At 65.9% G+C, this 57233-nt stretch carries 51 protein-coding genes (1 of these 51 running past the window's edge); 19 read left to right on the plus strand and 32 right to left on the minus strand.

The genetic code is table 11. The features are described from left to right. Positions 1–140: 140 nt before the first annotated feature. From RSO01_RS26755 to RSO01_RS26795, 10 genes are all read right to left on the minus strand, one after another. On the minus strand, positions 141–3467 hold the full coding sequence (locus RSO01_RS26755; protein WP_147153222.1) for an efflux RND transporter permease subunit: 3327 nt from the start codon (positions 3465–3467) through the stop codon (positions 141–143). Further along, the gene (locus RSO01_RS26760) at positions 3464–6571 is read right to left on the minus strand and encodes an efflux RND transporter permease subunit (protein WP_147153224.1); all 3108 of its coding nucleotides are present in this window, start codon (positions 6569–6571) and stop codon (positions 3464–3466) included. Before RSO01_RS26760 ends, RSO01_RS26755 begins: the two co-directional genes overlap by 4 nt. A gap of 19 nt (positions 6572–6590) precedes the next feature. Next, positions 6591–7769 carry an efflux RND transporter periplasmic adaptor subunit gene (locus tag RSO01_RS26765; RefSeq protein ID WP_218037469.1) on the minus strand — a complete coding sequence of 393 codons (1179 nt, stop codon included), beginning with the start codon at positions 7767–7769 and terminating at the stop codon, positions 6591–6593. 224 nt (positions 7770–7993) lie between these two features. Beyond that, positions 7994–9235: a hypothetical protein gene (locus RSO01_RS26770; RefSeq protein WP_147153228.1), complete on the minus strand. Its 1242-nt coding sequence runs from the start codon at positions 9233–9235 to the stop codon at positions 7994–7996. After that, positions 9235–10080, minus strand: coding sequence for a TauD/TfdA dioxygenase family protein (locus tag RSO01_RS26775; RefSeq protein WP_147153230.1), 846 nt, complete (start codon positions 10078–10080; stop codon positions 9235–9237). The genes RSO01_RS26770 and RSO01_RS26775 overlap by 1 nt, the downstream gene beginning before the upstream one ends. Before the next feature lie 61 nt (positions 10081–10141). Further along, positions 10142–11665 (minus strand): SGNH/GDSL hydrolase family protein, encoded by a 1524-nt coding sequence (locus RSO01_RS26780; protein WP_147153232.1) that lies wholly within the window; start codon positions 11663–11665, stop codon positions 10142–10144. Positions 11666–11811: 146 nt separating this feature from the next. Next, a complete protein-coding gene (locus tag RSO01_RS26785) occupies positions 11812–14988 on the minus strand; it encodes an efflux RND transporter permease subunit (RefSeq protein WP_147153233.1) in 3177 nt (1058 codons plus the stop codon). Positions 14989–15004: 16 nt separating this feature from the next. Further along, complete coding sequence (locus RSO01_RS26790) at positions 15005–16168, minus strand: efflux RND transporter periplasmic adaptor subunit (protein ID WP_147153235.1); 1164 nt, start codon at positions 16166–16168, stop codon at positions 15005–15007. A gap of 76 nt (positions 16169–16244) precedes the next feature. Next, complete coding sequence (locus RSO01_RS48470) at positions 16245–16532, minus strand: metallophosphoesterase family protein (RefSeq protein WP_218037470.1); 288 nt, start codon at positions 16530–16532, stop codon at positions 16245–16247. Continuing rightward, a complete protein-coding gene (locus RSO01_RS26795; protein ID WP_218037471.1) occupies positions 16499–17035 on the minus strand; it encodes a metallophosphoesterase in 537 nt (178 codons plus the stop codon). The genes RSO01_RS48470 and RSO01_RS26795 overlap by 34 nt, the downstream gene beginning before the upstream one ends. Before the next feature lie 66 nt (positions 17036–17101). Here RSO01_RS26795 and RSO01_RS26800 point away from each other — a divergent pair, with 66 nt between their 5' ends. Continuing rightward, positions 17102–18274, plus strand: a complete 1173-nt coding sequence (locus tag RSO01_RS26800; protein WP_170303382.1) for a patatin-like phospholipase family protein — start codon at positions 17102–17104, stop codon at positions 18272–18274. Positions 18275–18469: 195 nt separating this feature from the next. Further along, a complete protein-coding gene (locus tag RSO01_RS26805; RefSeq protein ID WP_170303383.1) occupies positions 18470–19438 on the plus strand; it encodes a helix-turn-helix domain-containing protein in 969 nt (322 codons plus the stop codon). Positions 19439–19455: 17 nt separating this feature from the next. Here RSO01_RS26805 and RSO01_RS26810 read toward each other — a convergent pair whose 3' ends face one another. Both RSO01_RS26810 and RSO01_RS26815 read right to left on the minus strand, forming a co-directional pair. Beyond that, on the minus strand, positions 19456–19791 hold the full coding sequence (locus RSO01_RS26810) for a hypothetical protein (protein WP_147153241.1): 336 nt from the start codon (positions 19789–19791) through the stop codon (positions 19456–19458). Positions 19792–19870: 79 nt separating this feature from the next. Continuing rightward, positions 19871–20308 carry a PLDc N-terminal domain-containing protein gene (locus RSO01_RS26815; RefSeq protein ID WP_246158835.1) on the minus strand — a complete coding sequence of 146 codons (438 nt, stop codon included), beginning with the start codon at positions 20306–20308 and terminating at the stop codon, positions 19871–19873. A gap of 184 nt (positions 20309–20492) precedes the next feature. Here RSO01_RS26815 and RSO01_RS26820 point away from each other — a divergent pair, with 184 nt between their 5' ends. After that, the gene (locus RSO01_RS26820; protein ID WP_147153243.1) at positions 20493–20750 is read left to right on the plus strand and encodes a hypothetical protein; all 258 of its coding nucleotides are present in this window, start codon (positions 20493–20495) and stop codon (positions 20748–20750) included. Positions 20751–20836: 86 nt separating this feature from the next. Here the strand turns inward: RSO01_RS26820 and RSO01_RS49550 are convergent, their stop codons facing one another. Genes RSO01_RS49550 through RSO01_RS26890 form a run of 14 tightly spaced genes read right to left on the minus strand, consistent with a single transcriptional unit; the run spans position 20837 to position 32415 of the window. After that, positions 20837–21052, minus strand: a complete 216-nt coding sequence (locus RSO01_RS49550) for a YMGG-like glycine zipper-containing protein (RefSeq protein WP_170303384.1) — start codon at positions 21050–21052, stop codon at positions 20837–20839. Between the two features lie 12 nt (positions 21053–21064). Further along, positions 21065–22678, minus strand: coding sequence for a proton-conducting transporter transmembrane domain-containing protein (locus RSO01_RS26830; RefSeq protein WP_147153245.1), 1614 nt, complete (start codon positions 22676–22678; stop codon positions 21065–21067). Beyond that, positions 22675–24180 carry a complex I subunit 5 family protein gene (locus tag RSO01_RS26835; protein WP_246158838.1) on the minus strand — a complete coding sequence of 502 codons (1506 nt, stop codon included), beginning with the start codon at positions 24178–24180 and terminating at the stop codon, positions 22675–22677. The genes RSO01_RS26830 and RSO01_RS26835 overlap by 4 nt, the downstream gene beginning before the upstream one ends. A gap of 8 nt (positions 24181–24188) precedes the next feature. Then, a complete protein-coding gene (locus RSO01_RS26840; protein WP_147153249.1) occupies positions 24189–24509 on the minus strand; it encodes an NADH-quinone oxidoreductase subunit K in 321 nt (106 codons plus the stop codon). Beyond that, a complete protein-coding gene (locus RSO01_RS26845; RefSeq protein WP_147153251.1) occupies positions 24506–25459 on the minus strand; it encodes a hydrogenase subunit MbhD domain-containing protein in 954 nt (317 codons plus the stop codon). Before RSO01_RS26845 ends, RSO01_RS26840 begins: the two co-directional genes overlap by 4 nt. Further along, positions 25456–25746: a monovalent cation/H(+) antiporter subunit G gene (locus RSO01_RS26850; protein WP_147153253.1), complete on the minus strand. Its 291-nt coding sequence runs from the start codon at positions 25744–25746 to the stop codon at positions 25456–25458. The genes RSO01_RS26845 and RSO01_RS26850 overlap by 4 nt, the downstream gene beginning before the upstream one ends. Then, positions 25743–26012 carry an MrpF/PhaF family protein gene (locus RSO01_RS26855; protein WP_147153255.1) on the minus strand — a complete coding sequence of 90 codons (270 nt, stop codon included), beginning with the start codon at positions 26010–26012 and terminating at the stop codon, positions 25743–25745. Before RSO01_RS26855 ends, RSO01_RS26850 begins: the two co-directional genes overlap by 4 nt. Beyond that, positions 26005–26475: a Na+/H+ antiporter subunit E gene (locus tag RSO01_RS26860; protein ID WP_147153257.1), complete on the minus strand. Its 471-nt coding sequence runs from the start codon at positions 26473–26475 to the stop codon at positions 26005–26007. The genes RSO01_RS26855 and RSO01_RS26860 overlap by 8 nt, the downstream gene beginning before the upstream one ends. Next, complete coding sequence (locus RSO01_RS26865) at positions 26472–26726, minus strand: hypothetical protein (protein ID WP_147153259.1); 255 nt, start codon at positions 26724–26726, stop codon at positions 26472–26474. The genes RSO01_RS26860 and RSO01_RS26865 overlap by 4 nt, the downstream gene beginning before the upstream one ends. Next, positions 26723–29788, minus strand: a complete 3066-nt coding sequence (locus RSO01_RS26870; protein WP_147153261.1) for an efflux RND transporter permease subunit — start codon at positions 29786–29788, stop codon at positions 26723–26725. Before RSO01_RS26870 ends, RSO01_RS26865 begins: the two co-directional genes overlap by 4 nt. After that, positions 29785–30900 (minus strand): efflux RND transporter periplasmic adaptor subunit, encoded by a 1116-nt coding sequence (locus RSO01_RS26875; RefSeq protein ID WP_373867951.1) that lies wholly within the window; start codon positions 30898–30900, stop codon positions 29785–29787. The genes RSO01_RS26870 and RSO01_RS26875 overlap by 4 nt, the downstream gene beginning before the upstream one ends. Positions 30901–30917: 17 nt before the next feature. Further along, complete coding sequence (locus tag RSO01_RS26880; protein ID WP_147153262.1) at positions 30918–31298, minus strand: PLDc N-terminal domain-containing protein; 381 nt, start codon at positions 31296–31298, stop codon at positions 30918–30920. Positions 31299–31352: 54 nt separating this feature from the next. After that, positions 31353–31841 (minus strand): DUF992 domain-containing protein, encoded by a 489-nt coding sequence (locus tag RSO01_RS26885; protein ID WP_147153265.1) that lies wholly within the window; start codon positions 31839–31841, stop codon positions 31353–31355. 37 nt (positions 31842–31878) lie between these two features. Further along, the gene (locus RSO01_RS26890) at positions 31879–32415 is read right to left on the minus strand and encodes a hypothetical protein (RefSeq protein ID WP_170303385.1); all 537 of its coding nucleotides are present in this window, start codon (positions 32413–32415) and stop codon (positions 31879–31881) included. Between the two features lie 269 nt (positions 32416–32684). On the opposite strand from RSO01_RS26890, the gene RSO01_RS26895 reads away from it, so the two are divergent. The 5 genes from RSO01_RS26895 to RSO01_RS26915 all read left to right on the plus strand — a co-directional run bounded on the left by RSO01_RS26895 (position 32685) and on the right by RSO01_RS26915 (position 39585). Next, complete coding sequence (locus RSO01_RS26895) at positions 32685–33701, plus strand: helix-turn-helix domain-containing protein (RefSeq protein ID WP_147153268.1); 1017 nt, start codon at positions 32685–32687, stop codon at positions 33699–33701. A gap of 254 nt (positions 33702–33955) precedes the next feature. Next, positions 33956–34858, plus strand: a complete 903-nt coding sequence (locus RSO01_RS26900) for a hypothetical protein (protein ID WP_147153270.1) — start codon at positions 33956–33958, stop codon at positions 34856–34858. A gap of 29 nt (positions 34859–34887) precedes the next feature. Then, positions 34888–36315 carry a basic amino acid/polyamine antiporter gene (locus RSO01_RS26905; protein ID WP_147153272.1) on the plus strand — a complete coding sequence of 476 codons (1428 nt, stop codon included), beginning with the start codon at positions 34888–34890 and terminating at the stop codon, positions 36313–36315. Positions 36316–36330: 15 nt separating this feature from the next. Then, positions 36331–37584, plus strand: coding sequence for an arginine deiminase (arcA, locus tag RSO01_RS26910; protein WP_170303386.1), 1254 nt, complete (start codon positions 36331–36333; stop codon positions 37582–37584). Positions 37585–37674: 90 nt separating this feature from the next. Beyond that, the gene (locus tag RSO01_RS26915) at positions 37675–39585 is read left to right on the plus strand and encodes an ABC transporter substrate-binding protein (protein WP_147153276.1); all 1911 of its coding nucleotides are present in this window, start codon (positions 37675–37677) and stop codon (positions 39583–39585) included. 255 nt (positions 39586–39840) lie between these two features. On the opposite strand, the gene RSO01_RS26920 is transcribed toward RSO01_RS26915, so the two are convergent. Then, positions 39841–41256 (minus strand): basic amino acid/polyamine antiporter, encoded by a 1416-nt coding sequence (locus RSO01_RS26920; protein ID WP_147153278.1) that lies wholly within the window; start codon positions 41254–41256, stop codon positions 39841–39843. A gap of 88 nt (positions 41257–41344) precedes the next feature. On the opposite strand from RSO01_RS26920, the gene RSO01_RS26925 reads away from it, so the two are divergent. Next, positions 41345–42796: an alpha/beta hydrolase gene (locus RSO01_RS26925; RefSeq protein WP_147153279.1), complete on the plus strand. Its 1452-nt coding sequence runs from the start codon at positions 41345–41347 to the stop codon at positions 42794–42796. On the opposite strand, the gene RSO01_RS26930 is transcribed toward RSO01_RS26925, so the two are convergent. Further along, positions 42793–43785 (minus strand): AI-2E family transporter, encoded by a 993-nt coding sequence (locus RSO01_RS26930; RefSeq protein ID WP_246158841.1) that lies wholly within the window; start codon positions 43783–43785, stop codon positions 42793–42795. The two genes, RSO01_RS26925 and RSO01_RS26930, sit on opposite strands and share 4 nt — an antisense overlap. A 177-nt stretch (positions 43786–43962) precedes the next feature. On the opposite strand from RSO01_RS26930, the gene RSO01_RS26935 reads away from it, so the two are divergent. The 3 genes from RSO01_RS26935 (at position 43963) to RSO01_RS26945 (ending at position 45772) form a co-directional block, all read left to right on the plus strand. Next, entirely contained in the window at positions 43963–44541 is a 579-nt protein-coding gene (locus RSO01_RS26935; RefSeq protein ID WP_147153281.1) for an HdeD family acid-resistance protein, read from the plus strand. A 98-nt stretch (positions 44542–44639) separates the two neighbouring features. After that, on the plus strand, positions 44640–45200 hold the full coding sequence (locus RSO01_RS26940) for an HdeD family acid-resistance protein (RefSeq protein WP_147153282.1): 561 nt from the start codon (positions 44640–44642) through the stop codon (positions 45198–45200). A gap of 11 nt (positions 45201–45211) precedes the next feature. After that, complete coding sequence (locus RSO01_RS26945; protein ID WP_147153283.1) at positions 45212–45772, plus strand: hypothetical protein; 561 nt, start codon at positions 45212–45214, stop codon at positions 45770–45772. A gap of 3 nt (positions 45773–45775) precedes the next feature. On the opposite strand, the gene RSO01_RS26950 is transcribed toward RSO01_RS26945, so the two are convergent. The 3 genes from RSO01_RS26950 to RSO01_RS26960 are packed head-to-tail and all read right to left on the minus strand — an operon-like array spanning position 45776 to position 49973. Then, positions 45776–46369 carry a DUF938 domain-containing protein gene (locus RSO01_RS26950; protein WP_147153284.1) on the minus strand — a complete coding sequence of 198 codons (594 nt, stop codon included), beginning with the start codon at positions 46367–46369 and terminating at the stop codon, positions 45776–45778. Beyond that, positions 46366–48666: a xanthine dehydrogenase family protein molybdopterin-binding subunit gene (locus RSO01_RS26955; RefSeq protein WP_147153285.1), complete on the minus strand. Its 2301-nt coding sequence runs from the start codon at positions 48664–48666 to the stop codon at positions 46366–46368. The genes RSO01_RS26950 and RSO01_RS26955 overlap by 4 nt, the downstream gene beginning before the upstream one ends. Beyond that, the gene (locus RSO01_RS26960) at positions 48663–49973 is read right to left on the minus strand and encodes an NAD(P)/FAD-dependent oxidoreductase (protein WP_170303387.1); all 1311 of its coding nucleotides are present in this window, start codon (positions 49971–49973) and stop codon (positions 48663–48665) included. Before RSO01_RS26960 ends, RSO01_RS26955 begins: the two co-directional genes overlap by 4 nt. Positions 49974–50012: 39 nt before the next feature. Between RSO01_RS26960 and RSO01_RS26965 the strand changes: the two genes are divergently transcribed. Then, the gene (locus RSO01_RS26965; protein WP_147153287.1) at positions 50013–51602 is read left to right on the plus strand and encodes a flavin-containing monooxygenase; all 1590 of its coding nucleotides are present in this window, start codon (positions 50013–50015) and stop codon (positions 51600–51602) included. 213 nt (positions 51603–51815) lie between these two features. Here the strand turns inward: RSO01_RS26965 and ggt are convergent, their stop codons facing one another. Next, a complete protein-coding gene (gene ggt / locus RSO01_RS26970) occupies positions 51816–53423 on the minus strand; it encodes a gamma-glutamyltransferase (RefSeq protein ID WP_147153289.1) in 1608 nt (535 codons plus the stop codon). Positions 53424–53556: 133 nt separating this feature from the next. Here ggt and RSO01_RS26975 point away from each other — a divergent pair, with 133 nt between their 5' ends. The 6 genes in view from RSO01_RS26975 to RSO01_RS27000 are tightly spaced (at most 30 nt apart) and all read left to right on the plus strand, a layout consistent with a single transcriptional unit that may run on beyond the window. Then, entirely contained in the window at positions 53557–54093 is a 537-nt protein-coding gene (locus RSO01_RS26975) for an SRPBCC family protein (RefSeq protein ID WP_147153291.1), read from the plus strand. Between the two features lie 30 nt (positions 54094–54123). Continuing rightward, complete coding sequence (locus RSO01_RS26980) at positions 54124–54765, plus strand: YceI family protein (RefSeq protein WP_147153293.1); 642 nt, start codon at positions 54124–54126, stop codon at positions 54763–54765. Then, entirely contained in the window at positions 54762–55220 is a 459-nt protein-coding gene (locus RSO01_RS26985) for an SRPBCC family protein (RefSeq protein WP_147153296.1), read from the plus strand. Before RSO01_RS26980 ends, RSO01_RS26985 begins: the two co-directional genes overlap by 4 nt. Then, entirely contained in the window at positions 55217–55675 is a 459-nt protein-coding gene (locus RSO01_RS26990; RefSeq protein ID WP_147153298.1) for an SRPBCC family protein, read from the plus strand. Before RSO01_RS26985 ends, RSO01_RS26990 begins: the two co-directional genes overlap by 4 nt. Before the next feature lie 5 nt (positions 55676–55680). Beyond that, positions 55681–56877, plus strand: a complete 1197-nt coding sequence (locus tag RSO01_RS26995; protein WP_147153299.1) for a serine hydrolase domain-containing protein — start codon at positions 55681–55683, stop codon at positions 56875–56877. Positions 56878–56892: 15 nt separating this feature from the next. Continuing rightward, positions 56893–57233: the 5' portion of a VOC family protein gene (locus RSO01_RS27000; protein WP_147153302.1), read on the plus strand. 85 nt of this gene lie beyond the right edge of the window; only the first 341 of its 426 coding nucleotides appear in the window; it begins with the start codon at positions 56893–56895; the stop codon falls past the right edge of the window.

Genomic DNA, 57233 nt, shown 5'->3' on the forward strand with positions numbered 1-57233 from the left:
CCCTGTTTAGGGGACATCGTCAGACCGCCGCCAGGACCGGAAGAGGCAGACGGATCAATGGCTTCGGGAAATTTCCGGCAGAGTCGCACGAATGCGATCCCGTTTGCCGTTCAGCCCATCATAACCACTGTGCAGAGCCACTAGCCGCCGGAACCAGGTTGGCGTGTTCGTCGCCACGGCAATCCGGATGCGACTTCACCCAGCTTGAGGCGCAGGCGATCGAGATAAAGATAGATCACCGGTGTCGTATAGAGCGTGAAGATCTGACTGAGGATGAGGCCGCCCATGACGGTGATGCCGAGGGGCTGACGCAGCGAGGCGCCCTGGCCGATGCCGATGGCAAGCGGCACGGCGCCCAGCACCGCGGCAGCCGTGGTCATCATGATCGGCCGCAGACGCACCACGGCGGCCTCGTGAATGGCCTCCTTGGCCTCGCGCCCCTCGTTGCGTTCCAGATGGATCGCGACATCGACCATCATGATGGCGTTCTTCTTCACGATGCCGATGAGGAGGATGATGCCGATCAGCGCGATCATCGAGAACGGCACGCCGAACAGCAGCAGGGCCAGCGTGGCGCCGATGCCGGCCGAAGGCAGCGTCGACAGGATGGTCAGCGGATGAATGGTGTTCTCGTAGAGGATGCCCAGCACGACATAGACGGCGACAAGGGCCGCGAGGATCAAAAGCGGGATCGTCGCCAGCGATTGACCGAAAACCTGGGCCGAACCCTGGAAGCCGCCATGGATCGAGGCGGGCGCGCCGAGGTCGCGCATTGCCGCCTCGATCGCTGCCTGTGCCGTACTGAGCGACCCACCCGGTGGCAGGTTGAAGGAAATCGTCGCCGCGATGAGGCCGCTCTGGTGATTGACCTGGATCGCCGTGTGATTGTCGACGGAGCTGGCGAAAGCCCGCAGCGGCACCATCGTCTCCGCGGCCGTGCTGTCGGGGCTGCCGCTCGAAGTCCCGCCACGGCTGTTGGATATCGCGTTCGTTGCGACGTTTGCCTGCGCATTGGCATTGAGCGCATTGGCGATCGACGAGATCGTCCGCGGAGCAACCGGCGTGAACGCCTTCACGCCGCTCACCGTACCGCCTTGCATCTGCGTCTGCTGCGTGCCGGTGACATTGCCGGCTGCCGTGCTCAGGAAAATCCGATCGAGGTCCTGCGGGTGCTGCCAGTATTTGGGCGCCACCTCCATCACCACGAAATACTGATTGTACGGATTGTAGATGGTCGAAACGGTGCGCTGGCCGAAGGCGTCGTAGAGCACGGCGTCGACCTGGTTCGGTGCGAAGCCGTAGCGCGCCGCGGTGGCACGGTCGATCGTCACATAGGTCTGGAGGCCGTTCTGCTGCATGTCCGTGTTGACGTCGGTCAGTTGATCCGGATGCTTGCCGAGCTCGGCAATCAGCTTGGGCACGAAGCTGTACAGGGCGGCAGGGTCGTCGCCGCTCAACGTATACTGATAGGCCGCTGCCGTTTGCCTGCCGCCAATCCTCAGGTCCTGCTGCGCCTGCAGGATCAGCCTCGCCCCGGAAATGCCGTTGAGCCTGGGACGCAGGCGCTGGACGATCTGCTGCGCTGACGCGCCCCGCTCGGCGAGCGGCTTGAGGGCGATGAAGACATTGGCGGTATTGCCCGCGCGGCCGGCCGAGCCGGAGCCGGCGAATCCGAAGACCGAGGCCACTGCGGGATCCTTCTGCACGATGCCCTGCAACTGGGCGAGCTTCTCGGACATCGCCGGAAAGGAGATCGCCTGATCGGCGATGATCTGTCCGATCAAAATGCCGGTGTCCTGCTCGGGGAACAGGGTCGACGGCAACAGCCCGAACAGGAAGACATTTCCCACGATCAGGCCGATCAGCACGAGCCCGACCAGCAACGTGTGGTCGAGCACGGCATGCAGGCCGCGCGCGTAAGCCTGCTTGAACCGATCGAACCGGCTCTCCGCCCAGGCAGCCCAGCGCGCCCTGACCGGCAATTCCGTGCGGTCCTTGAGCATATGGGCGCACATGCAGGGCGTTATGGTGAGCGAGATCACCATCGAGATCAGGATGGCGATCGATAGCGTCACCGCGAATTCGTGAAACAGGAGCCCGACGATGCCCGGCATCAGCAGGATCGGAATGAACACGGCAACCAGCGATACGCTCATCGAGACGACCGTGAAGCTGACCTCGGCGCTGCCGCGCAAGGCGGCTTCCCGCCGATCGAGGCCCGAGTCGAGATGGCGCGTTATATTCTCGAGCACGACCACGGCGTCGTCGACGACGAAGCCCGTGCCGATGGTGAGAGCCATTAGCGAAAGATTGTCGATGCTGTAGCCCAGCAGATACATCGGCCCGAACGTGCCGATGATCGACAGCGGCAACGCCACGGCCGGTATCCAGATCGAGCGCGGCGATTGCAGGAAGACGAAGACCACGGCAATCACCAGCACCACGGCGATCGCGAGGGTGCGCCCGGTATCGTCTACCGCGGCATTGACCGATTGCGAGCGGTCCATGGCGACGTTGAGACGTACGCCGTGCGGCAACGTCGCCTCGATCGAAGGCAGGAGCTTGCGGATCTGGGCATCGGTCGCGACGATGTTGGCGCCTGGTACTGGAAAGACGATGACGCCCACTGCCGGCGCGCCGTTGTAGAGGCCGATGTTGCGGATGTTCTCGCTCGAATCGTCCACTTCGGCAACATCCCGCAACAGGACGGGTGAATTGTTGCGGTAGGCGATGACGAGATCCCGGTAGTCCGCTGCCTTGGTCGCCTGATCGTTGGAGGTGACCTCGAACCGTTGCCCGCCCTGGTCGATATCGCCCTTGGCACTGTCGGCATTGGCCGCCGACACCGCGGCCCGGACATCCTCCATGCCGATGCCGTAGCTGCTGAGCTTGTCCGGTTCGAGCTCGATGCGGACGGCGGGCAGCGCGGCGCCGCCGAGCGTGATCTGGCCGACGCCGCTGATCTGGGAGAGCTGCTGCTGGATCACCGTATAGGCGCTGTCGTAGAGCTGCGGACGGCTCAAGGTGTCCGAAGTCAGGGCCAGGATCATGATCGGCGCATCGGCCGGGTTGAACTGGCGCCAGGTCGGATTGGCGCGCAACGTCGTCGGCAGGTCGGCGCGCGATGCCTGGATCGCCGCCTGGACGTCGCGCGAGGCGCCGTCGATGTCGCGATTGACGTCGAACTGGACGGCGATGGTCACCGCACCGACGTAACTGGTCGAGGTCAGCTGGTTCACGCCGGCGATGGTGGCCAGGCGTTTTTCCAGCGGCTCGGCGACGGTGGCCGCCATGGTTTCGGGCGCGGCCCCCGCCAGGGTCGCCTGGACGACGACCACGGGGAAGGTGACGTTCGGCAAGGGCGCCACCGGCAGGTGGAAATAGGCGAGCGCTCCGGACAGAAGGATCGCGACGGCCAGCAGCGTCGTCGCCACCGGCCGGTCGATGAAGAGGGCGGAGATGTTCACGTCGGCCTCTCGGTCGGGGCAGAGGTCCGTCTGCGGCCGAAACGCCGCGAAAGGCGATCGAAGGCGAGGTAGATCACCGGCGAGGTGAACAGGGTCAAGACCTGGCTCAAGGCGAGGCCGCCGATGATCGCCAGGCCGAGCGGCTGGCGCAGTTCGGAGCCTGTTCCGCTGCCCAGCAGCAGCGGCAGTGCGCCCAGCATGGCGGCGAACGTGGTCATCAGGATGGGCCTGAAGCGCAGCAACGATGCCTCGAAGATCGCCTCCTCGGGCGACTTGCCGCGTTCCCGCTCGGCCTCCAGGGCGAAGTCGACGATCATGATCGCGTTCTTCTTGACGATGCCGATCAGCAGGACGATGCCGATGATGCCGATCACGTCGAGATCCCTGCCGGCGATCATCAGCGCCAGCAGCGCCCCGATGCCGGCCGAGGGCAATGTCGACAGGATCGTCACGGGATGGATGAAGCTCTCGTACAGCACGCCCAGCACGATATAGACGGCGACGAGTGCGGCGATCAGCAGGAAGACCTCGCTCGACAGGGAATCCTCGAAAGCCTGAGCGGCGCCCTGGAAGCTGCTCGTGATCGACGGCGGCAGGTGCACCGCCTGGATCGTCTGGTTGATGTCGTTGATGGCCGTGCTGAGCGATGCGCCTTCGGTCAGGTTGAACGATACGGTGACCGCGGGAAACTGTGCCAGATGACTGACGACCAGCGGCGCCTTCCCGACCTTGATGTCGGCGATGGCGGAAAGCGGCACCTGGCCCGTACTGGCCGTCTGGGTCGGCAGATAGAGCGACCCCAATGATTGCAGGTTCGGCAGCCGGTCGTGCCGGGCCACGAGGATCACGCGATACTGCGTCGACTGGTTGAAGATCGTCGTGACGATGCGCTGGCCAAGCGCATCATAGAGCGCGTTGTCGATGGTCGCCGGGGTGATGCCGTAGCGCGCGGCGAGTGGGCGATTGACCTCGATATTGACCGTCGACCCGTCATTGTTCAGGTCGCTGGCGACGTCGGTGATCGCCTTGATCTGCTTCATGCGGTCGACGATCTGCGGGACGTATGTCTCGAAGTCCTGCCGGTTGGGCCCGCGCAGCACGACCTGGTACTGGTTGGGCGAAGTCGTCGTATCGAGCGTCAGATCCTGTTCGGGCTGCAGGTAGAGCTTGATGCCCGGGACGTTCGCGACCTCGCGCTGAAGGCGCCTTGCGATCTGCTGCGCGGTGAGCGAGCGGTCGTCGACCCCCTTGAGATTGATCAGGAAGCGGCCGTTGTTCAGGGTCTTGTTGGTGCCGTCGATGCCGACATACGACGTCAGGCTGGTGACGTCGGCGTCTTTCAGGATCGCGTCGGCCAATGCCATCTGCCGGGCCGTCATCACCTGGTACGAGACCGAGTTGTCGGCGACGCTGATTCCTTGGATGACACCGACATCCTGCACGGGAAACAATCCCTTCGGGATGACCACGTAAAGCGCGCCCGTCAGTCCCACGGTGACGACCGCCACGAGCAGGGTCAGCCCCTGATGGCGCAGCACCCAGCGCAAGCTGCGCTCGTAGGCGGCCAGCGTCCTGTTGAACAGGCCTTCGCTGATGCGCTCGAACCGGCTTGGCGTGCGCTCGGACCGGCGCCGTAGCATGCGGGCGCAGAGCATCGGCACGAGGGTCAACGAGACGACGCCGGAAAGCACGATCGTGATCGCCAGCGTAACGGCGAACTCACTGAACAGACGGCCGATCACGCCGCCCATGAACAGTAAGGGAATGAGCACCGCGATCAGCGACACGGTCAGCGAGAGGATGGTGAAGCCCATCTGCCCGGCTCCGGCCAGCGCGGCCTCGAGCGGGGCCATGCCGTCTTCGAGGTAGCGCACGACGTTCTCGATCATCACGATCGAATCGTCGACGACGAAGCCGGTGGCGATGATCAGCGCCATCAGCGACAGGTTGTCGATCGAGTAGCCGAGCTTGTACATCACCGCCAGCGTGCCGATCAGCGACACCGGCACGGAGATGCTGGGGATGATCGTTGCCGGCACGTTGCGCAGGAAAACGAAGATCACAAGGACGACCAGCCCGATCGCGAGCACCAGCTCGAAGAAGGCGTCGTTCACGGAGGAGCGGATCACGCCGGTGCTGTCCGCCACGATCTCGACATGCATCGACGGCGGCAGACTTGCCAGTAGCTGCGGCAGCTGTTGCTTGATCTGATTGACCGTCTTGATGACGTTGGCGCCCGGCTGGCGCTGCACGTTGAGCACGATGGCCGCTGTGCCGTCGAACCAGGCGCCCTGCTCGGTATTCTGGGCGGCCTGGCTCACCGTGGCGACGTCGCGCAGCCGGACCGGCGAGCCATTCTGGTAGGAAATGACCGTGTTGAGATAGTCCTGCGGATCGGAGATCTGATCATTGTCGTTGATCGTGTAGTCGAGCTCGGGACCGTCGAAATTGCCTTTCGGCTGACTCACCGTGATGTTGCCGAGCAGCGTGCGCAGATCGTCGATATTCAGCCCGTAGGCGGCGAGCTTCTGCGGGTCCGCCTCCACCCTGATCGCCGGCACGTTGCCGCCGGCCGGGCTGACGAGGCCGACGCCCGGCACCTCGGCGATCTTCGACGCGAGCCGATTGTTGGCGATGTCCTGCAACTGGGTGAGCGACATCGCCTTGGACGTCACGGCCAGCGTCAGGATCGGCTGGTCGGCGGGATTGACCTTGGCATAGGTCGGCGGCGCCGGCAGGCCGGCCGGCAGGAAGCTGTTTGCTGCGTTGATCGCTTCCTGGACGTTCTGCTCGGCGACGTCGAGGTCGATCGACAGGTCGAATTGCAGGGTGATGATCGAGGCCGTCGCCGAGCTCGACGAGGTCATCTGCTGCAGCCCGGGAATCCGGCCGAGCTGGACCTCGAGCGGTGCGGTCACCGTGGTCGATGTCACCTGTGGGCTGGCGCCCGGATAGAATGTCTGCACCTGGATCGTCGGATAGTCGACATCGGGCAGGGACGAGACCGGCAGGAAGGCCACCGAGACAAGGCCGACGAGCACGAGGGAAATCATCAGCAGCGCCGTCGCCACCGGCCGCACGATGAACAGGCGGGAAATGTTCATCTGCTGCGTCCGCTGCTCATCAATCTGGCGGCGCTGCCGACGCCGGCGAGGCCTGCTGTCCCGGCGCCGCGGCGACTCTGATCTTCGCGCCGTCACTCAATCGGTCCGTGCCGTCGATGACGACAGTGTCGCCGGCAGCGAGGCCGCTGGTGATGACGGTGTTCTGCCCGTCACTCGGCCCGAGCGTGACCTTGCGCACCGAAGCCGTATTATCCTTGTTCACCAGATAGACGTAGTCGCCCGGCGCGCCACTCAGCACGGCGGCCGTCGGCACGAGCACGGCCTGGTGCAGCGTATCGACGAGCAGCCGGACGTTGACGAATTCGTTGGGAAACAGGGCTTCGTCGTCGTTGGCGAAGGCGGCTCGCAGCGTGACGGTGCCGGTGCTCGTGGTCATCTGATTGTTGATGGCATACAGCGTGCCTGTCGCAAGCTGCTTGTTGCCGTCGCTGGTGTAAGCCGTCACCGGCAACTTCACGCCGGCCGTACGGAACCGCTCGACCACTTTCTGCAAATCGTTCTGGGCAACCGTGAACTCGACCGTTGTCGGCTTGATCGTCGTGATGACGGCAATTCCGGTGCTCGATGAGCCGGTGATGTAGTTGCCCGGATCGACGAGGCGCAAGCCCGCACGGCCTGCGACGGGCGAGGTGATGCGGCAATAGGAGAGGTTGAGCTTGGCGGTGTCGACCGCGGCCTGGTCGAGCTTTACCGTGCCCTCGTCCTGTTTGACGAGATAGGCCTGGTCTTCGGTCTGCTGACGGGCAATCGAGTCGAGCTTGGTGAGCCTTTGGAAGCGCACGAGGTCCATCTTCGCCTCATCGAGCAGGCCCTGGTCGCGCTGCAGCGTTCCGGTGGCCTGATCGAGGGCCGCCTGGAACGGCCGGGGATCGATCTCGGCCAACACCTGGCCCTTCTGCACGTCCTGGCCTTCCTGGAAAGGCACGTCGACCAGGTAACCGCTGACGGCCTGGTTGGGCATGACGGTGACCGTGGCGGTCGGCGTGACGGTCCCCAGCTCGTTGAGAATAACCGGCATGTCGCCGCGCGTTGCTTTCATGACCCTGACAACCTGCGCGGCGGCACCTCTCGCCTGCGGCTTCTGTGGCAATTTCTGCCAGAGCACGAAGGCGATCAGGATCAGCACCGCCGACGCCACGATCCAATGCTCACGATGGACGCGCGGCTGACGAGCCATTTGTGTGTTCACATCTTCGGTCATGCCGTCGGACTTCCACCAGGCACTGGGCGGACGTTGGTCGCCGCGCGAGGCTTATCAAGGACGATTGATTACGAGTTCGCACGGGCAGGCGAGGGAATCGACACCAACGATGGTATCGGCGTCATTGCACCAAGGTGTACCGCTCCCTGGAGCCCAGAAACTCGCTGGAGCGAGACGGGTAGCGGAAACGGCACGGCCCCTCAGGGCTTGCGCTGCAATCCCCACGTCTGCGCCAGCAGCTCGCAAATCCGCGCCGCCACCATGCGGTTGCCGGGGCTGAGGCCTTCGGCGTCGGCGAGATAGTGGATCTGGTCGGCGTAGATGGTGCTGGTGTCGTTCTTGAAAATGTCGCCGAGGTCGTAGATCGGCAGGCCGCGCTGGCGCAGCGTCATCATGCCGGCGACCATGCGGCGATAGAGCTCGCCGTAGCCGAGGTCGCCGACGACGCGCCGCTCCTCGTCGGTCAGCGTCTTGCCCCAAGCTGGAATGGGCTGCATGAAATAGGCCGACTTCACGCCGTTGTCGTGCGCCACAGCTTCCGTCGCCCGGAAGTATTTCTGGTAGAGGTCGAGCTGGACGTCGAACAGGCGTTGCGGATTGTCCTGCACGTCCTTGGGCAGGGCGAACAGGCTCGGGATCGTCGTCCGCTTGTTGGACTTGAAACTGTCCCTGCCCTTGGCTGCTGCCTCGATGGCGCGAACGAGCAGGTAGGCGGCGTGCGATTTGCCGAGGACCGGGTTGACCGACATGGCGCCGGCGATGCGCCCCATCACCCAGCCAATCGCGGCGTCGCCGAAATTCTCGTCGGCGGCGAACGGATTGGCTTCCAGGAAGTTGGCCGCCGGGCCTTCCAGGCGCTGGTCCATCTTCGGCTGGAAGTAATAGTGCTCGTTGTAGCCGCTCAAGTTCACGATGGCGTCGACTGCCGTGGCATACATCGCAAAGGCGATGAAAGACTGCGGCTCCTTCCATGCGCCGGCGGCGGCATCCAGCACCATCCACGGCTTGCCGCTGGGGCTGATCCAGTGAGTGTTCAGTTCCTCCTCGAGATAGCGCGGATAGGGCGGCTTCTGGTTGCCGCCGAGATAGGCTGCGACGGAGCCGCCGTTGATCATGAGGACGTAGCGGTCGGTGGGCTTGGCGGTGGGGAAGTCGGGACCGAACAGGCCAACATTGTTGGCCCACGAGATGCCGCACGGCGGGTTGGCGTGATGCACGAACGCCCAGTAGGGGTGCGGATAGAGCGTGTCGATGAAGCGGCAGCCCGTGCCCCGGGTCATGTCGCGCACGTAGGTGTTCTGCGTGCGCTCGAACAGCTCGGCCGCGGGAGTGTGGCGGCCGTCCTCGATATAGAGCCAGCCGATCGCCATGATCTCGACCATGGCCAGAGCGATGATGAATCCGACGACGATCGAGATGAACGTGAAGAAGCGTTTCTTCATCACACCGGCTTGTCGCCGCTGATCTGGATGCGCCGCAGCAGGCGGCGGAACGGGCCGGTGTCGCCCAGCGCGATGTGCTTGGTGCTGCGATTGTCCCAGAAGGCGATGGAACCCTTCTGCCAGCGATAGCGGAAGGTGAATTCCGGCCGGTTGCCGTGCTCGAACAGGAAGTCGAGCAAGGGCTTGCTCTCGGCCTCGGTCATGCCCTCGAAGCCCACCGTGTAGGACTTGTTGACGAACAGCATCTTGCGGCCGGTCTCGGTATTGGTGCGCACCACCGGATGGCTGTTGCGCGTCTCGCGCCAGTCCGCGCCGTCGCGATGCTTGGTCGAGCGGCCCTTGTTCTTCCCGGCCTGCGGGCCCGCCACCAGGATGTCGCTGTGCACGGCGCGCAGTCCCTTGAGCATCTTCTTCATGCCGTCCGACAGCGTCTCGTAGGCGAGGTACTGGTTGGCGAACATGGTGTCGCCGCTGTAGGGCGGGATATCGATGCCGTAGAGGATTGCGCCCATCGGCGGCTCGGCGCTCATGGTGGTATCGGCGTGCCAGTCCTCGCCGACATAGCCCGTGTCGCCGGGCTCGCGGCGGACCATGACGATCTCGGGATCGTCGCCCATGCCGACATAGTTGGGATGGATAAAGAGCTCGCCGAAGCGGCGGGCGAAGGCCTTGTGCTGGGCGACGTCGATCTCCTGGTCGCGGAAGAACACCACGCAATGCTCGTTCAGCGCATCGCGGATCTCGCCGATGGTCTCGTCGTCGAGATCCTGCGCCACGTCGACGCCGGAAATCTCGGCGCCGCCGGCGCCGGAGAGCAGACGAATCTCGAGACGCGTGTTACGCATGGGCTCGCTCCGTCGTGTTGCTGTTGCCGAGGCTACCGCAATGGGCCGACTTTGCCAGCCGTCACTGGCAGGTAAAGGTGACCTTTCGCGGTGTGATCGTAGGCAGGGCCGGGGCGGCCGGATCGGCCGGCCGGGGCCACGAGCGGTCGGCCAGGTGCTTATCGACCACCGGCACCAGCAGATTGAAGGTGATCCAGGCCTGCAGCCGCAGGCCGGCATAGTTGGTGTGCACGGCGTCGACGAACAGGTCCGGATCGAGCGGGAAGTAGCGCGCCGTGTCGATGAACGGGATGTCGTGCGTCCTGGCGTACTTGGCGAGCAGCCGGTTCTGGAAGATCGCCAGCCGTTCCAGGTCGCGATAGCGGAACGGGAAATAGACGCGGTTGAGCTGGTCGAGGATGTATTTGTGGCGGACCGGGTCGAGCACCAGGCCGTCCTTCACCATCCACAGGAACGAGCTTACCGCGAAGTCGCTGCCGACCTTCTGCACGGCGCTGCGCATGTCGTCGAGGTCGCGCTGGATCAGGTTCAGGTTGACCGGCAGCTTGGGGTAGGCGAGGTCGGGATCGGTTTCGCTCAGCCCCTCCGGCCACTGCAGCTTGTAGGCGGGCTTGGGCCATTCGCGGCCGTCCTGCGACGGGCCGGTCATACCGATGGCGGCGCGGACACGGGCGGCGATGGCGGAATAGCGCGTGGCCTCCTGAAGCCAGCCCGGCACGACGGTGGCCGGCGGCGTCTTGGGTGCTTCCGAGCGTGGCGGCACCTTGTCGACGATCGAATGCAGTTCGAACTGGTTGCCACCTTCGTAGTAGACGACAAGGTCGGGCCGCAGCGGCGCCACCTCGTTCTTCACGATGGCGACGTTGTCGGTCGACACGGTGCTCTCGCGCGCCGAATTCAGCACCTCGAAATGCACGTCGAGCTTCCGGGACTCGGCCCAGCGGTTCAGCCAGTAGCCGACCAGCTCGGGATAGGAAAAGGGGAGGTGCGGCGCGCCGACAGTGGTCGAGGAACCGACGAAGACGATGCGGACAGTCTTGGGCCCGCGCGGCACCTCGATCGGCGGCCCGCGCCAGCCCATCTGGTTGGTCACCAGGCCGGTCGGCTGCGTGGCATCGGGCATGTAGCGGTAGGGCGGCCGCGGCTGGCCGTCGGGCGGATCGTAGAGATAGAGCATGCCCGGGGCATGGTGCAGGAAGCTGTGCTTGCAGGGATCGCCGGCGAACACCGAGTTCCACGCCTTGAACGGGTCGGCCGGACGGAACTCCATGCCGCCGGTATTGTGATCCTCGATGTAATGGTACGTACGCTGCCACTCGGGATCGACCTTGCGCCGGTTGGAGAGAGGCGGCGGCTCGCTGAAGAACCACTTGCCGTCGACGCCGGCGGCGAGCGGAAACTTGTCCAGCATCGCGGGATCGACGCTGGCGCTGCCCTCCGGATCGCCGAGGGCGAGCGCGGACATGCGGTAGCCGTCGATGTAGCGGACGGCTGCTTCGGCAACGAGGACGCTGAGGACGATTGACGCGAGAAACAGCAGGACGTTCTTCAGTTTCAGGGCGCTCCCTTGGGACGGGAAAGCCACCTAGCACAGAATTTGGGCGGTGCAAGCCGACTGCGACTTTCCTCCCCTTCGCACGAATCTTCATATTCCTCTCCCCCTTGGGGGAGAGGCTAGGTGAGGGGGTGCAACACGAAGGTTGCCTCCTGCATCACCCCTCAGAGATTATCTCACGGTGCCTGCGTCTCCGGCTCGGCCTTTGGCGGCGCCTTGGCCGGCTTGCCCTTGCTGCGCCATTCCTCGAAGCGCTGCAGCACCGTGAAGAACGACGGCACGAACAGCACGGCGAGGCAGGTCGAGGCGATCATGCCGCTGAACACCGCAAGCCCGAGCGAGATGCGCGAGTTGGCGCCCGCGCCCGTCGCCGTCACCAGCGGCACGACGCCCAGGATAAAGGCGAACGACGTCATCAGGATGGGCCGGAAGCGCGTGCGGGCGGCTTCGACCGCCGCCTCGACGATGTCCTTGCCGTCGATCAGGCGGCGCTCGCGCGCGACCTCGACGATCAGGATGGCGTTCTTGGCGCTGAGCGCGATCAGCAGCATCAGGCCGATCTGGGTGTAGAGGTTGTTGGGCAGGCCGAGCGCGCCCAGCGCGATCGCCGGGCCGACCAGCGACAGCGGCACGGCGAAGATCACCGCCAGCGGCAGGATCCAGCTTTCATACTGTCCGGCGAGGCAGAGATAGACCAGCAGGATGGCCAGCGCGAAGACGTAGGTCATCTGGCTGCCGACCAGGTTCTCCTGGTACGACATCGCCGTCCATTCGTAGCCGGTGCCCGGCGGCAGGACGGCGTTGGAGATCTCGTCCATCAGCTCGATCCCCTCGCCCGAGCTGAAGCCCGGCGCCGGCGTGCCGACGATCGAGGACGACGGATAGAGATTGTAGAGGCTGATGATCGGCGGGCCCGCTGCCTCGTGCAACTCGGCCAGCGCCCCGATCGGCACCATCTTGCCCTCGATGTTGCGCACCTGCAGCTTCAGGATGTCCTCGGCCTTGGTGCGGTACTCCGCTTCGGCCTGCATGAAGACCATCAGGGTCAGGCCGAACTTGTTGAAGCGGTTGACGTAGGCCGAGCCGAGATACGAGGAGAGCGTGGTGAACACGTCGCCGATCGAGACCTTGAGCGTCTCGGCCTTCGAGCGATCGACGTCCACCCGGATGTGCGGCGCCCCCGCGCGGAAGGACGTCACGACGTTGGTGAGCGCCGACTGTGTGCTGGCGTTGCGGATCAGGTTGTCGGTGGCGTTCTGCAGCTTGACGTAGTCGAAGCTGCCATCCCTCTGCTCGACCTGGAGCGCGAAGCCGCCGGCGTTGCCGACGCCCTGGATGGCGGGCGGCACCAGCGGGAAGCCGTGGCCGTCCTGCAAGGTCCTGAGCTGCCCACCGATATGCATGACGATCGAGCGCAGGTCCTGGTTCGGCTCCTTGAGGCGCACGCCCCAGTCCTTGAGGATCACGTAGGCGACGCCGCCATTGGCCAGCATGGAGTTGCTGTCGAGCACCGACATGCCGCTCAGCGCCACGACCTTGTCGACGCCCGGCGTCGCCATGGCGATCTTGGTGACCTCTTCCATCGCCGCATTGGTGCGCTCCAGCGAGGCGCCGTCGGGCAATTGCAAGCCGACCAGCATGTAGCCCTGGTCCTCGTTGGGGATGAACGCCGTCGGCAGGCGTGCCACGCCCCAACCGCCCAGGCCGGCGATGACGAAGGCGATGAGCATCATCACGACGCTGCGATGGACCATCGCGCCGATCAGCCAGGCGTAGGCGTCCTCGATCTTGCCGTAGACCTTGTTGAAGCCGCGGAAGAAGAAATTGCGCTTCTCCGGCGGCACGGTGGGCCTGAGCCACAGGGCGCACTGGGTGGGCTTCAGCGTCGCCGCGTTGATGGCGCTGATGAGGGCGGTGGCGGCGATCACCAGGGCGAACTGGGCGAACATCTGGCCGGTCAGGCCGGGCACGAAGGCGGCCGGCAGGAACACTGACATCAGCACCAGCGTGATGCCGATCACCGGCCCGAACAGCTCGCTCATCGCCTTGATGGCGGCATCGTGGGGCGTCATGCCACGCTCGATGTGGTGGGCGACGCCTTCGACGATGACGATGGCGTCGTCGACCACGATGCCGATCGCCAGGACGATGCCGAACAGGGTCGTGGTGTTGACGGTGAAACCCATGGCCGCCATGGCGGCAAACGCGCCGATGATCGTCACCGGGATGGTCGTGGCCGGCACCAGCATGGCGCGCCAATCCTGCAGAAACAGCACGATCACGATCAGCACCAGGACACCCGCCTCGATCAGGGTCGTGAAGACCTCCTTGATCGAGGCGTTGACGAAGCGGGTCGTGTCGAACGGCACCTCGTAGATCAGGCCCTTCGGGAAGTTCTTGCCGAGCTCGGCCATCTTGGCGTTGACGCGCTTGGCGACGTCGAGCGCGTTGGCCTCCGGGAGCTGGTAGATGGCGATGCCGGCGTTCGGCTTGCCGTTCAGCTTGGAGGTCATGGTGTAGGTCTGGGCGCCGAGCTCGACCCGACCGATGTCCTTCAGCCTGAGGATGCGTCCGCCGTTGCCCTGCTCGGACTTGACGACGATGTTGCCGAATTCCTCGGGTGTGCTGAGGCGCCCCTGGATGTCGACGGTGAACTGGAAGTCCTGGTTCTTGGGCGCGGGCGGGGCACCGACCTGGCCCGCCGTGACGGGCTGGCTCTGCTCCTGGATGGTTTTGCTCACCTCCGCCGGCGTCAGCCCGTAGGTGTAGAGCTTCTGCGGGTCGAGCCAGACGCGCATCGAGTATTCGCCGATGCCCAGCACCTGCGTGTTGCCGACGCCCGGCAGGCGCGAAAGCTCGTTGACCAGGTTGATGGTGGCGTAATTCGCCATGTAGAGGCTATCGAAGGTCGAGTCCGGCGAGGTGAGCGACACGATCTGCAGGATCGACGTCGACTTCTTCTGCACGATGACGCCCTGCGCCTGGACGGAAAAGGGCAGCGAGGCGATGGCCGCACTCACCTTGTTCTGCACCAGCACCTGCGCGAAATCGAGATTGGTGCCGATCTGGAAGGTGACGGTGAGCGTGTAGGTGCCGGCATCGGTGCTGTACGACTGCATGTAGATCATGCCTTCGACGCCGTTGACCTGCAGCTCGATGGGCAGCGCCACGTTGTCGACCACGGTCTTGGCGCTGGCGCCCGGATAGGTCGTCGTCACCTGGACGGTCGGCGGCACGATGTTGGGATACTGGGCGACCGGGAGGGTGACCAGGGCCACGGCGCCCAGGATCACGATCACGATCGCCAGCACGTTGGCCAGTACCGGCCGATTGATGAAGAACTCGGAAATCATGAGGGCGACCCGGCGGTTACTTGGTCGTCGTGATGTTGGCCCCGGGCGGCGGCGGCGGGATGGTCTCCTGCTTCGGCACCACCTTGCCGCCGGGCACTGCCTGGCCGTTGGTCGTCAGCACGACGCGGTCCTCGGCGGTGAGACCCTCCATGACCACCCGCAGCCCGCCGACCAGGAGCTGACCCGTCTTGATGCGCTTCTGCTCGACGACGTCGTCCTTGTTGATGACCAGCACGTACTTGCCGGCCTGGTCCTCGGCGATGACCCGATTGGGGATCAGGAGGACAGCCGTCGAGCCCAGGCCCATCGGCAGCCTGATACGGGCGAAGAAGCCCGGGATCAGGTCGCGATCGGGATTCTTGAACAGGCCGCGCACCAGGATGGTGCCGGTCTGCGCATCGATCTCGGGCGCCACGTAGTTCAGAAAGCCGGCGTGCGGGTAGCCCTCCTCGTTCATCAGGCCGATATCGAGCGGGATCTTGCCCAGCTCCTCGACGGTCAGCCGCCGATTGGCGAGGTTCTGGCGGATCTTCAGGACATCCTGCTCGCTCACGTTGAACTCGACATAGATCGGGTCGAGCTGGACGATGGTGGCGAGCTTCGTCGCCTTGCCGTTGCCGACGAGCTCGCCGACCGAGACCAAATGCTTGGACACGATGCCGTCGAACGGCGCCTGCACCGTCGTATAGCCGAGGTTGGTCTGGGCGATGGTGAGGTTGCCCTCGGCGTTCTCGACGTTGGCTCGAGCAGAGTCGCGCTTGGCCTTGGCCTGATCGTAGGTGTTCTGCGCCGTCACGTTCTGGCGCAGCAGCGTCTCCTGACGGGTAAACTCGGCCTCGGCATTCAACAGTTGTGCCTTGGCGCCGTCGAGCTGGGCCTCGGCTTCCTTGACCTGTGCCTTGTACATCGTCTGCTCGATGACGAAGAGGGTGTCGCCCTGCTTCATGACCGAGCCGTCGACGTAGTTCTGCGAGTTCAGGAAGCCTTCGACGCGCGCCACCAGGTCGACGGTGGCGAAGGCCACGGTGTTGCCCGTCAGCTCCTCGTAGGGGATGACGTTCTGCTGGAGCGGGATGGCGACGCTGATCTGCGGCGGCGGCGGCGGCTGGAACTTGTTCTCAGGTTTGCAGCCGGCCAGGAAAACGGCCAGCAGAGGCAGCAGGATCAGGCTGCGGTTCATGTTCCGACGACGCTCCCCCGCAATGGCGATGCAAAATCGTTACCGCATCCCAACCCGGAACGCCACCGCATCGCGATCACGCAAACGGGAAAGGCCCCTCGAACCGCCCGATATAGCTGGTGTGCGTCACTATCGCGCCGTCGCGCCACCAGTGCAGCAGGCAGGCCGGCGGTTCGCAGAAGGAGGCCGGCGGCGCGTCGGGCCGGAGATTCAATGCAATTTGTGTCGCCGTGCTGGGGCAGGAGACCAGCACGGTCCCCGCCCAGCGCTGCACGATCGGCCGATGGACGTGACCGCACAGCACGCGCTCGACATTGGCAAAGCGGCCGATCACGCCGGCCAGCCGCTCGGGCCGCCGGCACATATTTTGTCGAGGTAGGGGATGCCGGTGACGATCGGCGGATGATGCATCATCACCAGGGTCGGCGCGCCCTCTGCCTCCCGCAGCGCCGTCTCCAGCCAGGCAAGGCCCGCTTCGTCGACCTCGCCGTGATGGTCGCGCGGCACTGTCGTGTCGAGCGCCACGATGCGGAGCGGCGCCCGGTCGACCACGAAGTGCTTGGGCCCGTGGGACGGCAGGTAGGCATGGTCGGGAAAGCAGCGCGCCAGCATCTCGCGGTCGTCGTGATTGCCCGGCATCAGCAGGCAGGGCAGCTCGAGCCCGGCCAGCAGTGCGCGCAGCGAGGCGTATTCGGCCTCGAGCCCCTCGTCGACGAGGTCGCCGGTGACCAGCACCAGGTCGGGCCGCGGGTCGAGCCGGTTCAGATGCTCGACGGCCTCGGCGAACATGCGGTTGGAATCGACGGCGTCCTTGTAGCTCTGGCCGACCGGGCGAACGTGAAGGTCGGAGATCTGGGCGATGAGCATGAGCGGACTTACAGCAAGAAGCGGGCCTCTGTATCCTGGCTTCAGTCGATCCCGGGGGAGCGGCGCGTGATTCGATGGATCGTCATTGCCTGTCTCGCCTTGGCCGGCTGCTCGGTACCGCAGCGTGGTCCGGCTGTCCCGCTGGACCATGTCGAGCAGGCCATGCCGCTCGGCATTGCCAATGTGCGTTTCTTTGCCGACGGCAGCCTGGAGCCGATGATCCGCGTGGCCACGCAGGCCGTCGATCGTGAGAAGGCGGCCTTGCAGGCGGCTGGCCGGCCGACCAGGTCGATGCCATCGGCTTATTACCTTGCGGTCTCCGGCGGCGGCGCCAATGGCGCCTTCGGCGCCGGCCTGCTGAACGGCTGGAGCCGCAGCGGCCAGCGACCGACCTTCAACGTGGTGACCGGCATCAGCACCGGCGCCTTGATCGCGCCGTTCGCCTTTCTCGGCGCCAGCCACGACGATGCCTTGCGCGAGATCTACACCTCCATGAGCGCCGACCGGATCTTCCGCCGCCGTAGCCTGGCGGCGATCATGTTCAGCGACGCATTGGCCGACGCCACGCCGCTTGCCGAGACGATCGACAAGTACGCCGACCAGCCGTTGCTCGACGCCATCGGCCGCGAATACGAAAAGGGCCGCCTGCTGCTGATCGGTACCACCGATCTCGATGCCCAGCGGCCGGTGATCTGGAACATCGGCGCGTTGGCGGTGAGCCGCCATCCGCAGGCGCTCGACCTCTTCCGCAGGATCCTGCGCGCCTCGACCGCCATTCCCGGCGCCTTCCAGCCGGTGCTGATCGACGTCGAGATCGACGGACGGAAGTTCCAGGAGATGCATGTCGACGGCGGCGCCATCGCCCAGCTCTTCCTGTATCCGTCGTCCTTCGAGGTGGGACGGATGGGCGAGCGCGCCCGCCACGCCTATATCATCCGCAACGCCCGGGTCGACGCCAGGCATTCCGAGACCGAGCCGCGCACCATCAACATCGCGGTACGCGCCGTCGGCACCATGCTCACGGCCAGCGGCAACAATGACCTGTTGTTGACCTACTTCGTGAGCCGGCGCGACGGCGTCGACTATAACCTCGCCTTTATCGGCCCCGACTTCGGCGAGGTGCGCAGCGGTGAGTTCGAGCCGGCCTACATGCAGGCGCTCTACGACTATGGCTATCGCCGCGGCGCGTTGGGCGGCCTCTGGTACAAAGTGCCGCCCGCCCTCGCGCCGCAGCAGTGAGCCTCCGCGATTGGTCGCGGCGGCGACGGCGTCGCACCCAAGCTATGCGTTAATGAATATTCTGCCTTTTGCTACTTTGGGTCTATGAATTCGCAGATGCTCGCGCAATGTTTGCGTCCATGATGCAGTCAACCACTGCATCATGGATCGTGAGTCGGGAATGCCATGATCGCACATGCATTTTCAACTCAACGCTTGCCGTTGTTGGAGCAGCTCGAAGCGTGGTGTCGCTGGTACACGCCCACCTTCGAGATAGAGCCACTGCGGTCCAAGCAGGACGGGTTTCCGGCCAGCAATCGGAGCTGGAGCGTCGACGGCCTGGCGGTCAGTCGGGTTCGTTCGCCGCCGACGTCGGTCTGGCGGTCGAAGACCAACATCCGCAAGAGCCCCGTCGATCATTGGGCGATCACCCTCAGCAAGAGCCGCACGAGCAGCGTCGAGGTGGGCGACACGTCGCTGGACGTGCCGGCGGGAGCGCCGTTCGTGCTGTCGGTGGGCGAGGAACTGCGCGTCCACCGCACCGAAGATGACGATCGCCTGGTACTGCTTCTGTCGCGCGATCGTTTCAGCAGGATCGCCCATCTCCTCGACGCGGTGAAGGCGACGATCCTGCCGGCCTCGCAAGGCAGATTCCTGGCCGACTACATGTTGGTCCTCGAGCGCAACCTGCCAAACCTGTCGGCGATGGACGTGGCCCGCTTCCCGAACGCCGTCGAGGCCATGCTCGCGGCCTGCCTGGTACCTTCGGCCGACCGCCTCGACAGCGCTCGCCATCAGATCGAGCTCACCTTGATGGAGCGCGTACGCCAGGCCGTGCGCCGCAACCTGCGCTCGCCGTCGCTCGGCCCGGACAAGCTCTGCCGCGAGACCGCAATGTCGCGCTCGCAGCTCTATCGCGTCCTCGAGAGCGAAGGCGGTGCAGCCCACTACATCCAGCGCCGGCGACTGTCGGAAAGCTTCTCGATCCTGTGCGATGCGTCCAATACTCACCCGATCGCCCGTATTGCGGAAGCATTGTGCTTTGCCGATGCCTCGAGCTTCACCCGCGCCTTCCGCCAGGAATTCGGCATGACGCCGCGGCAGGTGCGCGCCGCCTCGCTCGCCGGCCAGGCGCCCATGGCGGCGAAGACAGGCGGCGGCGGCGACCTCCTGCACGGGTTCTAGGACGACCTTCAGAGCACCTACTTGATCGCCAGCGTGGTCAGATCGAAATTGACCGACGTCATGCCGCCTGCCTGAAGCTCGACCACGGCGATGCCGCGGTTGAAATCGAGGGCAACGATACGGCTGGCCTGGTGCTTGTTCTTGATGCCGTTCAGCAGCATGGTCGTCAGCACTTCATAGACTGTCTGGCCTGGCTGACTGGCCCGTTGTTCGACTTCGGTGCGCTTCGCTGCCGTGAGTCCGGCAAGCTCAGCCTGCTCCAGCGTCGTTGCCTTCATGTGTTGCGCACGGGCGGCCGTCGTCGCGAGCGTTCCAGACGCCAACAGCATCAATGCGGTGCGCTTGCCGATCATCTTGGTCTCCATCGACGGCCCGTGATGGTGATCTGCCGAAACGGGGCCTTGCGTCTCGGCTGACTGGAGTCACCGGCGATCATCCGACCAGCCGGCTTCTGAGCATCAGGTACTCCTCGTTGGAAATGACGTTCTGCGCCTTCAGCCGGTCGAGCTTCAGCAACTCGTCGACGGTGCTGAAGCCTACGAACTGGCGCACGGCGTCGCGCATCTCTTCGGTCTGTGCGGTCTTGCGTTCCGCCATTCCGGCGCCCTCGCTCAGGATGTAGGCGAAGGTCCCGACATAGGGCAGACCGACGAGAAGAACGACCCACAGAAACTTGCCGGCACCGGACATATCTCTTCTGCGGAACAGGTCGCTTGCCGTGATCACGAGCAGCCACAGCCACAAGACGAAGATGAACGCGGCAACCGCATTGACGAGCAGCCCGGCGAATGAACCGCCGTTGGAAAGCAGCATGGTCTTCCCGCTCCGCTTTGTTCGAGATCGGATTTTACGAAGGCTGGCGGCGAACACATCGGCGCGAAGTCCCAGGACTGTTCCGCGCGTCCCAATCAGCGAGCACCGCGAGCAGGCCCTCTTCAAAAAGGGACGAAGTAACCAGTTTGGGGACGCCCGGCACAACGGGGATTCTGAGTGAAGTGGTATCGTTAGCGCGTCCGTGCATCAGCACGGATGGAACCCAGTGAGGATGGCAGCCATGACTTTCGGTCGCATACTGACGCTAACCGGGTGCGTTGTTCTCATTTCCACCGGATCGTTCGCGCAGCAGATGAGCGATGCGGACTATTGCCAGCAGTTGTCCAGCCTGTATCGCATGTTCTCTCGTGCCCAGACGGCCAATGCAGTAGCCGCTGCTGCGATGAACGAGTGCGACAAGGGCAACTTCCAGGTCGGGATCGCCAGGCTCGAGGAGATCCTGAACGGCCGCCGCATTCCGCTTCCTCCGCGCGGATAGTCGCATCGACACGGGCAAAGCCTGACATCCGGAGGCAGCGCAGACCATTGCGCTGCTTCCCGGCCCCCCGACGCGTCGTCGTCTGACTATCTGTTGCCGGCTGCGGAGCCCACGATGGCGCCAGCCGCGCCGCCGATCAGGCCCGCGCCCACCACCTGGCCGAAGCTGCCGCCTGCGACCATGCCGACGCCGGTTCCGAGCGCGGCCCCGGTCACGGCGCCTCTCTGTGTTGGGGTCATGTTCTCGCAGCTGCTCGCCAGGACGGAGACGGACAGCATCATCAGCATTTTCGACTTCAGCACGTTTGCCTCCCGTCAGATCGTTGCAGCGCTCAGCACGACGGCGATCGCCACCAGGGAGCAGGCTGCCGCCGGCCACCGTCGAAGCATGTGGTCCGCGCGCTCCATGGCCACGCCGATCGCGTAGCTGGAGCGAAACACCCTCTCGATCGTGCCCATGACGTCGCCAGCCGGGATTCGCGGCATGTGGCTTCCCCATCGCACCCAAGCGGGGGCTAGCACTGCCCCGATGACGACCGGCCATGCGGCATCCCACAACGCACCGGGAGCGAGAACGGCCTGCACGGTTCCGCTGCTTGCGAGGTAGAGCAGCCAGGGAACGAAGAGTGCGGCCAGCGCCACGAGGCGCCACGACAGCAGGAAAGCCTGTGGAATAACGGTCGGTGGCTCATGCGCCGCCGACCGCGCGAGACGTACGAGGAAGTGCACCATGAGCAACGTCGTGGCGGCGGCCGAGAGGTTTGCCAGCGTACCGGCCAGGCCGTTGCCCAGCGGCTCCTTGATGGCGAGCTTGGCCAGCGCGCCGCCGGTCAACGGCAATCCACCGAGGCCGAGCGCCACCAGGGTGGCGAGGAACAGCGTCGGCGCCGTGCGAGGCGCCGTCGTCATGGCGATCACCCCGATCGCCAGGAACAGCGCCCCCTTGGCCAGCACGTGATGCGCTGCATAGAGGGAGCCGGCGATCGGGGCGCTGTCGTTGCCCGCCGCGAGGCCCATGCCCAGCACGGCCGCGATGACGCCCATCTGGCTGATGCTGGAATAGGCCAGCACGCTTGCCGGCCGGGATTGCAGGAGGCCGATGGCCACGCCGTAGAATGCCGAGAAGAAGCCGAGCACCGCCAGCAGTTCGCCGGCCACGGGCATCGCGCTGTCGAACGGCAGGAAGCGCAGGAAGCCGATGACGCCGGCCTTCACGCCGGCACCGCTCAGTACCGCCGCAGCGGGAACGGGCGCGGCGGCATAAGCCAGCGGCATCCAGCCGTGCACCGGCACCAGTCCGATCTTGAGGACGAAGCCGATCGCCGTCAGTGTCACCGCACCGTTGAGCCACGGCGATTGCGGCAGCGCTGCCATCACGTCGCCGATCCGGAGGCTGCCGGTGGGATCGCCGGCGGCGAGCAGGACGAAGCCCATCAGCAGGAACGCCTCGCTCAGGACGGTGAAGGCCGTGTAGATCGCGCCGGCGCGCCACGCCGTCGGCTCGTCGTCGTGTGCGATCAGGCCATACGCGGGCAGACTTGCCAACGCGAACAGCAGATAGAAACCGACGAGATCGTCCGCCATGAACACGCCCAAGCTGCCGCTGAGCGTGAGCAGCCAGCACACGACGAAGCGCAACGTCGCCGTGGTGCGTTTCAGGAAAGCGGCGGCGTAAAGACCGCCAGCGCTCCACAGCAGCGCCGAGACGCCGAGCAGGATCGCGCCGGGAAAGTCGAGCGCCAAGGCGAGACGCAGCCAGGGGAGCTCGACTGCAACAGGATCGTTCTCGAGCGCCATGAGCGCTGCGGCCAATGCGGGCAGCGGCGCCACGGCCAGCCACGCCGGGACCGCGGGGCGCCATGCCGGGCGCAGGCACGCGGCGAGCAGCACCAGAGGGGCGAGCAATCCCGTGGCGAGCAGCGCGGTCATGGCACGATGGCCGCGCGGCCGACTTGCAGCAGGCCAAGGAAGCCCGGCGGTGCGAAGCCCAGCAGCAGCGCCGCAATCGCCAGGGCAAGCACGATGCCTTCGCGACCGCGCGATGGGCTCGCCCTCACGTCGAGGGGCGAGGCGGCGAGCGCCGGCGCCACCACGCGATAGACGTAGCCGCCGGCCAGCAGGCCGCCGCAGAGCACGATCGCCGCCCAGAACCACTGACCGCCTTCGACGGTCGCCTGCAGCAGCAGCCACTTCGCGGTGAAACCGCCGCTCGGTGGCAATCCCATCAGGGACAATCCGCCGAGGCCGAAGGCGAACAGGGTCATCGGCATGGCGTGGCCGATGCCGCGCAGGTCGGCGATGCGGTCGTGGCCCAGCGATTCGGCAACCAGGCCGGCGGCCAGGAACATCGATGCCTTGGCAAAGGCGTGACTGAGCGCCTGCATCACGCCGCCGTTCCAGGCCTGGCCGTTCCACGGCTCGGAGCCGGCAGCCAGCGGGAACATCAGGAAGAGATAGCCGACCTGGGCGATGGTCGAGTAGGCGATCAGGAGTTTCAATCGCCGCTGCCGCAAGGCAAGCACGCTGCCGAACAGGATGGCGCCGCTGCCCAGCGCGCCCAGCAGCCCCATCGCGGCATCCGAGGCGAGGCCTGGCATGACGTCGAACCACAACCGCACGACCAGGAAGAACGATCCCTTGACGACCAGTGCCGACAGAACGGCGCTTGCCGGGGCGGGTGCGTTGGCGTGCGCCGGCGGCAGCCACAGATGCAGCGGGAACAGCGCGGTCTTGGCGAGCAAGCCGGCTGTCATCAACCCGCCGGCGGCGAAGGTGGCCGGCGCGACGACGGGCGCGGCGCGAATGCCCTCGGCGAGGAGGACGATGTCGAGCGTGCCGTAGGAGCCGTAGAGCAGGGCCGCGCCCAGCAGATAGAACACCGAGCCGATCAACGCGAAGAGAAGGTAGCGCAGCGCCGCGCGCAGCGTTTCGGGACGGCCGTCGAGGCAGACCAGCGGAACGGCGGCGAAGGTGAGGAGTTCCAGCGCGACGTAGAGGTTGAACAGGTCGCCGCCGAGAAAGACCATGTTGAGCGCCGCCCAGAGTCCCTGCAGCAGCGTCCAGAAGGCAAGCGGTGCGCGGGCTTCGGCACGTTGCGGCGGTGTCGCAAAGAGAGGTCGTGCGAAGTATCCGGCGGCCGCGACCACCAGCGCCGCCGTTACCAGCATCACCGCGGAGAAGCCGTCGGCGCGGAGCGCAATGCCGAGCGGCGGCGCCCAGCCGCCCAGGATGTAGACGAGCGGCGCCTGTTCCCGCCACACGCCGAAGGCGATCACGAGGGCGATGCCAAGGCCGGCGGGCATCAGCGCGAGCGCGATCCGCTCGGCGTTGCGCCCGCCCGCGACCAGGGACAGCAGCATGCCGACCACCGGCAGAACGATCGCCAGCACCAGCAGGTAGCCGCCGGGATTGGTGGCCAGCGCCAGCGCCACTGCTGACATTATTCAGGCCTTTGCTCGTCGGGATTGAGAGTCACCGTTCCCGAGGTCTCGAACAGCCGCAGCAGCAAGGCGACCGCCAGAGCCGTGGCCGAGAAAGCGACCACGATGCCGGTGATGACCAGCGCCTGCGGCACCGGATCGGCGGCAAATCCGGCGGCCCCGCCCTTGCGTGCCAGGATGCCGAACATCAGGAAGACGCCGCTGCCCAGAAGATTGAAGCACAGCAGCTTGCGCAGCGGATGGGCGAGGACCAGCAGGCCGTACACGCCGAGGCCGACCAGCGCGGCGCCCGTCAGTCCGGCGAGGGTTGCGGCGGTCATGGTGGTCCGGCCTGCGGCCGATTGGGCGGCCCGATGACCAGCAGAGGCAGCACCGCGGCGATGGAGAGCACCATGAACGCTTCGATGAACAGGATCAGCGGCTTGGCGATGCCGTCGGGATAGGCCAGGAAGCCGGCCGCGACGGCGAAACCGATCATGCCGATCAGCAGGAACATCGCGGGTCCTGCGACCAGCACGACGCGCAGCCAGCGTCGATCGACCGCCGGTGCCTGAACGACCCGCGCCATCAGCACGATCATTGCCATTGCAGCGAGGAGCGCACCGCCCTGGAAGGCACCGCCAGGCTCGTTGGCGCCTACCCAGGCGATGTGGACGGCCACCACGATGCCGACCGGCGGCAACAATTGCGCGAAGAAGGTGAGGGGACCTTGATGATGCGCCAGCGGTCGTGGGCCTGCGACGCTGCCCCAGGCGTCATCGGCGGCCAGCGACCACACGCCGATCACCGCCAGGATCAGCACGACCTTCTCGAGCATCGTGTCGAAGGCGCGAAACGCCATAAGGACGGCCGTGACAGGATTGCCGAGACCCGTCTCGCCCAAGTGGCGTGCCACGTCGGGTGCCAGCGTCGGGCCGGGATCGGCCATCATCAGGACGCCGGCTGCAAGGACCCCGGCGATGGCGATGCAGAGCGTTGCTGCGGCGACGCGCACCATCGGCCGGAGCTGTTCGCTTGCCTGCGGTGGATCGGTGCCGCGCAGGCGCATCGCGGCGGTGATCAGCAGCACGCCGGTCACGCCGCTGCCGATCGCTGCCTCGGTCAGGGCGACATCCAGGGCGAACAGGCGTACCCAGACCAGCGACAGCAGCAGTCCGTACGCGACATAGCCCACAGCCGCCGCGAAGAGCTCGCGGGCGGCGATCGTCCACGCCGCGACGCCAAGCACGAGGACGGCGAGGCCGATGTCGAGGATCTCGATCACTGTCATGGCGGCGGCCGGCGGCGGCCCAGCGCCTGTGCGATGACCTGCGCCGCCGTCGCGCTCGACAACTGGACCAGCACCCAGACGCCCAGCAGCTTGAGGCCGCCGAGCAGGCCGCTGGCCTGCGGCAGCAACCCGAGGACCACGAGGCCGAGCCCGAGATTGTCGGCCTTGGTGAGGGCGTGCAGACGCGTGAGCGAATCCGGGAAGCGAAGCAATCCGACGCTGCCCGCGAGGAAGAAGAAGGCGCCGGCGGAGACCGCGACAACCGTGAAGACGTCCGCCGCGCTCATGGGTCGTCATCCTGCCGGGGCGCGGCGCTGTTCACGAACGCCACCGAAGCGAAGGCGGCCAGCAACGCCAGTCCCAGGGCGACGTCCTCGGCGCCGCGCACACCGGTGGCCGCGGCCACCAGCAAAAGCGTGGCGATGCCGCCGGTTCCGAGCAGCTGAGCCGCCATCGTGCGATCGACGTTCTCAGGACCACGCAGGATGCGGGCCAGGCCGACGGCTACCGTCAGGAGGATCAAGCCGGCGGCGGCGAGCAGGAAGTCAGTCATCGCCGATCATCCGGCTGAACCGGGCTTCTTCCGCGGCGAAGCTCGCGGCAACGGGCTGGTCGACGTCGAGGCAATGGACCAGCAGCGCACCATCGTCGTCGGATCCCGCCGGCAGCGTTCCGGGCAGCAGACTCGACAGCGCGCAGAAGGCGCTGCGTGCGCCGGCTGAGTGCAGGCGCGGGCGATAGACCACGAAGCCCGGGCGCAGCTTCATCGATGGACTGAGGGCGAGCCAGGCGACCTGCACGCCCGCGCTCACCGATTGCGCGAGGAAGTGCGCGACGAACGATGCCAAGGACCACCAACGCAGGTGCAGCCGGCTGGGCGGCAGCAGCCGCAGACTTGCCCATGTCGCCAGCACAGCCGTAGCGAGGCCGATCGGCAGATCGGCCACATGGTAGCCGGCGATCATCAGCCACAGGGCGAAGAACAACGCCGTCCGACCGACAGCGACCTGGTTCATCGCTGTTCTCCCGGCCTCGGCGGCGGTGATGGCGGTGGTGGCTTGCCGTGCGCTCCGGGCGCCTGCTGTTCGAGGCCCGGCGAGGTCGAGAAGCGATTGGTCTGCGGCACGGGCGTCACCTTGTTGGGTGTCCCCAACATCGAGTCGGTGCGCGCGTCGGCGCCGGAGTCGCGCGCTTCGCGACCGGGCTGCGCGGAAGCCTGGTGAGCCGCAACGATAGCGACCGACAGAAGGAACAGGACCGGCTTCATGCGGCGGCGGCCATCGCGGCCTCGTGCGACGGCTCCCTGATGCGGAACAGAGCGACGTACATCGCCGGCAGGACGATCAGCGTGAGCAGGGTGGCCACGAACAACCCGCCCATGATGGCGAATGCCATCGGTCCCCAGAACACATCCGCGGCAATGGGAATGAACCCGAGCACGGTGGAGATCGCCGTCAGCATGATCGGCCGGAAGCGCGAGAGCGTGGCCTCGATCACGGCATCCCAGGCGTGCTCCCTCTCGACCCGCTCGGCCTCGATCTGTTCGATCAGCAGCACGGCGTTTCGCGCGATCATGCCGAACAGGGCAAGGATGCCGAGGATCGCCACGAAGCCCAGCGGCTTATTGACGATCAGCAGGGTGAACACGATGCCGATCAGTCCCATCGGGATCACGCTGACGACCAGGAACAGGCGGCTGAAGCTGTGCAGCTGCGCCATCAGGAAGAACAGCATCAGCAGCAGCATCAGCGGCACCTTGGCGAACACCGAAGCCTGCGAATACGCACTTTCCTCGACGGTACCGCCGACGGCGATGCGATAGTCCTTGGGCAGGCTGCCGGCGAGCTTGTCGATCGCCAGTGCCAGCGCATCGACGGCACCCGCCGGGGAGACGGCCGGCGGGACGTCGGCCAGCACGGTAAGGGTCGGCACCCTCTGGCGGCGCCAGATCAGCGGGTACTCCTGCTTGAAGTCGAATGTCGCCACCTGATTCAGCGGCACGGTGCGGCCATTCGCCAGCGGCAGCTGCAGGGCGCGCAGCGTCGACAGCGAGCTGCGCTGCTCGTCGAGGGCGCGCGTGATGACGGGAACGAGATAGATGTCGTCACGGACCTGCGTGACGGCGGTGCCCGCCATCAGAGTGTTGATGACCTCGGCGATCGCCCGCGAGCTCAAACCCAGCAGCCGCGCCTTGTCCTGGTCGATCGTGACTCGCACCTGGCGGGCAGGCTCCATCCAGTCGAAGCTGACCTCCGCAATGTGGGGATCGCTGCCGAGGACTTCGGCGAGCCGCAAGGCGATCGACCGCACTTGCGAAAGATCGGGGCCGCTCACCCTGTACTGCACGGGCCAGCCGACGGGTGGCCCCAACTCGAGCGGCGAAACGCGACCCACGACGCTCGGCATCTGCTCGGACATCAGCTTCTCGAGCTTGGCCTGAAGGCGATCGCGCGCCGCGATATCCTTTGCCACGACGACGGCCTGGGAGAAGAAGTCGTTGGGCAGCTTGACGTCGAGCGGCAGGTAGAAGCGGATCGCGCCGCGGCCGACATAGGTGCTCCAGCGCTCGACGTCGGGATCGGCCTTGAGGAAGGCATCGAGCTGGCCGGCGACGGTCTCACTGGCGTAGATCGAGGCGTTCTGCGGCAGGGTGAGATCGACCACGAGCTCGGGCCGGTCGGAGGCCGGAAAGAACTGGCGCGGCACGAACGGCGAGGCGAGGAACGCGGCAACCAGGCTCGCGACCGTGACGCCGATGGTGACCCAGCGCATCCGCATCGCTCCGACCAGCAGGGCGCGGAAGGTGCGCAAGACGATGTTGGGCCTGGCGGGTTCCGTCGACGTCGGCGGCTTCAGCAGCACGACGCCGAGCAGGGGCGCGAACAGCACCGCCACGAACCACGACACGAACAGCGTGATTGTCACGACGGCGAAGATCGAGAAGGTGTATTCGCCCGCCGCGCTTTGCGCGAAGCCGATCGGCACGAACCCGGCCGCAGTGACGAAGGTCCCGGTCAGCATCGGAAAAGCCAGCGTCTTGTAGGCGAAGGACGCAGCCTGCTCGGTGCTGTCGCCCTGGGCGATGCGCGTGGTCATGACGTCGACCGTCGTCATGGCGCTGTCGACCAGCAGGCTCAGCGCAATGATCAGGGCGCCGAGCGAGATGCGCTGCAGGTCGATGCCGAAGCCCTGCATGATGGGGAAGGTGATGGCGAGCGTGAGCGGAATCGACGCCGCGACGATGGCGCCGGCCCGCAGGCCCAGGCTGATGATGCTGACGGCCATGATGATGGCGATGGCCTGCCACAGCGAGACCATGAACTCGCCGATCGCGTGGTCGACGACGGCAGGCTGGTCGGACACCAGCGTCGGCTCGATCCCGAGCGGCAGGTCGACCAGGACGTTGTCGATCTCTGTCGTCACGTTCTTTCCGAGCGCGAGGATGTCGCCGCCGGGGCGCATGGCGAGGGCGAGGCCGATGGCGGGCTTGCCGTTGACGCGGAACATCGGCTGCGGCGGGTCGGCGTAGCTGCGGCGCACTTCGGCGATGTCGCGCAATCTGATCATCCGCCCGTTCGACAGGAAGCTGACGTTGAGGATGTCCTGCTCGGAGCGGAAGGCCCCCGACACCTGCAGCGACAGCGTCTCCTTGCTGGTCTCGACGGAGCCGGCGGGAACGACGCTGTTCTGCGCCTGGACCGCGGCGATCAGGGCGGCGCGGTCGATGCCGAGGCCGGCGAGCTGTGGCGTCGAGAACTCGATGAAGATCTGCTCGTCCTGGGCGCCGATGATCTCGATCTTCGAGACGTCGGGAACGTTCAGGAGCCGCGAGCGGATGGCCTCGACATAGTCGCGCAATTCGCGATGGGTGAAGCCGTCGGCGGTGAAGCCGTAGATCAACCCGAACGTGTCGCCGAAGTCGTCGTTGAAGCCCGGCCCCAGCACGCCGGCGGGCAAGGTGTGGCGGATATCGCCGATGTTCTTGCGCACCTGGTACCAGACATCGGGGACCTCGGCCGCCGAGGTCGAACCCTTCAGGTTGACGAAGATGGTGGTTTGGCCAGGCACCGTGTAACTGCGCAGGAAATCCAGTCCGCGCGTCTCCTGCAGCTTGCGCTCCAGCCGTTCGGTAACCTGCTGCAGCGTGTCGTCGAGGGTGGCGCCCGGCCATGCGGCCTGCACCACCATCGTCCTGAAGGTGAAGGCCGGATCCTCGTTGCGTCCCAACCCGAAGTAGGCCGACAGGCCTGCCGCCGTGACGATGATCATCAGGAACACGGTGAACGACCGGTGCCTGAGGGCCCATTCCGAGAGGTTGGGGCCGGTCACGGAGTGGCTCCGAGCAGGCGAACCTTCTGGCCGGGATGAAGAGCCTGCACGCCCGCGGTGACCACGATCTCGCCGCCGTCCAGGCCGTGCGACAGGAGCACGCTGCCCGGATCGAAACGCTCCACCTGCACGTTGTGCAGCGACACCGTCATGTCCTTTGGGTCGACGAGCCAGACCGCTGGCTGCCCGTTGATGCGCGTCAACGCGCTTGCCGGGACCGCGATACCGGGTGTCGCTGCGAGTTCCATGCGGCCCTTGACCGTCGCGCCGAGGAACATCGCCGATGGCGGGTCGATCAGGCCGACACGGACACGGAAGGTCCGGGTGATGGGATCGGCCTGGGGATCCACCTGCCGGATCCTGCCGCTGGCGGTGATGGACGGATCGTCGGTCAGCGACACCACGACCTTGGGATCGGATGGCGCCGAGCGGATCACCTGCGCGGGCACGTCGAACACGGCGTCACGGCCATCCTGCCGGGCGACCTGAAATACCGTCTGTCCCGGCTGGACGACTTCGCCTGCCTCCGCCATGCGCGCAGTGATCGACCCTGCGACCCCTGCCTTGAGCTGGGTGTAGCTGACGCGGTCCTTGGCGATGTGCAGCTGGGCCTCGGCATTGTCGAGCTGCGATTGCGCCGTGCGCAGGGCCTGCTGGGCCTGGTCGTACAAGGCCTGGGTCGTGAAGCCCTGGGGCAACAGGACCTTCTGCCGTTCGAAGGCGTTGCTCGTCTCGGTCAGGCGGCCTTCGGCGGCCGAGAGCGCCGCCTGCGCCGACCGCAGGGCGTTCAGCTCGTTCTGCGGATCGAGCTTGGCGAGCACCTGGTCGGGCTCGACGCGGTCGCCGACATTGCCCAGTCGTTCAATGATGCGGCCGCCGATACGGAAGGACAGGGACGCCTCGTTCTCGGCGCTGATCTGGCCGGTCAGGACGACCGTCTCGCCGTCGCCGCCCTTCGTGGCGGTGACGGTGCGGACGGGACGGGGCTCCACGACCTTGGCCTTGGCCTTGGTCCGCCACTCGCAACCGCTCAGGGCAAGCGCCGGCGTCAGCAACAGCGCCAACATCGCCACGCCGACCGCGCTTCGCCAGGGAGTGGGCCGGGCCACGATCGCGTTCCCGCCGGCGGCTATTGAAGGATTCGCGCTCGCAGGCGCGCATATTCTTCCTTCGAGATCGACTTCTCCGTCATCAGCCGTTCGAGCTTGGTCAGCTCGTCCGCGACGCTGAAGCCCACGGCCTGGCGCAGTTCGTCGCGTGCCTGGCGAACCTGGGAGCGGTTGCGCTCCGCCATGCCGCCGCCCTGCGTGAGGATGTAGGCGAAGATGCCGATATAGGGCAGCACGATGAGCAGGATGACCCACAGGACCTTGCCGAAGCCGGAAATGTCCTGCCGTCGGAACAGATCGCTTGCCGTGGTTATGAAGAGCCAGAACCACAGGATGAAGACGAAGATCGCAAAGGCGTCTGCCAGGAAATTCGCGAATGTGGATTCTGCAGAGAACACCATCGTTCTTCTCCAACACGCAGCACGTCGGCGCTTCGCAGCCCTCGCGAATCAGTCCTACGGGACTTTGCGAAGCGACATCGCGGCCACGCCGGCAGCTGCGTTGAGGCCGACGCTGCCTTCGACGCTTACGGGCTGCAGGGTGATCTGGTTACTGCTGCCCCCGAGCAGCACGTTGGCGCCGACGCCGACGCCAACGGTCCCCTGGGCCGTCGGGCCGGCATACTCTCCGCCGAGCGCTCCGGGTGCGACGCTGCCCGGCGCGAACACCATCCACACGATGGTGCTGTCGCGGGTGAAACCCACGTCGACGCCATAGCGCCTGATCGTTCCCTCATAGCGCTCGGCCGTGCCGTCGGTGCGGGTGAACAGGCAGTTGAGCGTCCGTGAGGAACCGAAGACGAAGCCGACGCCGCCGGCGACATTGCAGGTGAGCGAACCGATATTGAAGCCCCCGCGGCTGGGAGCCTGCGGGTTGGCGGTCGCCGTCGTCTGCTGCTGCTGGCACCCTGCTACCGCCAGGAACAGAAGCAGGGCCGTCGTCATTGCTGCGCGCATCTTCGGTCCTTTCGCCGGGAAGTGATCAGCGGGCGACGGCGCTCCATCGGCAGCCGGTCCTCGGTTCGGCCACGTCCAGCGTACCCGGAGGCTTCGATGTGTCGGCGGTCACGTTGAAGTTCGTGCTTCCGATTGTCAGTGTGGTCGTGAACACCTTTGGCGGGTTCTGCGTCATGTTTCGGGTGATGCCGCCGGCCGTGCGCAGCGTCGCGCCGTCCGTCGTCGGCGTGAAGGTATGGACGCGCGACAGTTCGGCGTCCCACTGCTGGCAGGAGGTGGGATTGCGATCTGTCGGGGTGACCCGGAACTCGATCGGCGCGGACTGGGCGGACACCTGCGCCGAGATCATCCCGGCGAGTGACACGATGAGAAACGTCTTGATGGTCCTCATGTGACTCTCCTTGCGGTGAAGTGACAACGCCTGGCGACTCGGCTGGCGCAATTCCGTCACGCCGGTCCTGGGATCGCGGAACTCGGGACCGCCCGTCGAGGCGGCGATGTCGAGGCTGGCTAGCGAGCGTCGTGATGAAAGCCTCAGCGTCACGCTCTGCATTCCGCTCATCGCGACCTCCGACGGTCTCGGCGATGCACGCATTCTACGAGGCGGCCTCAAGCGCACATCAGCTTGGAATCCCGTGATTGTTCCCGGTGTCCCAATTCACGCGCCGGCCTTTCGACAGCCTGAGCGTGAAGGCCAGGTTGCACCCGACCGGAAAGGACTCGCCAGTCCTGCGTATTTGCATATTCAACCTACGGTATTATGGTCGCTCCTGAAGGTGACTTCGACCTCCGCTGTTGGCGCTTAGCGCTCGAGCCGATTGTGAGGACACGATGACTCCTAAGAGATTCGAAACGGCATCGTTGCCGCCGCGTGAGCAGTTCGCCGCCTGGCATGCCTGGTACAGCTCGTTTCTCGACACTGCCGTGACTAGGACACCGGACGAAGGTTTTTCGGCGTGTAGTGAAACCTGGTCGCTCGGCGGGCTCACGATAAGCGATGGAACGGCTCCGGCGATCTTCACGGCGAGAACGAAGACTCTCATTCGGCGCAATCCGGTCGATCACTGGGTGCTCACTCTTTGCCGGCGCGGAACGGTTGCCCTTCAGGCGTCCAACGGATCGGTCTCCTTCGAGCCTGGTGTTCCCTTCGTGGTTTCGCTGGCGGACGTGATGGTGACCACCAAGACCGATTACAGTCGTGTGCAGTTCTACCTGTCGCGTAGCGCCTTTGCAGGAGTTGCCGCCTTGCTCGATGCGGCGCGAGGCAAGCCGCTGGACACGCCCGAGGGTGCGCTCCTCGCCGATTACATGCTGCTTCTTGTCAGTCACCTTCGCGATCTTGCGCCCGAGGATGGACCGCGGATCGCGGCCGCTGTTGAAGCGATGGTGGGTGCATGTCTCGCTCCGTCGGCAGAACGCTGGGCGGGCGCGCAGGGCCAGATTGACTTCACGCTGATGGAACGCGTGCGCCGCGCAGTTCGTGCCCATCTGCGCTCGCCGTTGTTGGGACCCGAGAAACTTTGCCATGAGGCGGCGACTTCGCGATCGCAGCTGTACCGCCTGCTGGAGGGCGAAGGGGGCGTGGCCCACTACATCCGACGGCAGAGACTGTCGGAGAGCTTCGCGATGCTTTGCGACGTTTCCCATGCCGTGCCGATCGGCAGGATCGCCGACATTCTGTGCTTCTCCGACGCCTCGAGCTTCAGCCGCGCGTTCAGGCGAGAGTTCGGCATGAGTCCGCGGGATGTGCGGGCCGCCTCCGTGGCCGGATTGCAGCCGTCGGTTTCACTGAAGGAAACGGCGCCCGACGGCATTCAGTGCTTTGCCGATTGTCTTAGCGGAGCCTAGCGAAGGCTGCTTTTGGGACGTTCAGGATAGTTCAGGGACGAGGCGCTAAAGAAACCGTGCTTCGCCGCACGTAGGATGCAACGAGGAGCGCCATTAACTCCGCTTTGCACGGATGGGAGCTGATGCAGTACTTCCGTTCCGACCGAGCCCGCCGGCCTTGGCTGCTGACGATACTATCGACGGTCTTGCTGATTGCCACGGCCGGTCGACTTGCCGCGCAACACACGGACGCGCAAGAGGCGCGAATCGATGCGATGTTCGGCACACCGGACCGCTATGGGGTGACGCCTCAGGACAACATCTTCGCGACCACGCCCGGCCTCGAGCAGCAGGCGCGGCGGTCGGCATTCACCTTCAATATTCTCGCGCCGATCTCCTACAACTCCAACGCCGCGGCGGGCCCGTCCGGCGTCCCGACGGACAAGAATTCGGCAGAGTTCAGCCCCGTCGTCGGCCTGTCGTGGTCGACGCCGGTCTTCGACCTGCCGTTGCGGTTCACGGCGAACGCCCGTGCCGAGGTCGATCGCTTCACCCAGGTGCCGTCCGCCGACTTCGACAAGATCGTCCTCTCGAGCCGGCTGCAGTACGTGGACCCGACCAACGATCAGGCCTACTCGCCCTACATCGTCTACGCGCCGCGATGGTCCTACACGCCGTTCTATCAGGACTGGCTGCAGACACGTCAGGATCTGAGCGTCGGGGTCAACAAGACGTTCAATTTTGACGCAAACTTCAGGCGGGTCCCCTTCGCCGCCGACACCTTGGCGGAGACCACCTGGTCGTTCGGCGTGACGACATTCTTCCAGCGGCGGTTCAGCAACCCCGGGCCCTCGTCGTGGGCCTTGTTCGTCATCCCGTCAGCCACCTACGTCTTCTCCGAGCAATGGAATCTGAGCCTCGGCGTGGAGTTCATGCGCCGCGCCTTTGAATCCTATCAAGGCGGCCCTGCCGACGAGGACTGGCTGCTGCAGCCGATCGCGACGCTCGAATTCGTGCTGCCGAGCGCCTGGTTCGGATCCGACCGAAACGCCACGCTGGTCGGCCGGCCGGCGCTCGACTTCCAGGTAGCCTACGAGCGGAACTGGTCCACCGTGCCGGTCTTCGACTACAGCGCATTGCACGTCGGCGTCGCCCTGAAGATGGGTTGGAGGTTCTAGTGACAACGCAAATATCCGCTGAGGGCGCCATGGCATCGCAATCCACCCAAAGGCTCTCCCTGTTTGCCTTGACGATGATGGTCGTGGGCGGAATGGTCGGTGCCGGCATCTTCTCGCTGCCGCGAACCTTCGCGGGCGCAACCGGGCCGATCGGCGCCATCATCGCCTGGTTGATCGCCGGCACCGGCATGTACATGCTGGCGCGCGTGTTCCAGGCGCTCGCCGAGCGCAAGCCCGACCTCGATGCCGGCGTGTTCGCCTACGCCAAGGCGGGCTTTGGCGACTATCCCGGCTTCCTGTCGGCTTTCGGCTACTGGATCGGTAGCTGCATCGGCAACGTTTCGTACTGGGTCCTCATCAAGTCGACACTGGGCGCGTTCTTCCCGGTGTTCGGCGACGGCAACACCGCTGTGGCCATCATCGTCGCCTCGCTGGGCATCTGGCTGTTCCATTTCATGATCCTGCGCGGCACCCAGCAGGCCGCCGTCATCAACAGCATCGTGACCGTCGCCAAGGTGGTTCCGATCCTGGTGTTCATCGTCATTCTCATCTTCGCCTTCAAGCTCGATCTGTTCCGCTTCAACCTGTATGGCGGCGACTTGACCGACGGCATATTCGAGCAGGTGCGCGCCACCATGCTGGTTACCGTCTTCGTCTTCCTCGGCATCGAGGGCGCGAGCGTCTACTCGCGCTTTGCCAGGGAACGCTCCGACGTCGGCCGCGCCACGATCATGGGCTTCGTCGTCGTCACCTCGATGATGGTCCTGGTGACGCTGCTGCCCTACGCCGTCCTGCAGCGCGCCGACATCGCCGGCATGCGCCAGCCCTCCATGGCACAGGTGCTCGAGGCGGTCGTCGGTCACTGGGGTGCGGTTTTCGTCAGCATCGGCCTCCTGATATCGGTGCTCGGCGCCTATCTCGCCTGGTCGCTGATCTGCGCCGAGGTACTGTTCACCGCGGCCAAGACCAAGGACATGCCTTCGGTATTCGCGCGCGAGAATGCCAACAAGGTGCCATCGGCGGCCCTTTGGGCGACCAACATCGTGGTTCAGATCATCGTCATCACGACCTATTGGTCACGCGATGCCTTCGCGCTGATGCTGAACCTGACCAGCGCGATGTCGCTGATTCCCTTCCTGTTCGTGGCCGCCTACGGACTGCAGCTCACCAGGCGGGGCGAAACCTATGATGTGCGACCCGACGAGCGTCGGCGGGACCTGATCATCGCGGCCGTCGCCACCGCCTACACGATCTTCCTGCTCTATGCCGGCGGCCTGAAGTTCATCCTGCTCTCGGCGGTCCTCTATGCACCCGGGACGGCGCTGTATTTCTGGGCGCGTCGCGAGCAAGGCAGGCCGGTTTTCAACGGGACGTCGGACTGGATCATTTTCGGCCTCGCCGTCATCGGCGCGATCATTGGCATCTATTGGCTGGCCACTGGCTACATCACGATCTGATCAACGGAGCGTATCATGGCACAGGCGACGCAGAAGGCTTTCGGCGTTCATTCCGAGGTCGGCAAGCTGCACAAGGTAATGGTCTGCGCGCCCGGTCGTGCCCATCAGCGGCTGACGCCGTCCAACTGCGACCAGCTGCTGTTCGACGACGTGCTGTGGGTCGACAACGCCAAGCGCGATCACTTCGATTTCGTGCAGAAGATGCGCGATCGCGGCGTCGACGTCGTCGAGATGCACAGTCTGCTGGCCGAGACGGTGGCGATCCCCGAGGCCAGGAAATGGATCATCGACAACCAGGTTGTGCCCAACCAGGTCGGGCTGGGCCTGGTCGACGAGATCAGGAGTTACCTCGATGGCCTCAATCCGAGGGATCTCGCCGAGACGCTGATCGGCGGTCTGTCGACCCAGGAATTTCCCGAGACCCACGGCGGCGAGATGCTGAAGCTCGTCAAGGACGCCGCCGGCGTCACCGAGTACCTGCTGCCGCCGCTGCCCAACACGCTCTACACGCGCGACACGACCTGCTGGATCTATGGCGGCGTCACCATCAACTCGCTGTTCTGGCCGGCGCGCCACGAGGAGCCCATCCTGGCGGCGGCGATCTACAAGTTCCATCCGGACTTCGCCGGCAAGGTCAAGGTGTGGTGGGGCGATCCGACGGCCGACCATGGGCTGGCGACGATCGAAGGCGGCGACGTCATGCCGATCGGCAAGGGCGTCGTGCTGATCGGCATGAGCGAGCGCACCTCGCGCCAAGGCATCAGCCAGCTGGCGCAGGCGTTGTTCAAGCAGGGTGCGGCCGAGCGCGTCATCGTCGCCGCCATGCCCAAGCTCAGGGCGGCGATGCATCTCGACACGGTGTTCACCTTCGCCGATCGCGATTGCGTGCTGCTCTATCCCGACATCGTCTACAGCATCCACGCCTACTCATACCGCCCCGCCGACACGCCAAGCGGCATCGAGTTGCGCAAGGACGCCAAGCCGTTCGTCGAAACGGTGGCCGACGCGCTCGGCGTCAAGAAGATGCGCGTCGTCGAGACAGGCGGCACGGACTACATGCGCGAGCGCACCCAGTGGGACAGCGGTGCCAACCTCGTCTGCGCCTCGCCCGGCGTCGTCTTCGCCTACGACCGCAACACCTACGCCAACACGTTGCTGCGCAAGGCCGGCATCGAGGTGATCACCATCGTCGGCGCCGAGCTCGGTCGCGGCCGCGGCGGCGGCCATTGCATGACCTGCCCGATCATTCGCGAGCCGGTCGACTACTAGACGACCGGTAGAGTCAACATTATCCGTCGCTGGCGATCGTCGCTGCCAACACCTATATCCGGCACAGTGAGGCATGGCCAAGGAGCCAGCGTGCAGCGACGCTTATTCATCGGCGGGGTTCTTTCCAGCCTTCTTATCGATCCGGTCCTTGCCGCCGATCCGAGTCCGGCGATGCAGGAGACCCCACTGTTTGCCGACAGGGTGAAAGCAGGTACGCTGCCACCGGTTGCCCAGCGCATTCCCAGCCAGCCGCGGATCGTGCGGCGATTCGCCGGCGGTGACGGTCCCGGCCGGCAGGGCGGTCAGCTCGACATGCTGATATCGGCCATGCGCGAGACCTCGTTGATGACGATCTACAGCTACACGCGGCTGATCGTCTATGACGACAAATTCAAGCTCCATCCCGACATACTGGAAAGCTACGACGCGAGCGAAGGCAGCGTCTTCACCTTCAGGCTGCGGGCCGGCCACAAGTGGTCCGACGGCCATCCCTTCACCACCGAGGATTTCCGCTTCTTCTGGGAGGACGTCGCCAACAACAAGGATCTCTCGCCTGGCGGTCCGTCGATCGAGCTTCTGGTCGACGACAAGCCGCCCAAGGTCGAGATTCTCGACGATCTCACGATCAGGTACAGCTGGCAGAGGCCCAATCCCTACTTCCTGGAAAGCCAGGCGCGGGCGGCGCCGCTCTTCCTGTTCCGGCCGGCCCACTATCTCAAGAAGTTCCACGCGAAATACACCGACCCGGCCGAGATCGTGCGGCAGGCGAGGGGCGGTCCGTTGGCCGGGAGCTGGGTGCAGATCTTCCGCCGCGTCGATGCGATGTACAGCAACGACAACGTCGATCTTCCCAGCCTCAATCCCTGGATCGCGACGACCAACCCGCCGGCGCAACGCTTCGTCTTCGTGCGCAATCCCTTCTATCATCGCATTGACGAGAATGGCCGCCAGCTGCCCTATGTCGATCGCGTCGTCTTCACCATGGCGGCGGCCAACCTGATCCCGGCCAAGGCCGGGCTCGGCGAATCCGACCTGCAGTCGCGCTATCTCAACATGCGCGACTACACCTTCCTGAAGAAGAGCGCCAAGGACTCCGGCGCCGAGGTGCGCCTGTGGGAGATCGGTTCGGGCTCGCAGGTCGCGCTCTATCCCAATCTCAACGCCAACGACCCGCTGTGGCGCGGGCTTTTCCGCGACGTGCGCTTCCGGCGGGCGCTGTCGATGGGCATCGATCGGGACGAGCTGAACCAGGTCGCCTTCATTGGCCTCGCCACGCCGTCGAACAATACGATCATGCCGAGGTCCCCGCTGTTCAAGCCCGAGTACGCGACGACATGGGCGCAGCACGATCCTGCGGCCGCCAACAAGCTTTTGGACGAGATCGGCCTCACCAAGCGCCGTGGCGACGGCGTCCGGCTGCTGTCCGACGGGCGTCCGGCCATCATCATCGTCGAGAGCCAGCGCGAACAGACGGAAGAAGCCGACGTCATGCAGCTGATCGCCGACCATTGGAGGAAGATCGGCATCAAGATCCTGATGAAGCCGCAGACGATCGAGAACTTCCGCCTGCGCAACCAGTCCGGCGAAGCGCTGATGATGGCCTATTCCGGCATTGTCACCGCCGTGCCGACGCTCAACACCAGCCCCCGGGAGTTCGCCCCGACGATGCGCGGCGGCCTGCAATGGCCGAAATGGGGTGTGTACGTCGAGACCAACGGCAAGCAGGGCGAGAAGTGCGACCTCGAGCCGGCCAGGCGGCTGCTCGACTATGTGGCGGAGTGGGAGAACGCGACCGACGACGACGGCCGCCGGCGGGCCTGGGAGAAGATCCTGCAGACCAACACCGACGAGGTGTTCTCGATCGGCACGGTGAACGGCGCGCGCCAGCCGGTCGTGGTCGGGCCCAAGGTCCGCAACGTGCCGAAGGAGGGCTACTATGCCTGGGATCCCGGCGGCTATATCGGGCTCTATCAGCCGGACACGTTCTGGGCTGCGTCTTAAGAACTATAGTTATTTACAAAAACCGGCGTTTTTGCTAGAATCCGACCTCGTTGTCGCTCTATGCATCGTTGATCCGGTTTTCCAATCCCGAGAGGGACCGCTCGCGCGCTGAGCGGTCCACCCTCTCCGGAAGCGCCCGAAGCTGTCCGCAATTTACTGTCTCACTTTTGGGGTGCACTCCACCTGAAGGGGGGTAGCGCAAAATGCGCGAAATGCGGAAATTCCTGACGGCAGTACATGCACGGGCCGGCCAAGCTAGATCGAGATCGCGCCGACAGCGAGGCCGCAGAGCCCGAGCACCGCGGCGATGACGACGACTGCGAACAGAAGCCATTCCAGGCGCGTGAAGACGGCGGCGCCCTGCTCGCGGCGGGCCAGGGCGAACAGGATCGTCCCCGGCGCATAGAGAAGCGCCGACAGCAGCAGGAACTTGGCGCCGCCGGCGTAGAGCATGCCGGCGGCATAGAGCGTGGCCAGCGCGGCGCGCGTCCAGTCGATGCGGCGGCTGCGACTGCCCGCGGCATAGGTCTCGCCGCTCCAGGCGAGTTTCAATCCGTAGGCCGCCACCAACAGATACGGCAGCAACGTCATGGCGCTCGTCATCTTGAGCGCCAGCGTGAAGGCATAGTCGGCAAACCAAGTCAGGATCAGGAAGACCTGGATGACGGCATTGGTGAGCCACAGCGCCGCTGCTGGCGCCTTGTTCCGGTTCTCGCCGGCCAGGAAGGACGGCATGGTGCGGTGCTGCGCCGCCGAATGGATGACCTCGGCGGCCAGCAGCGACCATGACAGATAGTTGCCGAGAACCGAGACGATGAGGCCGATGCTGATGAAGACGCTGCCCCATCGTCCGACGAGAGCTTCCAGGACGCCGGCCATCGACGGCGTGGGCAGGCCCGCCAGGTCGGTTCGCGGCATCACGCCGTAGGACAGCATCGTCACCAGGACGAGCAGGCTCAGCACCGAGAGGAAGCCCAGCACCGTCGCCTTGCCGACATCCTTGCGGTCCTTGGCATAGCGTGAGTAGACGCTGGCGCCCTCGATGCCGACGAACAGGAAGACGGTGACCAGCATCGAGTTGCGCACCTGGTCGGGCAGGCTGCCGGTGCCCCAGAAATTGAGGGTGAAGAGGCCGCTGTCGAAGCCGGCGATGGCGACCGCGACGAACAGCAGGATCGGCACGATCTTGGCCACGGTCGCGATGGTGTTGAGGGCCGCCGCCTCCTTGACGCCGCGCAGGATCAGGAAATGGACGCCCCACAGCAGCAGCGAGGCGGCGAAGATGGCGACCGGCGTGGTGCCGTCGCCGAAGATCGGGAAGAACTGGCCGAGCGTCGCCTTGATCAGCACCAGGCAGGCGACGTCGGCGAGGCAGCAGCCGATCCAGTAGCCGGCCGCCGACAGGAAGCCGAGATAGTCGCCGAAACCTTCCTTGGCATAGGCATAGATGCCGGCGTCGAGGTCGGGCTTGCGCTGCGCCAGGGTCTGAAAGACGAAGGCCAGCATCAGCATGCCGGCGCCGGCGATGCTCCAGGCGATCAAGGCGCCGGCCACGCCGGTTGTCCGGCCGAAGGCCGCCGGCAGGGCGAAGATGCCCGAGCCGATCATCGAGCCCACGACCAGGGCGATGAGGGCACCAAGCGAAAGTTTCTGGTCCGCCGAAGATGTCATCGCCACTCCAGGACCCATGGCCGGTGGCAGTGCAGCGCAGTCTACCACCGTCACTCACTCGCGTGATAGTGTGTTCGTCGAAAGAATCATGACGGCAAGGTTGTTCCGGCTTCTCAGGCGTACGCTGCTGCTGCTGGTCGTGGTTGCGGCGACCCTTCTTGCGGTGCGGACGTACGATTCGCAGCGTGGCGCGCCGCTGCAGCTCTGGCACACCCATGTGCCGCACGACATGCGGGCGGCCGACATCGACAAGGCCGACTGGCAGACCTGGTTGAAGGCCGAGGACGCGGTCTTCCACGAGGTCCGCACCGAGGTCGTCGACAAGCTCGACGCCGAAAGCCGCACCGCCAGCAATCGCTACTTCGCCGGCAGCCCGATCTACCCCGGCAATTTCAAGCAGGACTGGAACCGTTCCTACGTCCTCGAGCCCGCCGGGCCGCCCGCCGGCGCCGTGGTGCTGCTGCACGGCCTCACCGATTCGCCCTACAGCCTGCGCCACATCGCACGGCGCTATCGCGACCGCGGCTTCGTCGTCGTCGGCATCAGGCTGCCGGCGCACGGCACCGTGCCCGCCGCCCTGACCGACGTCGAATGGGAGGACTGGGATGCAGCGACACGGCTCGCGGTGCGCGAAGCGCGCCGGCGCGCCGGCCCGGCGGTGCCGCTGCACATCGTCGGCTTCTCCAATGGCGGCGCGCTAGCGGTCAAGTACGCCCTGGATGCGATGGAGGACAATCGGCTCGTCCAGGCCGACCGGCTGATCCTGGTCTCGCCCATGATCGGCATCACCGCCTTCGCCCGCTTTGCCGGGTTGGCGGCGCTGCCGGCGATGTTTCCCGCCTTCGCCAAGGCGGCCTGGCTCGGGCTGCTGCCCGAGTTCAATCCGTTCAAGTACAACTCCTTTCCGGTCAACGGCGCGCGGCAGTCTCACCGTCTGACGGTCGCGCTGCAGGATCGGCTGGCGCGTGCCGCCCGCGACGGCCGTCTGCAACGCATGCCGCCGATCCTGACCTTCCAGTCCGTCGTCGACTTCACGGTGAGCACCCGGGCGGTCATCGCCTCGCTCTATGCCTTGTTGCCGGCCAATGGCAGCGAGCTCGTGCTGTTCGACCTCAACCGCGCCGCCAAGATCAGCTCCGAGCTTATGCGCAATGCCTCGGAGACGGTCCTGACGCGCATCCTCGCCGACCCGCCGCGCAACTTCCGCACGACCATCATCGCCAACGTCAGCGACGATCGACAGGAGGTCCAGGAACGCGTGACCGAAGCCGGCGCCGTGACCGAGCAGACGCGCGATCTCGGTCTCGCCTTTCCGCCGGGACTGTTCTCGCTGTCGCATGTGGCCTTGCCGTTCCCGATGTACGACGCGCTCTACGGCCTGGAGCCCAATGAGCCGGAGGATTTCGGCGTCAATCTCGGCGCCATCGCGCCGCGGGGCGAGCGCGGCGTGCTGATCGTCGATCTCGACGCGCTGGTGCGCGTCTCGTCCAACCCGTTCTTTCCCTACATCCTGGAACGGCTGGGCGAGGCCAAGCCCTAGCTGCGATCGCCCAGCCAGTCCTCGACGTAGAACCGCATCACGGCGAGACGGCCCACGGCGACCACGGGCGCGGCCAGCGCCACGCCCATGATGCCGAACATGGCGCCCAGGATGACGATGGCGAACAGGGTCCAGGCTGGCGGGACGTTGACCGCTTCCTTCTGGATCAGCGGCGCCACGACGAAGCCCTCGATGGTCTGGATGATGAAGTAGATCGCCATCACCCAGGCCACCGCCGGCAGGCCGAGCGGCATTGCCGCCAGCGCCACCGGCAGGGCGGCGATCAACGGTCCGAGATAGGGCACGAAGTTGGCCACGCCGGCCTGCAGGCCGAGCAGGGGCGCGCCCGGCACGCCCAGCATCCGCAGGGCGAGCCACAGGACCAGCGCCACGACGATGCTGCGGGCGAGCTGGCCGAGCAGCCAGCTGCGCAGCATGCGGCCCATCTCGTCCATGACGCCGCGAACGCGGTCGCGCGCGCGAAGCGGCACCAGCCGCAGCGCGCCGTCGCGATAGCCCGCGGGATGGGCGGCGAAAAACAGCCCGAGGCAGACGATGACGATGGCGTTCATGGCCACGACATAGGCGCCGCTCACCGCATACTGGACGTGGCCGAACAATCGGCCGGGATCGGCGATGAAATGCGACAGGTCCTGCCGGCCGCCGGGGCCGAACAGGTCGACGCCGAAGGCGGCGAGGTTCCTTTCCAGCACGTCGAGCTGGGCATTGATGATATGCAGCAGCAGCGCCGCCTGGTCGGGCAGGCGGACGACCGCCCAGCCGATCGCCAGCGCCGTGAGGCCGGCCAGGACGAGCACGACCAGGCCAAAACGCCAGCCGCGTGACAGCGGGATGACGCGCGTCAGTCCGCGCGTGCAGGCGTCGAGGAAGGCCGCGAACAGGATGCCGGCGAAGAGCAGCAGCAGGCTCGGCGCGTAGTACCAGGTGAAGATCAGCGCGGCGGCGACGCCGAGGACGATCAGCGGCACACTGAGCGATCGACGCCCGGCGGGTGCTCCTGTCTCGCTGATTGGCGGAGAAGATCGGACATCTGCCTTCACTGGCGGGGACCTCGCAATTGAGTCATTGTATCCGAGGTTGCAGGCCCTGGCGATTTTCACGCCGTGCACAGTTGAGCGCGAACCCGTTGCGACGGAGGAGCGGACATGAGTACCGACTACACGGACGGCAAAGAGCGCCGTCACACGGCTGAGATCTTTCGCGACAACTGGCTCTGGCTGGTTCTGCTGGGCAGCGTGCTGATCCTGGCGGGCGCTCTCGCCATCCTGGTCCCGGCCGTCTCCGAGATCCCGGCCAGCAAGATTTTGGGCAGCGTGCTGGTCATCAGCGGCCTGGTGCAGATCATGCAGGCGGCCAAGATGCTGAACTGGATCGGCTTCATCTGGCACATGATGCTGGGTGTCCTGGCCACGATCGGCGGCATCCTGATCTACATGGATCCGTTTGCCGGCGTGCTGGCGCTCACGCTGCTGATCGCCATCATCTTCGCCGTTCACGGCCTGACGCAGATCGCCTTCGCCATCCGGGTGCGCAGCCAGGCGGGTTGGCACTGGTTCCTGGTGTCGGGCTTCATTGCCCTGATCGTGAGCGCACTCCTGGTGGCGAAGCTGCCCTACAGCCATTCCTTCACGCCGGCCACGATCGCGGGCGTGTCGTTGCTGTTCGCCGGCTGCGCCTACGTCGCCATCGCCTTGGCATCGCGGAAAGCCGCCGCCTCGACCTGACGCCATATTGGGACACCCGGCATAGCCGTGGGACAGAGCGTCAATGCGTTGACGATGGTCCTTCGTAGAATGCCCGGCAGACGAAGCCGGAGGGTTCCATGACGGTCGCTGATCAGGCTTCAGGCGCTGCAACCGAGCCGCTGCGCGCCAAGAGCGGTTGGATCGTGGCATTGGGCATCGTGTACCTGGTCGCCGGTGCCGTCGCGCTGTCGAGCGTCGCCATGGCCACGGTGATCAGCGTCTTCCTCGTCGGCGTCATGATGGTCGTCGCGGGTATCGCCGAGGTCATCAACGCCCTGCAGGTCAAGTCATGGGGCAAGTTCGTGCTCTGGCTGCTGCTGGGCGCGCTCTACGTCGTGGCCGGCATCCTGACCTTCGAGAATCCGCTGCTCGCGGCCAAGCTGCTGACCTTGCTGCTCGGCGCCTCGTTGATCGCCTCCGGCATCGTCAAGATCGTGCTTGGCTTCAGCATGAAGGCGGGATCGTCCTGGGGCGTCGTGGTGCTGGCCGGTCTCGTCACCGTGTTCGTCGGCGCGGTGATCGTGGCGCAATGGCCGGTCAACAGCCTCTACATCCTCGGCATCTTCCTCGCCGTCGATCTCATCTTCACGGGAGTCGGCTGGATTTCGATCGGCCTTGGCCTGAAGCCCCGTCCATAGGAGGTAATGCAATGACTAGATCACTGACCACATTGTCGCTCTGCCTGGTCGGCATGACGCTGGCGCCGGCGGTGCTGGCCCAGGCCAAGAGCTCGGTCGATGTGGCAGCCACCCAGGGCTCGCCGGAGTTCCGCGATCCCAAGACCGGCCAGGTCTGGACGCCCGAGACGGTCGGCCAGGACGGCCGGCCGATCGGTCCCGAGGACGCCGCCTTCGATCCGCGCGCCCAGGCGGCAACCATGCAGCAGGTGCTGCAGAAGGCGACGGCACGACCGGTCGGCTCGGTGCCGATCACCGCCGGACCCACGGTGCCGATCGTCGTCATGGAGAATCCGACCTTGCGCGCCATCCCCGGCCAGCGCTGGCAGGTGGTGATGTACCTGAACAACAACAGCGGCAACACGATCAACCCGGTCGTCGACTGCAACTTCACCAATGCCGGCAAGCCGGTCACCAACACGCGCGCCCAGGTCACGCCAATGGGGCCGGGTGTGCGCGCCGGCATCGCCGTCATGGGTCCGCGCACCAACTTCTTCGTCGACAAGGCGGCGTGCACGGTGGCCTCGCCCTAGGGCTCACGACCGCCGAAAGATGACGGACAGGTTGTTCGCCGGCATTCCCACGATCTCCGGCGCTGTGAAGCCCTCAGCCATCGCGAGCTCGGTCACGGCTTCGAGATCGCGAATGCCCCAGGCAGGGTCGCGCCGCCTGAGGTCGCGGTCGAAGGCCTCGTTGCTCGGCGCCGTGTGCCGGCCGTCGCGGCGAAAGGGGCCGTAGAGATAGAGCAGACCGTGATCCGGCAGGACGCGCGCCGCCCCTGAGACCAAGCCGACCGCCGCCGCCCAGGGCGCGATATGGATCATGTTGCAGCAGAGCACGGCGTCGGCGCGCTCGACCGGCCAGGCCGGCGCCTCGGCGTCGAGCGCCATCGCCGGCCGGATGTTTGGAAGCCCGCTGGTCTCGGCCCAGGCATCGATGCTGGCCAGCGCCTCGTGATCCGGATCGCTGGGCTGGAACACGAGCTGCGGCAGGTTGGCGGCGAAATGCACGGCATGCTCGCCCGAGCCGCTGGCGACTTCGAGGACGAGACCCTCGGCCGGCAGGTGCTGCTGCAGCACGTCGAGGATGGGCTGGCGGTTGCGCACCGTCGCCGGAGCATGGCGTTTCATCGGGCTGCCTGCATGGCCTGCCAGATGCGTGCCGGCGTCGCCGGGCCGTCGAAGCCCGTCACGCCGAACGGCGCCAGGGCGTCGACGATGGCGTTGGCGATCGCCGGAAAGGCGGCGATGGCGCCGGCCTCGCCGCAGCCCTTCACGCCCAGCGGGTTGGTCGTGCAGGGCGTGCCGTTGAAGCCCACGTCGAACGACGGCAGGTCGTCGGCGCGCGGCAGGGCGTAGTCCATGAACGAGCCCGCCACCATCTGGCCGGAGCCCGCATCGTAGGCTGCATGCTCCAGCAGCGCCTGGCCCGCGCCCTGGGCCATGCCGCCATGCATCTGGCCGGCCACGATCATCGGGTTGACCAGCACGCCGTAGTCGTCGACCGCCGTGTAGCGCACCAGCTCGACGCGGCCGGTGTCGCGGTCGATCTCGACTTCCACGACATGGGTACCGTTGGGAAAGGTCATGTGCTCGCGTTTCCAGTAGTCATAGGTGTCGATCGGCTCGCCTTTGTTGCGGCCCAGCGCCGCCACTTCGAAGAGGCCGATGGCGCGGTCGGTGCCCGACACGACGAAGCGGCCGTCTTCAAAGCGCATGTCGGCCTCCGACGCTTCCAGGGCGTCGGCGGCGAGGGCCAAGCCCTTGGCGACGATCTTGTCCGAAGCGCGCCAGATCGCCGTGCCACCCATGTAGGTCGCGCGCGAGCTGCCGTGGCCGCCGCCGTGCGCGATCAGGTCGGTGTCGCCCTGGCGGAGTCGGATGCGCTCGTTGGCCACGCCCAGGCGATGGGCCAGGATCTGGGGGAACGTCGTCTCATGGCCCTGGCCGATATGCTGCGTACCGGTGATCAGAGAGACCGTGCCGTCGCTTTCGAAGCGGATGTCGACATTCTCGTCCGGCGGGCCGCCCGTGCCCTTGATGTGATAGGCAAAGCCCAGGCCGCGCAGCCGGCCCGCCGCTTCGCTTTGCCGGCGTCGCGCGGCGAAGCCCGTGAGGTCCGCTCGTGCGAGAGCGGCGCCCATCGTCTCGGCGAAGCTGCCGCTGTCGACCTGGAAGCCGAAGACGTTGGTCATCGGCATGGCGTCGGCCGGCACCATGTTGAGGCGGCGCAGCTCGGCGCGGTCAAAGCCCGCCTTCGTCGCCGCGGCGTCGATCAGGCGTTCCAGGATGTTCACCGTCTCGGCGAAGCCCGGCCCGCGCGTCACGCCGATCGGTGCGGTGTTGCTCAGCACCGCGATGACGTGAAGCGCGATCGCCGGGATGCGGTACACCGTGCCCTGCAGATGGATGTACTGATAAGTCTGCACCGCGCCGCCGGCGCCGATCATGTAGGCGCCCAGATTGGCGACGCTGGTGACTTTCAGGGCGAGGAAACGGCCTTGGGCATCGAGCGCCAGCGAAGCCTCGGCCGTGGTGTCGCGCGCGGCGTGGTCGGACAGGAACACCTCGCTGCGGCTTGCAATCCATTTCACCGGCCGTCCAACGCGCCTGGCCGCCCACAGGACCAGCGCATGCTCGACATAGGCGAAGTTCTTGGCGCCGAAGCCGCCGCCGACATCGGGCGCCACGAAGCGCACATCTTTGGAGCCGACGCCGAGCGCGCGGGCGATGTGGTCGCGGTTGACATGGATGTTCTGGCTCGAGACGTGCAGCGTGTAGCGGCCGCTCGCCGGATCGTGCTGCCCGACGCCGCCGCGCGGCTCCATCGGATTCATGACGATGCGATGGTTGTCGAGCTTGAGCGAGATGACGTGCACGGCGCGCGCGAAGGCGGCGTCGGCGGCCTTCGCGTCGCCGGTATGCCAGTCGAGGCATACATTGCCCGGCACCTCGTCGGCAATCAGCGGCGCGCCGGTCGCGCGTGCCGCGTCGCCCGACGTCACGGCCGGCAGCGCCTCGTAGTCGACCTCTACCAGCTCGGCGGCGTCCGCCGCCTGCGCCTGGCTCTCGGCGACGATCAGGGCGACCGGCTCGCCCGCGAACCGCACCCTGTCATGGGCGAGCAATGGCTGGGGCGCGAAGGCGAACGGTTCGCCGGTCTGGATGTTGGCCTCGGCGTAGGGGCGCAGCGGCTTCAATCCGTCGGCCGCGGCGTCGGCCGCCGTCAGCACGGCGAGCACGCCCGGCGCCCGGCGCGCGACGGCGGTGTCGATCGAGCGGATGCGGGCATGCGCATGCGGCGAGCGCAGCACGACGGCGTGAGCCATTCCCGGAAAGTGCAAGTCGTCGAGATAGGCGCCATGGCCGGTCACGAACCGCGCATCCTCGCGTCGCCGCGGCGACGCCCCGATTCCATCCTTGCTCATGTGCGCAGCGACTCCGCGTTCTTGGCCTGTCGTTTTTCGTCCCACCAGTCGCTGGCCTGCAGCTTCCAATAGACGAGCTGTGTGCCGATGCGGCCCAGCGCGCCGCCGGCCCACGACGTGCCGAACGGCGCGAACAGGCGCCAGCGATCATCTTCGTGGGCGATGCCGGCGGCAACGGCGTCGGCGCCCGCTGCAGTCTGGGCCACGCCATGGCCACCGAACGCCGTACACGCCCACAGCCCGGGCTCGATCTCGCCGACCTGGGGCATCTTGTGCAGCGCGTAGCCCATGACGCCGGGCCAGGCATACTCGATCTCGATGTCGCCGAGCTGTGGATACACCGAGAGGATATCGCCTCGCATCATGGCGCGCAGCCGTGCCGGTTCGCGCGTGTCGGTGGTGATGCGACCACCCCACAGCAGGCGATCCTCGTCGACGATGCGATAATAGTCGCCGGCGCGGCGGGTGTCGCCGATGGCGCCGCGCCAGCGGATCGCCTCGCTGAGGCGCGACCCGAGCTTGCCGGTCACGGCGACATAGGTCGCGACCGGCAGGACCGCGCCGCTCAGCCGATGCACGCGGCCGAGATCGGCATTGCCCGCCAGCACGACATGCCGCGCCGTGATCTCGCCCATGGCGGTGCGCAGCTGCCATTCCGTGCCGCGGCGCTCCAGCGCCCGCGCTTCCGTGTCTTCATGGACCAGCACGCCGCGCTTCTCGGCGTCGGCCGCCAGCGCCAGCGCGAGGTTGAGCGGATGGATCTGGAACCCCGTCGCGTCGTGCAGCCCCTGGAAGTAGCGCTCGGTGACCAGCAGCGTGCGTATCTTGTCTGTTTCCCAAGGCTCGAACGTGGCGCCGAGCTTTTCGGCCAGCGCCCGCGACCGCTCGGCGAAGCCCGGCCCCTGATCGGTGCGCGAGACCGAGAGCCGGCCCCAGCCCATCATGATGTCGGGCCGCCCCATCTCCTTCAGCGAGGCGCGCACGATCTCCACACCGCGCTTCGACTGGGCATAGAGCTGGCGGGCATGGTCCTCGCCCAGCTGCTCGATCAGCGCGCCCGAGCGCAGGGCGAAGCCCGGCCCGACGAAACCGCCGTTGCGGCCCGAGGCGCCCCAGCCGATGCGCCGGCGCTCAAGCAGCACCACCTTCAGGCCGCGCATCGCCAGCAGCCGCGCCGTGTGCAGGCCGGCGAAGCCGCCGCCCACGACCGCCACGTCGGCAGCGACGCGGCCGGTGAGGGCCGGTCGCTCGGGGTTGGCATCTCGCGTGGCGGCATACCAGCTTGCGGGATAGTCGATGTCACTCATTCCGGCTAAGGATGGCATGGCGATTGGTCCGGAGGAACGATGTCGCTCGATTTCGATGCGGTAGTCATCGGCGCCGGCTTCGGCGGCATGTACATGCTGCATCGGCTGAGACTCAAGGGTTTCAAGGTGCGGGTCTTCGAGACCGGCAAGGGTGTGGGCGGCACCTGGTACTGGAACCGCTATCCCGGCGCGCGTTGCGACGTCGAGAGCGTGCAGTACTCCTACCAGTTCTCGCCCGAACTGCAGCAGGAATGGGAATGGACAGAGCGCTACGCCACCCAGCCCGAGATCCTGCGCTATGCTAACCACGTCGCTGACCGCTTCGACCTGCGCCGCGACATCAAGTTCGAGACCCGCATCACGAGAGCCACGTTCGACGAGGCGGCGCACGCCTGGACCGTCGAGACGGATAAAGGCGACCGCGTCACCGCGCGCTTCGTCGTCACGGCGCTGGGCTGCCTCTCGTCGCCGAACACGCCCAAGATCCCGGGTCTGGCGGACTTCAAGGGCCCGACCTATCACACCGGCAACTGGCCGCATGAAGGCGTCGACTTCACGGCCAAGACGGTCGGCGTGATCGGTACCGGCTCGTCGGCGATCCAGTCGATCCCGATGATCGCCAAGCAGGCGCGTCACGTCACCGTGTTCCAGCGCACGGCCAACTACACCATACCGGCGCACAACGGCCCGCTCGATCCGGACTATGTGCGCGAGGTCAAGGCCAACTACCCGGCGATGCGCAAGCGCGCCAAGACGATGCCGGCCGGCATCGATCTCAGGGTCAACATGGCCTCGGCCGTCGAGACGCCCGAGGCCGAGCGGCTGCGCGAATACCAGGGACGCTGGGACTATGGCGGGCTGGGCTTCATGGCCTCGTTCTCCGACCTGCTGCTGAACGACGAATCGAACAGGACGGCGGCGGAGTTCGTGCGCGGCAAGATCCGCGAGATCGTCAAGGATCCCGAGCTCGCCGCCAGGCTCTCGCCGCGCAACATCATCGGCTGCAAGCGCCTGTGCGTCGACACCGGCTACTGGGCGACCTACAACCAGCCGCATGTCAGCCTGGTCGATGTCGGCGACACGCCGATCGAGCGCATTACCGCCGGCGGACTACGCGCCAACGGCAAGGACTACCGCTTCGATTGCCTGGTGCTGGCGACCGGCTTCGACGCCATGACCGGCGCGCTGCTCAGGATCGACATTCGTGGCCGCGGCGGGCGCAGCCTGCAGGAGAAGTGGACCGAGGGGCCCAAGACCTATCTCGGCCTCACCATGGCGGGCTTCCCCAACCTCTTCACCATCACCGGGCCCGGCAGCCCGTCGGTGCTGACCAACATGCTGCCGTCGATCGAGCAGCACGTCGAATGGATCGCCGACTGCATCGAGCATGTGCGCTCGCGTGGCGCCACCCTGATCGAGGCGAGCCGCGACGCCGAGGAAGCCTGGGTCGGCCACGTCGGCGAGGCGGCCGGCGCCACGCTGCGCTCGTCCTGCAGCTCGTGGTACGTCGGTGCCAACATCCCCGGCAAACCGCGGGTGTTCATGCCTTATATCGGCGGCCTGCCGGCCTACATCGAACGCTGCGAGGCTGTGGTGAAGGCGGGCTACGAGGGCTTCGCCATCGTCTGACGCTGGGGCGCCCCACTCCAGTGGCGCGTCATGAGCGATGGACCAACCAAACAACATCACCCTGAGGAGCGTACGCAGTGCGCGTCTCGAAGGGTGGGCAACATCACGACTGGTTCCCATCCTTCGAGACGCATCGCTTCGCGATGCTCCTCAGGATGAGGTGGTTCTGGGTTTGCCAGCTCATGACGCGCCACTGGAGTGGCGCGTCCCCAGCTAACACCCAACCGCCTCTCCATCGCTGCGCGGGTCGGCGCCGCCCAGGCGCTCGCCGGTGGCGGGATCGATGGTGATGCCGTGGGCATGGCCTGCCGTCTCGTCCCAGTCGCCCCAGCGGTCGAGCAGGTGACCCCGCCGGTCCAGCTCGGCGATGGTCTCGCTGGGAAAGCGCGCCTCTATGTGCAGGGTGTCGCGCGGCTCGAGGAGGCCGAAGCGGCCGGAGAGAAAACGCGGCATGTCGAGCGCCTGCTGGATATCGAGCCCATGATCGATCAGGGCGCTGTAGACCTGCATGTGGATCTGCGGCTGGCCATCGGCGCCCATGCAGCCCACCGCGGCCCAGAGCTTGTCGTTCCTGAAGGCAAGTGAGGCGATCAGCGTGTGCAGCGGCGTCTTGCCCGGCTCGACGCGGTTGGGGCTCTTGGGATCGAGCGAGAAATAGGCCGACCGGTTCTGCAGCACCACGCCGGTGCGGCCCGCCACCACGGCTGCGCCGAAGCTGCCGTAGATCGAATGGATCAGCGAGACGGCGTTGCCCGCCTTGTCGACCACGGCGATGTACACCGTGTCGCCGGACAGGCTGCCATAGGAGGGGATGCGGTCCCACGGCAGGGCGCGCTCGGGATCCATCAGCGCCCGCCGTTCGTCGGCATAGTCCTTTGAGATCAGCCGATCCATCGGCACGTCGGCAAAGCGCGGATCGGCGAGATGCCGGTCGCGATCGTGATAGGCGATCTGCTTGGCCTGCACCATGAAATGCACGGCGTCGGGCCCGAGGAACGGCTTCTTATGCAGCTCGAAGGGTTCCAGCAGGTTCAGCATTTTCAGCACGGCGAAGCCTTGCGTCGGCGCCGGCGTCTCGTAGATCGTGACGTCGCGATAGCGGCCCATGAGGGGCTCACCCCAGCGCGCCGACTGCGCGAGAAGGTCGGCGGCGGTGAAGAAGCCGTCGTTGGCATCGGAGTAACGCACCAACTCGCGCGCCACCTCGCCGTCATAGAAGCCGTACCAGCCGTCGCTGGCGATGGCTTCCAAGGTGCGCGCAAGATCGGCGTTGGTCAGCGTCGGACCTTCCTTCAGGAAGATCGTCGCAGCTTCGGGACTTTTAGCCAGGTCCTGCCGTGTCGCGTCTCGCCAATGCGCGAGCCGCGCCGTCACCGGAAAGCCATCGCGTGCATAGCCGATGGCGCTCTCAAGGCAGCGCCTGAGGGGCAGGCGGCCATAGGCAGCATGCGCCATGCTCCAGCTCGCGACGGAGCCGGGCACGGTGAGCGTGCCCGGCAGCGGCCCGCGATAGGGCACCTCGTCGAGACCGCGACGCTGGAAGGCCTCGATCGTGCCGCGCGAGGTGGCGCGGCCACCGCCGTCGATGTAGCGCACGGCGTCGGCCGCGGCGTCGTAGATCAACCAGAAGGCATCGCCGCCCACACCGGTCATGTGGGGATAGAGCACGGAGAGCGCGGCGCTCGTCGCGACCGCGGCATCGACGGCCGTGCCGCCGTCGCGAAGAACGTCGGCGCCGGCTCGAGAGGCAAGCGCGTGCGGACTGGTCACCATGCCATGCGGCGAACGTGTTGCCGGGCGGCCGGCGCTGAATTCGATCATGATGATTTGGTGACTAACACATCCTCGTCAGGCCGAGGAGGGTTTGTGGCGGGACCGAATTTCTTTCATACAATTGACAGCATCGCGTCCGCTTTCTAATGCTTAACCCCAAGGTTAAGTGAAGGCTGCATCGATGCTGAAGACGTTTGCCATCATCGGCGCGATCGCCGTTGTCGTCATTGCCGGCATCCTGATCTACGCCGCAACCAAGCCCGATTCCTTCCGCGTCCAACGCGTCGTTCTCATCAACGCGCCACCGGACAAGGTTTTTCCGCTGATCAACGATATCAAGGCGTGGACCGCCTGGTCGCCCTACGAGAAGAAAGATCCGGCGATGAAGCGCACCTACGGTGCTGTCACTGCTGGCAAAGGCGCCACCTATGCCTGGGAAGGCAACAAGGAAGTCGGACAGGGCAGCATGGAGGTCGTCGAAAGCGGCCCGCGCAAGGTCCTGATCAAGCTCGATTTCCTGAAGCCGTTTGAGGCCCACAACATGGGCGAGTTCCTGATCGATCCGAAGGGCGACGGCACGTCGGTTACCTGGGCTACCTATGGACCCAGTCCCTATATCTCCAAGGTAATTGGCACGTTCATGAATATCGACGACATGATCGGCCGCGATTTCGAGAAGGGCCTGGCCGATCTCAAGGCCGCCGCCGAGAAGAAGTAATCAGCCCCCCGTCAAAGTCAGGAGTAGGCGATGTCTCGTGCATTGTGCGCGCTCGTTCTTTCGTTTGCTTTGTCTTCGCCGCTGGTTTCCGCCGTCCAGGCGCAAGGCACGCAGCCCAACGGCCTGCCGCCCGGCGTCTACATGGGTGAGGCCGACTACAAGCAGGCGCCCGCGGGCACCTATGCGATCGATCCCGACCATGCCTCGGTGATCGCCCGAGTCTCGCACCTGCGCTACTCCTGGAGCATCTTCCGCTTCGACCGCATCAGCGGCACTTTGAAGTGGGATCCGGCCGACACCGCCAATTCCTCGCTGACCGCCAAGGTCGAGACGGCGTCGATCACCTCCAACGTCAAGGATTTCGCCAAGGAGCTGTCGGGCAACAACTTCCTGAAGTCGGCGACCTTCCCCGACGCGACCTTCGTATCGACCGCTTTCCGGCAGATGAGCACGCGCCGCGGCAAGGTCGACGGCCAGCTCACGCTGATGGGCAAGACCAAGCCGGTAACCTTCGACGTCGAGCTGGTCGGCGCCGGCAAGGGCTTCGCCGATCGCCCGCGCATCGGCGCCAATGCCAAGGGCAGCATCAACCCGGTCGATTTCGGCCTGCCGCCTCTGTTCGGCGATTCGATCGAGATCGTGATCGACGTCGAGTTCCAGAGGGAGCCATGAACGTCGTCACTCGACCCGCGACCGAGCTCGTCATGAAGCGCGAGGTCGCGGCTCCGCGCGAGCAGGTGTTCGCCGCCTGGACCGATGTCGCCAAGGCTGCCCACTGGTGGGCGCCGCGCGGCTTCACGACGCTGTCCTGCGAGATGGATGTGCGTCCGGGCGGCGCCTGGCGGCGGCGCATGCGCGCGCCCGACGGTGCGTTGGTCACCAAGTACGGCGTCTATCGTGAGATCGCCGCGCCCGAACGCCTGGTCTTCACCTACAACACCGAAGGCTTCGGCGTCGACGATCCCGAAACTCTGGTGACCGTGACCTTCACCGATCTGGGCAATCGCACGCGGCTCACCTTGCGCCATACTCTCTTCGAGACCGACGCACAGGCCAGCGACCATGAGGGCGGCTGGACCGGCAGTCTGGAGCGCCTCGTGGCCTTCGTCGAACGGGTCGGGCCATGAGGGTCACGACGAGATCGGCGGCCTTCGAGCTCATCATGCATGCCGAGTTCGCGGCGCCGCGCGAAGCGGTGTTCGCAGCATGGACGGACAGGCGCCTGATCGCGCGCTGGTGGGCCGGCAAGACCTACACGACGCTGTCGTGCGAGATGGACGTCCGGCCCGGCGGCGCCTGGCGTCGCCTGCTGCGTCGGCCGGATGGAACGGTCCTCATCGAATACGGCACCTATCGCGAGGTCGTGGCGCCGGAGCGGCTGGTCTTCACCTACAACAGCGAAGGCGCCGATCCCGTCGAACCCGAGACAGTGGTGACGGTGACGCTGGCCAAGCTGAGCGGCAATCGCACACGATTGACGTTGCGTCACACGGGCATCGACAGCGATGCCGCGCACGCCATCCACGAGGCCGCGTGGTCGCGCTGCTTCGATCGCTTCACGAAGACCCTGCCGGAGAACTGAGGCAGATGGCTGCTCTGTCCATGACGAGATTGGTGCGCCTGCACGATGCCCTGGCGGCACACGTATCATCGACCGATGTCCCCGGCATCGTCGCCCTGGTGAGCCGCCGCGGCGAGACGCATGTCGTGACCCTCGGTCGCCGGTCGCTCGAAAGCGACGCGCCGATGACGCGAGACACGATCTTTCGCATCGCTTCCATGACCAAGCCGGTGACGGCGGTCGCCGCCATGATCCTGGTCGAGCGGTGCAGGCTCCGGCTGGACGAGCCGGTCGACACTCTGCTGCCGGAGCTCGCCAACCGGCGCGTGCTGAAGAGCCTCGAAAGCCCGCTCGACGATACCGTACCGGCAAGACGGTCGATCACGCTGCGCGACCTGCTCACCTTCACCTTCGGCCTGGGCGCGATCATGGTCTGGCCATCCAAGCACCCGATCCAGAAGGCGATGCAGGAGGCCGGAGTCGGGCCCAACCCCTATCTCGCGACCTTATCGCCGGATGAGTACATGAAGCGGATGGGCAGCCTGCCGCTCGCCTATCAGCCCGGCGAGCGCTGGCTCTATCACACCGGCTCGGAGGTCCTGGGCGTGCTGATCGCGCGCGCCTCGGGCCAGTCGCTGGGCGCCTTCATGCACGATCACCTGTTCGGGCCGCTAGGCATGCATGACACCGGCTTCCAGGTGCCGGCCGACAAGATCGGGCGGCTCGCCAGCAACTACATGACCGACCCGAAGGACAACACGAAGCTCGGCTTCTTCGACGACGCCCGCGACAGCCGCTGGAGCCGGCCGCCGGCCTTCGAATCGGGCGGCGGTGGCCTGGTCTCGACGGTCGACGACTATCTCGCCTTCCAGCACATGCTGCTGAACAAGGGGCGGCACCGCGGCGAGCGCATTCTGTCGCGCCCCTCGGTCGAGCTGATGATGACCGACCAGCTCACGCCGGCGCAGAAGGAGGGCACGGAGCTTTTCTTCGGCACGAGTGCGAGTTGGGGCCTGGGCGGTGCTGTGATCACGCGCCGCACCGATCTCTGGACGACGCCGGGACGTTACGGCTGGGACGGCGGCTACGGCAGCTCCGCCCATCTCGATCCAGCCGAGGACATCGCCGGGATCCTGATGACGACACGCATGATGGAATCGCCCCAACTGCCGCGCGTCTTCGCCGATTTCTGGACGTCCGCCTACCAATCCATCGACGACTGACCAAAGGAGAACGACATGACCGTGCAACAGACTGCTACCGTGCAGCCCTACCTCTTCTTCGACGGCAAGTGCGAGGAGGCGCTCGACTTCTACAAGGGCGCGATCGGCGCCAAGGTCGACATGATGATGCGCTTCAAGGAAGCGCCCGATCAAAGCCAGATGCAGCCCAACACGGGCGAGAAAGTCATGCACGCGGCCTTCCATGTCGGCACCACCCAGGTCCTGGCCTCGGACGGCCACTGTGCCGGCAAGCCATCCTTCCAGGGTTTTGGACTGGCACTCAACGCCAAGAACGACGCCGAGGCCGAGAAGCTGTTCGCCGCTGTCGGTAACGGCGGTCAGGTGCTGCAGCCGCT

It is taken from the genome of Reyranella soli (genome assembly GCF_007992495.1).
Taxonomy (GTDB): domain Bacteria; phylum Pseudomonadota; class Alphaproteobacteria; order Reyranellales; family Reyranellaceae; genus Reyranella; species Reyranella soli.

Coding starts and splice junctions, on each gene's coding strand:
- RSO01_RS26790 (WP_147153235.1), bottom strand. CDS start 16,168: ATGAACCGCAGCCTGATCCTGCTGCCTCTGCTGGCCGTTTTCCTGGCC.
- RSO01_RS26905 (WP_147153272.1), top strand. CDS start 34,888: ATGGCATCGCAATCCACCCAAAGGCTCTCCCTGTTTGCCTTGACGATG.
- RSO01_RS26920 (WP_147153278.1), bottom strand. CDS start 41,256: ATGACATCTTCGGCGGACCAGAAACTTTCGCTTGGTGCCCTCATCGCC.
- RSO01_RS26945 (WP_147153283.1), top strand. CDS start 45,212: ATGACTAGATCACTGACCACATTGTCGCTCTGCCTGGTCGGCATGACG.
- RSO01_RS26995 (WP_147153299.1), top strand. CDS start 55,681: ATGGCTGCTCTGTCCATGACGAGATTGGTGCGCCTGCACGATGCCCTG.
- RSO01_RS26955 (WP_147153285.1), bottom strand. CDS start 48,666: ATGAGCAAGGATGGAATCGGGGCGTCGCCGCGGCGACGCGAGGATGCG.
- RSO01_RS26880 (WP_147153262.1), bottom strand. CDS start 31,298: ATGGTGTTCTCTGCAGAATCCACATTCGCGAATTTCCTGGCAGACGCC.
- RSO01_RS26975 (WP_147153291.1), top strand. CDS start 53,557: ATGCTGAAGACGTTTGCCATCATCGGCGCGATCGCCGTTGTCGTCATT.
- RSO01_RS26785 (WP_147153233.1), bottom strand. CDS start 14,988: ATGATTTCCGAGTTCTTCATCAATCGGCCGGTACTGGCCAACGTGCTG.
- RSO01_RS26855 (WP_147153255.1), bottom strand. CDS start 26,012: ATGACTGACTTCCTGCTCGCCGCCGCCGGCTTGATCCTCCTGACGGTA.
- RSO01_RS26830 (WP_147153245.1), bottom strand. CDS start 22,678: ATGACCGCGCTGCTCGCCACGGGATTGCTCGCCCCTCTGGTGCTGCTC.
- RSO01_RS26840 (WP_147153249.1), bottom strand. CDS start 24,509: ATGACCGCCGCAACCCTCGCCGGACTGACGGGCGCCGCGCTGGTCGGC.
- RSO01_RS26950 (WP_147153284.1), bottom strand. CDS start 46,369: ATGAAACGCCATGCTCCGGCGACGGTGCGCAACCGCCAGCCCATCCTC.
- RSO01_RS26895 (WP_147153268.1), top strand. CDS start 32,685: ATGACTCCTAAGAGATTCGAAACGGCATCGTTGCCGCCGCGTGAGCAG.
- arcA (WP_170303386.1), top strand. CDS start 36,331: ATGGCACAGGCGACGCAGAAGGCTTTCGGCGTTCATTCCGAGGTCGGC.
- RSO01_RS26890 (WP_170303385.1), bottom strand. CDS start 32,415: ATGAGCGGAATGCAGAGCGTGACGCTGAGGCTTTCATCACGACGCTCG.
- RSO01_RS26850 (WP_147153253.1), bottom strand. CDS start 25,746: ATGAGCGCGGCGGACGTCTTCACGGTTGTCGCGGTCTCCGCCGGCGCC.
- RSO01_RS26820 (WP_147153243.1), top strand. CDS start 20,493: ATGACTTTCGGTCGCATACTGACGCTAACCGGGTGCGTTGTTCTCATT.
- RSO01_RS48470 (WP_218037470.1), bottom strand. CDS start 16,532: ATGTGCCGGCGGCCCGAGCGGCTGGCCGGCGTGATCGGCCGCTTTGCC.
- RSO01_RS26775 (WP_147153230.1), bottom strand. CDS start 10,080: ATGCGTAACACGCGTCTCGAGATTCGTCTGCTCTCCGGCGCCGGCGGC.
- RSO01_RS26960 (WP_170303387.1), bottom strand. CDS start 49,973: ATGAGTGACATCGACTATCCCGCAAGCTGGTATGCCGCCACGCGAGAT.
- RSO01_RS26860 (WP_147153257.1), bottom strand. CDS start 26,475: ATGAACCAGGTCGCTGTCGGTCGGACGGCGTTGTTCTTCGCCCTGTGG.
- RSO01_RS26900 (WP_147153270.1), top strand. CDS start 33,956: ATGTTCGGCACACCGGACCGCTATGGGGTGACGCCTCAGGACAACATC.
- RSO01_RS26925 (WP_147153279.1), top strand. CDS start 41,345: ATGACGGCAAGGTTGTTCCGGCTTCTCAGGCGTACGCTGCTGCTGCTG.
- RSO01_RS26940 (WP_147153282.1), top strand. CDS start 44,640: ATGACGGTCGCTGATCAGGCTTCAGGCGCTGCAACCGAGCCGCTGCGC.
- RSO01_RS26885 (WP_147153265.1), bottom strand. CDS start 31,841: ATGACGACGGCCCTGCTTCTGTTCCTGGCGGTAGCAGGGTGCCAGCAG.
- RSO01_RS26990 (WP_147153298.1), top strand. CDS start 55,217: ATGAGGGTCACGACGAGATCGGCGGCCTTCGAGCTCATCATGCATGCC.
- RSO01_RS26765 (WP_218037469.1), bottom strand. CDS start 7,769: ATGGCTCGTCAGCCGCGCGTCCATCGTGAGCATTGGATCGTGGCGTCG.
- RSO01_RS26985 (WP_147153296.1), top strand. CDS start 54,762: ATGAACGTCGTCACTCGACCCGCGACCGAGCTCGTCATGAAGCGCGAG.
- RSO01_RS26810 (WP_147153241.1), bottom strand. CDS start 19,791: ATGATCGGCAAGCGCACCGCATTGATGCTGTTGGCGTCTGGAACGCTC.
- RSO01_RS26845 (WP_147153251.1), bottom strand. CDS start 25,459: ATGACAGTGATCGAGATCCTCGACATCGGCCTCGCCGTCCTCGTGCTT.
- RSO01_RS26795 (WP_218037471.1), bottom strand. CDS start 17,035: ATGCTCATCGCCCAGATCTCCGACCTTCACGTTCGCCCGGTCGGCCAG.
- RSO01_RS26865 (WP_147153259.1), bottom strand. CDS start 26,726: ATGAAGCCGGTCCTGTTCCTTCTGTCGGTCGCTATCGTTGCGGCTCAC.
- ggt (WP_147153289.1), bottom strand. CDS start 53,423: ATGATCGAATTCAGCGCCGGCCGCCCGGCAACACGTTCGCCGCATGGC.
- RSO01_RS26980 (WP_147153293.1), top strand. CDS start 54,124: ATGTCTCGTGCATTGTGCGCGCTCGTTCTTTCGTTTGCTTTGTCTTCG.
- RSO01_RS26770 (WP_147153228.1), bottom strand. CDS start 9,235: ATGAAGAAACGCTTCTTCACGTTCATCTCGATCGTCGTCGGATTCATC.
- RSO01_RS26760 (WP_147153224.1), bottom strand. CDS start 6,571: ATGAACATTTCCCGCCTGTTCATCGTGCGGCCGGTGGCGACGGCGCTG.
- RSO01_RS26965 (WP_147153287.1), top strand. CDS start 50,013: ATGTCGCTCGATTTCGATGCGGTAGTCATCGGCGCCGGCTTCGGCGGC.
- RSO01_RS26935 (WP_147153281.1), top strand. CDS start 43,963: ATGAGTACCGACTACACGGACGGCAAAGAGCGCCGTCACACGGCTGAG.